The sequence below is a fragment of the Photorhabdus hainanensis genome, from assembly GCF_018448965.1.
GTDB lineage: Bacteria > Pseudomonadota > Gammaproteobacteria > Enterobacterales > Enterobacteriaceae > Photorhabdus > Photorhabdus akhurstii.
Genome location: NZ_RCWD01000011.1, coordinates 1 through 57671 on the forward strand (window position 1 = coordinate 1; position 57671 = coordinate 57671).

Genomic DNA, 57671 nt, shown 5'->3' on the forward strand with positions numbered 1-57671 from the left:
AGCGCCAGACCAATACCGGTCTCCTCCTGCAAGATGCGCAATTCCTCTAATACCGGATAATCAAGATGGTCGGCCTCATCAATCACCAATAACCCCGATGTGCCGCGCAATTTTCTGCGTACTGCCCTCCCTAGCTGACCCGCCCGACGCGGTGCATCTCCCAGCCCCAGTTCCAGGGCCAGCTCGTACAGGCATTCGCTCAGGCTGGCGCGGGAGGGTGACACGGTGATCAGCCACACGTTAGGGCGCTCAGCGACAAACTGTTGCAAGGCTTTGGTTTTACCGACTCCCGGACTGCCATAGATGACACTGATACATTGCGCCAGTTGGGCATATTGCAACGCGCTCCAGATTTGCCGCACAGTTTTCGTCTGGACAAAATCCGGGGCGGCCGGCATTTCATTAGTGCGCTTGCTGCGGTTCTCCAGCCAGACCGATAATTGACTGGCCACTTTGCTGTTATCTCCTTTGTAGCTTTCATTCATAAACTGGGATAACGCGGTACTGGATATGCCACTTTCGCGGGCGACATTGCTGTAAGTCAGGCCGTCACTTTCAACAATGGTTCGGATAGCGGCACGAACGTCAGCCAGCTCTGTTTGTGTTTGAGTCAACGCTATAATATTGGTCATCGTAGTCTCCTAAATTAAATCGTGTTTTTCTGCTGTTGCTCATGCAGTTGTGCCACGGCATTTTCAAACGCGTAGTCATAATCGGTGTCCGGCTCGGGCTGCGCTTCAATCTGTACACGTCGTACGGTATTACCCTCCGGGTGGTAGATTTCGACTACCCGACTTTCAGGCGGTGCTGGCGGGACGGTTTCCGGCATCAGCTCCGCGACTTCCAGGGCCGTCATGCGACGTTGTGCAGCAGTAGCCTCCTTGGTGCGTTTAACAAACCGGGTCCGGTTACGGTCATGCTCACGAGCCGCCTGGGTATCACCAAACCCGGATTTCTCAATGCAGGTGGCTTCACAGATAAAACGGCCGTCCAGCGTGTAGCACAGCACGGAGTCATGCAGTGCTGCCGGGTCAAAACGAATAACAATTTTGTTAGGCTTAATCCCCAGCAACTGCTCGTGGTAGTACCGGTTCCGGCGTGACTGGATTTTACCGCCTGCGTTTAAGGTAAAGGCACCATTGGTGACCGTGACCGCCTCAGCAGGTAACAACAATAAATGGCGCTGCTCTGCTGTTGCCTTGCGTACGGTGCTTTCCTGATAGCTCTGTTCAAACGCATCATCAAACGACCATTTCCCAAGACACACCTCTGTATCGCGCCCAGGCCGACGGTTCCAAAAAGCGATCCCTTCTGCCAGCGCCTTTAAAAAAGTTTCCGCATCGACTACCCGGTCACCATAATTATCGGGCTTTGCCATCGGGTTTGCGCCGGTATAAGCCCCAGCCAAAGCGGGATGTTTATCGACGACTTCACCTAAACCGCCGTGAGAGAACGCCCGTTCAACGGGTTTGGCCTGTCCATGACCACGACCAAATAACACACTCGTCCAATGCAGTTGAATGCCCAGTAGCGGAATGATGCCTTTCGGGTCATCTTCTTTAACTTTGAATCGATAGCGGTTCGGTACACCGCCTGTCATCCATTTGTTGGCAGCGGCACGCGTGTTATCAATAGTGATGTGTTTTGGAATGCCGTATTGCTCAATCACATCAGCCAGGGCCAGGCGGATGCTATCGCTGTTCTCGGACACATCAGTCCGCCAGGCCAGAATTTTGCGGGTACGGATATCCTGCCAAATCCAGGTTTTCGGGCGGATAACTTCACCGTTAAACCATTTAACAAAAACGTTATGCTGGTAACCGTCGCCGTTAATCCACTCCAGCGCATCCAGTTCAAGCACAGTACGTTCTTGCGCGGGATAAAGCCGCATTAATGCGTGCTCACCTTGCCGCAATAGCACCACTTGTTCGGCGGGTACTTCACGTTCAAGTTTTCGCCGCAGGGATGACAGACTCGGTATTATCCAGCCATGTGCCGCAGCCACTTCCTCAAGGCGGGCATAGCAGGTCCGTAGCGCTGGTTGCTCCGGGCGTAGATAATCCGCTAAGAAGAAATCCCAGGCCGCAGATGTACAATCAGCTTCTTTCTTCTTACGCGAGGTCAAACTGTGCCCATGCTTGCCAACCAGCGCCGCCAGCCAGTCAGAGCGGTCAAAAGGTTTCGCCTGGTAGTACCAGCGGCGGATGCTCGCAGGAGGAACCTGTAGCGCATCACTGACAGAATCAAATGCGGTCAGCGTGTCGATACCCGTTTCAATCATCCCCGCCACGGCAATCACGGCCTCACACTTTTGGCGTGCTTTTTCACGCTGCTTATTGCTTGCGGCGTTAAATTGTTGCCAGAGTGATTCCCGGCAGTAGCTTTCACTGTGACGTTGTTTTATTTCAAACTGGCGATCGTTAATTTCAATCGTGCCTTGTTTTTTCAGTATTGCTGCACGGGCGACAGGAGGCAGGCAATTAATATGAAACTCAAATGCCTTAGAACCTTCACGCTTGCGGATCATCTCTGTTGTTGCATTTTTCTTTAAGCGGTTAGAAATGTTAAAAGGGGCTGTTGGTAAATTCGGTAGCCCGACACACTCTTGCGCTGTAACCCAAATATCCATCAGCTTCATACTCCCTGACATTATGAATTTTTATAACGACTCGGCCAGATAACAGCCGGATCAACACCGATTGCCTGAGCAATCAATCTTTCCCCCTTGGGCCAAGGGCGAACTAGCGCATTACGTAAAGTATCTTTTGCCAGCCCCGCTTCAACAGACAACGCGCGTAGATTTGTGCCACGTTTTTCTAATGCTGCGCGAATATCTGCGCGATGCCAGTCTTGCCTGTCTTGTTGCATTATGTGATCCTTAGTAGGTTTATCTGTCCCGATAAGCGTTAATGATTATCGGTGTGGATATAAATATATTCGCATAAAAACACGAAGTCAATACAATTGCGTGTTTTTATGCGAGACGTGGTTTGATAGCGAAAGGCAGCTAGTATCATGAGTAAAGAAGGAAAACATGTGCTTAATGACAAAAACATACATCGTGTTTTTATACGAGATGAAATAACACAGTTTAAGGACAGATTGAGGCAAGCTATGGGAGGTGAATCTGGCAATAGCTTTGCAAAGAGGTGTGGAATATCAGAAGCAGCTCTGAGAACTTACCTGTCAGGTAAGACATATCCCGCTTTAGACAAATTGGCAGTTCTCGCGGAAAAATGCGAAGTGTCTATTGAGTGGCTAGCCATTGGAAAAAATTCCAAGGATGATGATACGCAAGACACCGTATATAAAGATACTCCTAAACATGTCACTGAGGAGCAGGAAAAGGCATGGCTGGCATTTCTTTACAGAATGACAGCAGAAGAACGAGAAGCTGTCATTGACCGTGTTTTCAGGCAGGGTATTAACGTATTACTAACTCCACCTCAGATGGACATTCAGCAAGAGTCGCAATTCCCCTGGCCGGAGGACCTGCCAGCTAAACTGGGGGTGTCTAACAACTCATTGGCGTTTGCTCAACTGTATGCATCTTTAACTGATGAACAGCGACAGAGATTTTTGGAGTCTATCAATGACAAAGAACACGTCCCGGCAAACCACAACAAAATGAGCAGCAAAGCAGGTTAACATGGGCTAAAGTAGCCTATGTTTTAAAGCTTATTTAAAGATGTTTTAAATGACTGATAGCGTGCGTCCTGGTTTTATTAAAATAAGTGGCACAAAAGCGGCAACCACAAAAATTTTCTCATTTTAGTTAGTCTGCCCGTCAGGGCAGGGATAAACTTATCACACCCACTCAACACCGCACCAGCGCTGAATTTACACCCGTGAATTCCCGTTTATTTTCACCAATTCCCTATTTCTTTTTGTTTCTCATTACTTGTGGTTCAATACATTGAAAAACTTTTACTCACGTTGAATATAGCATGGCGAGGAAATATCAGCCGAGATTATCGCCAATAGATGGGATATGCTACTATGTTGTCAATAAAAACGTGTTGTCAATAAAAACGTGTTGTCAATAAAAACATGTTACCGATAAGAACTATGTCATCAATAAAAGCTGGCTAATCAGTAAAGTTAAGAAGTTACAAGGATCAATATAAGTGAAAGAGTCTCAGAAAATCATTAACCGTCAGGCTGCTTGTCCAACGATCAAATATCCAGAAAACTTGCCCGTCAGCCAGAAGAAAGATGATATCTACAAAGCTATTCGTGACCATCAAGTTGTCATTATTGCGGGTGAAACCGGTTCGGGTAAAACAACACAGATCCCGAAAATTTGTCTTGAACTAGGTCGGGGAATAAAAGGTCTGATCGGCCATACTCAACCCCGTCGATTGGCTGCTCGTGCGGTTGCCAATCGTCTGGCGGAAGAATTGGAAACCTCGGTGGGTTCTGCTGTCGGTTATAAAGTCCGGTTTAGTGATCATGTGGGCGATAACACGTTGGTTAAGCTGATGACCGATGGTATTTTGCTGGCGGAACTGCAAAATGACAGGTTGCTTAAACAATATGACACGCTCATTATCGATGAGGCGCATGAGCGTAGTCTGAATATTGATTTTATTCTGGGTTATTTGCGTCAGTTGCTGCCAAAACGTCCTGATTTGAAAGTGATTATTACCTCGGCGACTATCGATCCTGAGCGTTTTTCCCGTCATTTTAATCATGCGCCAATTATTGAAGTTTCTGGTCGAACCTATCCGGTAGAAGTGCGGTATCGTCCGGTGATGGGGGAAGATAATGATGGAGAGCGGGATCAGCTTGAGGCGATTATTGACGCTGTTGATGAACTCAACCGGGAAGGGCTTGGGGATATCCTGATCTTTATGAGTGGTGAGAGGGAAATTCGTGATACAGCCGATGCATTGAATAAACTGAATCTGCGTCATACCGAAGTATTGCCGCTATTTGCGCGTCTTTCTAACAGTGATCAGAACCGGATTTTCCAGTCGCATACGGGGCGGAGAATTGTACTGGCAACTAACGTGGCAGAAACTTCGTTGACTGTACCGGGAATTAAATATGTGATTGATACCGGATATGCACGTATCAGCCGTTACAGTTATCGGACGAAAGTACAGAGATTGCCGATTGAGCCAATATCACAAGCGTCGGCTAATCAGCGGAAAGGGCGTTGCGGACGTGTATCCGACGGGATCTGTATCCGACTGTATTCAGAAGATGATTTCCTTTCTCGGCCGGAGTTTACTGATCCAGAAATCCTGCGTACTAACTTGGCATCGGTCATTCTACAAATGACAGCGATTGGTCTTGGGGATGTCAGCGCATTTCCATTTGTGCAACCGCCGGACAAACGCAATATTCAGGATGGCGTTCGGCTTTTGGAAGAGCTTGGGGCTATTGACCAGAGCACCATTAATCAAGGCGCAATGGCCAAGGGTAATTACCGTCTTACATCAATCGGACGACAGCTTGCTCAACTTCCGGTTGATCCTCGGTTGGCGCGTATGGTATTGGAAGCTCGTCATCATGGTTGTGTGCGTGAAGTGATGGTCATCACTTCTGCGTTGTCTATTCAGGACCCAAGAGAGAGGCCGCTGGAGAAACAGCAGGCTTCAGATGAGAAACATCGTCGATTTGCTGATAAAGACTCAGATTTTATCGCATTTCTGAAATTATGGGATTTTTTGAAAGAACAGCAAAAAGCACTCTCTTCTTCGCAATTTCGCAAGCTTTGCCGTCAAGATTATCTTAACTACCTGAGAGTCAGAGAATGGCAGGATATATACACTCAGTTACGACAAGTTGTGAAAGAAATTGGTCTGTCGGTAAATAGTCAGGATGCAGATTACCGCAGCATTCATACTGCATTACTTTCTGGGCTGTTATCCCATATTGGCCAAAAAGATACAGATAAACAGGAATATACCGGTGCGCGTAATGCTCGTTTTGCTATTTTTCCTGGTTCTGGTTTATTTAAGAAGCCGCCTAAATGGTCAATGGTCGCCGAATTGGTTGAAACTAGTCGCTTGTGGGGACGTATTGCTGCGCGGATAGAACCTGAATGGGTTGAACCATTAGCCGCACATCTGGTGAAGTATCATTATAGCGAACCGCACTGGCAAAAATCTCAGGGTGCGGTAATGGCTAAGGAAAAAGTCACTTTATATGGTTTGCCAATTGTGGCTAGTCGTCAGGTTAATTACAGCAAAATTGATCCAATGCTCTGCCGTGAGTTGTTTATCCGCCATGCGCTGGTGGAAGGCGACTGGCAAACTCGACATGCATTTTTCCGAGCGAATCTGAAATTACGCGAGGAAATTGAGGAGTTGGAACATAAATCCCGTCGTCGAGACATTTTGGTGGATGATGAAACTCTATTTAGTTTCTATGATCAACGGATACCTCAGAATGTAGTTTCTGCCCGCCATTTTGATCGCTGGTGGATGAAAACAGGTAAAGAGCAACCGGACTTGCTCAATTTTGAGAAAAATATGTTGATCAAAGGTGATGCCGATAAAATCAGTGCGTTGGATTACCCCAATTACTGGTATCAGGATGCGCTGAAATTACGGCTTAGTTACCAGTTTGAACCGGGTACGCAAGCCGATGGCGTGACCGTTCATATTCCGCTGCCGGTGCTGAATCAGGTTAAGGATGAAGGATTTGATTGGCAGATCCCAGGTATTCGCTATGATTTAGTGGTTGCGCTGATTAAATCACTGCCAAAGCCGGTTCGTCGTAATTTTGTCCCTGCGCCAAACTATGCTCAGGCATTTATGGAGCGAGTATCTCAACCTCAATCCACTTTGTTAGATAGCCTTGAGAGGGAGTTACGGCGGATAACTGGCGTTACGGTGTCACGTGATGACTGGCAGTTGGGGCAAGTACCCGATCACCTCAAAATGACATTTCGAGTGGCAGGAGAAAAGAATCGGACTATCTCTGAAGGTAAAGATTTATCGGCGCTGAAATTACGCTTGAAAGAGAAAGTTCAGGAGACACTTTCCTCTGTTGCTGATGATGGGATTGAACAGAGTGGGCTGCATATTTGGAGTTTTGGTGAATTACCGGGACGATATGAGCAAAAACGCAGTGGTTACTCTGTTAAAGCATTTCCCGCGCTGGTGGATGAAAAAGAGAGTATCGGTATCAAATTGTTTGAAACTGAATTGGAACAACAGATTGCCATGTGGGAAGGTACTCGTCGTCTGTTATTGCTCAATATTCCTTCGCCAATTAAATACTTACATGAGAAATTGCCGAATAAATCCAAATTGGGGCTCTATTTTAATCCCTATGGCAAGGTACTGGATTTGATTGATGATTGTATCTCCTGTGGTGTGGATAAATTAATGGCAGTGAATGGTGGACCAGCTTGGAATGAGCAGGATTTTATTCAGCTACAGGACAAAGTTCGGGCTGAGTTGAACGATACTGTCGTGGAAATAGCTAAACAGGTAGAACAGATACTCACCACTATTTTTGCTATTAACAAACGCCTTAAGGGGAGAATTGATATTTCACTAGCCCTGGCGTTATCGGATATCAAAGAGCAGCTTTCTGGTCTGGTTTTCAAAGGATTTGTCACCGTTAACGGTTGGAAACGTTTACCGGATGTCTTGCGTTATCTACAAGGCATTGAGCGCCGTCTTGAAAAATTAGCGATTGATCCGCACAGAGATAAAGCGCAAATGTGGCGTGTCGAAAATGTTCAGCAACAGTGGCAGCAATGGCTGGCGAAATTATCACTGCAACAGAAACAATTACCTGAGGTGCAAGAGATTCGTTGGATGATTGAAGAACTGCGGATCAGCTTGTTTGCTCAACAACTGGGTACGCCATATCCGGTCTCTGATAAACGAATCTTGCAAACAATGGAGCAAATTGCTTCTTGATCAAAGAAGACTAAAGGTGGATCAGGTTATTGACAAAGCACTGGATTTTTATCCAGTTCTTTGTTTTAATTAAGTCCTGTCCACCAAACGGAGCTTGCCGTCATGGATTTGTTCTTACAGAAGCAATAGTATCGAGTGTGAAGCAGCAGTAAACATATGAGGAATATCATGACGTTAGAGAAAATATCATTCGCTTACCCGGTACATATCAGACAAGGAATGTTAATTGATGTGATGCACCCTCCTAGTATGTGGATATATGCTGATAGTTTTCCATCTGTAGAGTATCTTAATGTAGCTTTAGGCGTTTTCTTGCGTAAAGATGAGTTGTATTACACTAAAATTGACGTGTTCTTTGATGATAAATCGGTTCTTGATGATCAAGATAAGGGAAACGATACAGCATACATTCACTTGTCTGGTTTTACGTCTACAGACCAATATATTATGGTCTCATCAATGACATTAAAGAGGGTTCACTTTCCCAATGAAGGTATTTATAAGCTTATTGTTGAGCTGTATTCGGGGGAATTAGACTCCGCAGATAGCAAAATTATAGACGTAAATGAGAGTTATTTTGTTGTTACATCTAACATGGAAGGTAAGTGATGGCTAAGATTTACGGATTCTCTGCCAATGATATAGCAATTATTGCAAGTCATAAACATTTGTCCAATACTATGAAGTATGGAAACGGCAATGGTGGTGGAGGTGGTGATATGTTGGAAGCTCGTGTAGCAAAACTTGAATCAGACGTTGAGCATATCAAAGCCACAATGAGCGATGTGAAGGCTGATCTGAAATCAGTCATCAGTGATGTTGGTACAATGAAGACCGACGTTGCTGTTGTCATGCAAAAATTAGATGTAATCAATAATACTTTGTCTAAGAAACCAAGTGAAGAACAGCTTAATGCCAGATTAACAAAGTCAGAGAATAGATTTGATTCCAAATTTACAGAAGTAGAGAGCAAGTTTGATGCCAGATTAACAAAGTCAGAGAATAGATTTGATTCCAAACTTACAGAAGTAGAGAGCAAGTTTGATGCCAGATTAACAAAGTCAGAGAATAGGTTTGATTCCAAACTTACAGAAGTAGAGAGCAAGTTTGATGCCAGATTAACAAAGTCAGAGAATAGATTTGATTCCAAACTTACAGAAGTAGAGGGTAAGTTTGATGCCAGATTAACAAAGTCAGAGAATAGATTTGATTCCAAATTTACAGAAATAGAGGGCAAGTTTGATGCCAGATTAACAAAGTCAGAGAATAGATTTGATTCCAAACTTACAGAAGTAGAGGGTAAGTTTGATGCTAGCTTAACAAAGCTAGAGAATAGATTTGATTCCAAATTTACAGAAGTAGAGGGTAAGTTTGATGCTAGCTTAACAAAGCTAGAGAATAGATTTGATTCCAAATTTACAGAAGTAGAGGGCAAGTTTGACGCTAGATTTACAGAAATCGAGAACAAATTTGATAACGCTATATCTCGGATTGAATCATCTATTGAAAAAAGTTCATTGTCTTTTGATGGCAAATTAAAGGGTATGCAATTAAGCATTATTCTTTGGATACTTGGCTTGCCGTCTCTGGCTTTCGCTCTGTATCGCGTTTATCTTCTACTATAAAATCATACATCAGCCTGCCGAACGGCTTCTTGTGGTTTTTTTCATTTCTACGCCGTTTTTATTGTGAGGTCATCTATTGGTTGAGTTGACAAAGCAAGAAATAAAGAAGATTAGTACCCAGTAAACGCTTTTAGCCTAACAGATACCTGTATAAATAACCGGTAACTGTCAGCTCAGGTCTGATATATATATTATCGCTTATAGGGATAAGCAGTTATACCCTTTCAGCCCAACTGTCAGAATGGATGATATTTCTATCAAGGTGTGCAAAATGCCATTCATGGCCATACTTTTTATGTCAATTATAACGTTTTTCTTCTTAACTATATTAGTTAACTATTTTTTCATATTAGAATGAAATGTAAAAAAAACCATATGGGTATCGTTATTAATGACTATTATTTTCATATTCAGCCTCTTTGCCCCAACAATTCTTTATCAAAATCTTTTCTAGTAGAAAAATATATTTAATATAGTCGCGTATTTAATGCGTGGTTAATGGCTATTTAGTCGACTTATAGAGAAATAGCCATTATTAATCTCCTTCAGAAAACGATTTTGAATTACCGGTGGCAGAAATAAGCTTTTGTAAGCATTTTTCACCACTTTTATTTTTATACAGCGCACGAATACTATCAACGACATACTGATTTAATTCTGCTTCTGTTCCTTGATAAAAAGGTAGAGAACAGACAGAATCAGTGCTAATTGAAACATTGGAGTCATCAAGAATAGATAATACTCCGTTTACATTTTTCGGTAATGCAGTTGCTAATGCTATTGATAGCGTTTCTGATGAATGGGCATCACTTCCCTTTGCAAGTAAAGGAGCTACCTTGAGCCACGTTATATCTCCACTTGCAATATGATCTGTTATATAATCCCATTCTCCGTTGTCTCCTTCTGGAATATTTTTAATTACTGCTCTTGCACCTTGCTGTTTTATTTGTAGGCTCAATTGCTCTGGTGTTAAATTCGGATATGGATTTTTAGCCGTAATATGACGATCAACGGCCAGTGAGTTGAATGATACTAGCATTAATAACATAATCAGTTTTTTCATTTAACCACCAAAATTCTATTTTTAAAATAGAATATCTAAACGCCATAGTTTAGTATTCCTGAAATTTTTTTGATTTACCGATAGTATTAACAAGTATTTTCAAACAATTTTCTCCTTTTTTTGATTTGTAAAGTGCCCTAATGCTTTCGACGACATATTTGTTTATTTCTGCTTCGGTACCTGAATAAAAAGGCAATGAACATACAGATTCAGTGCTAATTGAAATGTTGGCATTATTAAGGACAGACAGAACAACAGCGGAATTCTTTGGTATTGCTGTTGCAACTGCTATTGTGAGATCTTCTGCTGAGCCTGCATCAACCCCAGTTGATAATATCGGAACAATGTTCAACCATTCAGGATCACCACTTGATATATGGGATAAAATGTAATCCCATGTGCTGTCATCGGTATTAGGTAAGGTCGATGTTACGAATTTCCTTGCTCCCATTGAATTTACTTTTTCAATAATTTGCTTTGGTGTCAGATTAGGGTATGGATTATTCTTCTCTAACTCAGTTGCAAAGGAATTAAAAGCTAAAAGGTTTAAAGCTATTATTGGTATTGGAAGTAATTTTTTCATGGTACTACAACTAATATATCATCACTGGATGAAGCAATACTTTTTCTCAATTCTGCCCCGTTTATAACGATACACCCCTCAGAAGCTTGATGATATGAACCATCATTTCTATCTCCGTGGATTCTAAAAGCATCTCTCCCATAAGTGTTTGTTCCTAAAATGGGAACGAGTTTTACAGTATATGGGCCTTTATGATTATTGTATCCGTTAATTCTATAATGACCTTGTGGAATAGGTCCTGTTAAATATGCGTCCTGCATGGATGGGTTATTCAACCCTGCGCCATGACCGCTATAGCCCTTTGCAATAAAAGAGCCATTATGTGTAAGTACACCAGTGCTTTGTGAATATTGCCAAGTCATACTTGTTTCCATTAGTAAATATTAATAAATTTAACTTTAAACTTAATAAACATTTTTAAAAGCATAATTTTGTAAATAAAAGAAATTTTTTGTAAATTTATTTATGAAATTAATAAATTTTGACCTTATTATCTGGTTATTCAGCATGATTATTTTGAAAGTTTATCAATAAGATTAAATGTTCCACTGAATTCAACAGGAGAAATGGAACTAACTCGTAAACGATGCGGCTATATTAACGCATAACATGTTAATTAGTGGGAGTAATTTGCTGAGTTTTCCCAAAAACTTTTCAGATAAAAATAATTAAATAACAGCGCATCAGCCAAGAAATAACTTCTCTATAACTGATGCAGATAAATTATTACTGATAAGTTAATGTCATTGTTGCAGTTACATTTGCTTGGCCGGGGGTAATATTGCGATCGGTCTGAAAATATCTGGCGTGTAAAGGGATGGATAACTTCCCACTTGAATAGCTATTACCAATATTTATTTGTGAATGTATAATGACAGGTTGGTTGTTGTAAAGAATTTGCATACCTACACCGGAAGCAGTTGTGCGATTATCATTTTGGTCAAGCGCCCATACATGATATAAGTTATTTTTTGCTCTTTTTCCATCAAGCATTAGTTGAATCTGAACATCATCATCACAATCTAAAATAACCTCAAAATCTTTCCCTCCTGCGGTACTGTTAATACCAGAAAAATCAATTTTTTTAATATCGCCCATAGGAACAGTAATATTGCTATCTTTCAGTGAGCAACTTTTAGTAATAATTTTGGTGTTTCCCAAACGGTAAGTATGCACGATGTGGCTATTTACTCGTGCTTGAATTAATTGTTCGTTTCTGACAAAACCAGAACCTGTTGTTGGCGCTATTTTTATTAGCTGAATTGTCAGATAATCCCATGTCTGACCACAATACCAACGACCAGAACTGTCACAGCTTACAGGATTATTAGCGATACGGGGTAACCAGTCGATACCATAGCCGGGACCCCAGGTATTTATTCTGATACCAACACCGGGAACACCAGATTCATAAATAGCATCTTTGTTATAATCCGCGCTTTTATAGGATGTATATCCCCATGATGTATTAACGTTCGTATCGCAATAGAAAATATTGTTTTTATTGGCTAATTCATCTGCACGATATTCGTAGATGGTTGTGCCAATAGGTTGATCTCTTGGGACATATAAGGTCCCAAAAGAGAGATGAGTGATTTCTGGCTTAAATCCTTTCTCAAACTGGCAGTTAGCAGCAAAACTATAAGAACTAACGATTAAACCAATTAATAAATTGATGATAATGAACAAATGTTTAAGTTTATTGTAAATATTAAACATAGCATTTTCCTGTAGGTTGTTATTTACAGCGCTCTTCTATTATATAAATACCGGATAAAGGGCTTTTTTCTGGTAATTTGTAATTAACGACACATTCCTGAATATCTTTATAACCCCATTTAACTAATAATCGTCCACTATCGGGTAAACCGGTGAGGTAAACTTGCCCTTCATGACTAACAATCGCGCTATTTATTTCATCAATATCACGGAGTTTTTCTAATGTGACAACCGCGCCAAAAGGAATAAGATTTTCTTGGTAATAGAGATTGATTAGAGCTCTATGGCCTATCCGGGTTTTAAAATCCGCCAGAACTAATGCTCCCCGAGTAGGAATAACGGTTTGGGTATTAACGTCAATATCGACATTATCTGCTAATGAATGAGTATCCAATGCAATTCGATTTTTCCGGTAACTGCTGACATAAGGAATAATCGCATAACCATTCCAATCGGTGGCGATACCAACATTATTTTGGATCTTTATTCCTTGTGCGCCATCAGCTCGGACTAATGCTAATGTATCTCCCAAATGTTGTGAAAGCGTAATGCCGTATGGGTGAGCAACAATGCCTCCTTGAAGGCCATAATTCAGTTGGTGAGAGTGGCGATCATAACTATAACCGGTACTAAGTTGACCATAAGCTCCTTTATATTCCGCATGGATGTGACCGCCAGCGCCAGTAGCGTGATTTGTGTAACTCTGCTGTAAACTATAGATTAAATTATTGTCTTCCAGCGCGGTACCACTTAAACCGACTTGGTGGGAAATATCTTTGTTTTTATTGGTATTGAAATTGTAACTGGTCCAGCTATTCTTTAGCCAACGATCTAATGGAATCTGTATGCTAAATGAAAAAAGTTGTTCATTTTTATTCGTATCTGGAAGTTGGCTATAGGTATAATTTAGACTGTAATTAATGTTATTATAATTGGTACTATAACCTGCGTTGATATTACGTTCATAGCCAGGTTGTTGCCAGTAATTTTGTTGAAGAGCGGACAGATATAAACTACCAAAATCTCCCAAGGATTGATTAATATGCAGTTGTAATTTACTTCTTTTATTGGTGCGGTAACGCCAGTCACTTTTATTAGAGTCATCTATATCATTGGCTTCTTTGAAATCGTAAAAACCACGTGTTGAATAGCGATAACCTGCTAGAGTAAAATTAGTTCCTGTTAATGAAAGATCTTTTGCATATTGAAAGCGGTAGGATTGCCCTCTGGTACTTATATTGGATGGTAAATCGGTATTAGCATGAGTGATGTCAAAAGAGAGAGAACCTAATATACCAAGGTTATAACCTGATCCTAAAGCGACGGATTGATAATCTTTTGAAAAAATCGTACCGCCATAGGTAGTGATGTTATTCGAGAAACCATAGACTAATGCACCTTGGGCAAAGTTGGGTTCTTGCCCACGATTATTTGATGATTGATATTGGCCCAGTGTTATCGAATATTGGAGTCCTCCTTCTCGTAACATAATCGGTATAGTTGAAAAGGATTGAGTAGAGCGGTATTCCTGACCATCGGCTTCTTTGATAATAACTTCCAAATCTCCACTTGTTGTGGTTGGAAAAAGGTCATTAATAACAAATGGACCCGGTGAAACATAAGTTTGATAAATGATATAGCCGTTTTGTTTGATCGTAACCTGAGCGTTACTTTGGGCAATTCCTCGAACACTGGGGGCGAAGCCTTGTAAGCTGTCTGGTAACATATTGTCATCAGAAGCTAATTGTAAGCCGCGGAATTGGACGCCTTCAAAAATATAGGAGGGGGTAAAGCTATCACCTAGGGTTAATTGCCCTTTTAGTGCGTGAATATCCCGTTGTAAATAGGTGTTAATACTTTTCCAATTCTTGTCACGACTGGTATAGGTAGAATAATTGCGTAGACGCCATGCTTGCCAATTAGCGCCCGTTCGAAGATTCAGATAATGGGTCTGCGTAGAGCCAGATGGATTATCTTGCCAGGTATTTGAACCACTATAATTATAGTTAATTAATAATGAAGTTAATCCTTGCTGCCATAATTCAGGAGAAACATAACCTCTTGCCTGATTGTTTAACATTGCTTGTGGAATACTGATATCCAGTCTTTGTTGACTAAAATTGAAGAGAGTGCTTGCTGATGGAATATATTGACTTAAATCAGACAACTCTGTTTCTGGTGGTAAACTGAACAGCTCTGGAAATGTATCAATTTTTACTCCCATATCCTGTAATTGCTTAATTGTCAGCTTGGGCAGTAATTTGTTATTTATCGTGACAAAGGTTACGTTCCTGGTATCTATTTTGTCTCTATTAAGGTAAATATCTACCCAGTAAATACCGGGCGGATAGTCATCTTGTGTGAAAATAGAGAGATCAATATCTTCAGGTGAACCAGAATCAGTACCTATCTCTAGTGCATGAATGTTGAAATAATCTTCAGAATAAGTTTTAGCAGGGTAAAAAAATACGCCAGCAGCTATAAATGGCAATAATAAGAGCCATGAATGTTCAATATCATATGGTTGCTTATTAATCTTATGCTGTGAGCACTTTCCCATAATTAACTTTCTGGTATAAATTAATGTAACGGTTTTATTAAATGGTTGTTTTTTCCTCGGCAGTAACGCCGCCAAAATCATTAATTGCTTTCCAATTTACCTGCTTTATGTTCTTTGCCGGCAGAGGCCAGCTTAGTTGGCTAAAGGGTTTAATCATGCCCGCAGGTTTTATTTCATGTTGATCTACTTTAAGGTAAGAGAATGAAATGAAGTAAGGGGTAGGATTTTCTGCGATCAATGAGTTGTTTTCCGTACGGAATTTGAGTTCTTTGTATGCGGTACTTGACTTTTCTGCCAAATTGACAGGGCGGTAAAACAATTTAAACTTTGACTTAACTGTTATTTGTAATTGATTCTGATCTGATTTTACCGAGGTAGGAATAGACTTTACATTTAACCAAAAAAGCGATTCTCGATCTTGAGGCAGATTACTTGCTGTTTTTACAATACGTAGGATATTTTCATGGCCTGCTGCGAGTTTAAAGATGGGGGGAGTAACGATAAAAGGGGTCTTCATATTATCATTTTCATCTTGGACCCAAGATTGAATCAGGTAAGGGGCATCTTTTTCTGGGTTATTTATCGAAATAGACGCTTCTTTTTTGTCACTCATGTAAATAACACGGGTTCCACCAATGACGACGCCGGCGATAGCGAAATTTACACTGATAATATATAGAAAAATTATTGTGAATAGGCGTTGATACTGCACGGTAATATCTCCGTTTTCTCGTGTTTTTATGCGTTATTTTGTGGGCATCCATGCCCTGTACTTCTTTATTTATTAGAAACAAAACGTGAATGAAGCTCTGTTCTAAATTTAGCCTGTTTTAGTTATAAACAATCGTAAAATTGGCGACTGCATCGCCTGAGCCAGGGCTAATGGTTTGAGCTGTAGCAACATATTTTGCAATGAACTTCAGTTCTGCTGTTTTTTGATCAGTAAAAGATTGAGATTTGGAAGCTTTTGCCAAAGGAATCAGCGTTGAGTTATCTTCTTCATAGATACCAATAGCAACACCATCGGCGACTGCCTGGCCTTTATCATTGGATAAGGCCAAAAGATTGTTGTTTCTACTATCTATCTGCCCGTCAAATTTAACTTGTGCATGAGTATATTCTGGTGGGCAATCACTCATTTTAATGCTAAAGGGTGTTGCTGCTGCGGTACTATCTACACCACTAAATGCATTTGAGCCAATTGTTCCCATGTTTACGTTTTGATTTGCAGAGTCAGTATCGATTTTACAGGCATTTGCGATGATATTACCTGTAAAGTTGATTTTTCCGTCGGCTGCATTTGCTACAGAAATAAATACAGAAGATGCAAGTAAGGATGAAATAATCAGTTTAGCTTTCATTTTAAATAGATCCTAACCCTGCCGAGCATAGCGTCAGGGAAATAGAAATACTGATTTAATGGGAACTGTATAAACATCAATACAGCGTGTAAATATTTATGACTTTTACTACCCAATAACAATAGCGATAACTCAAACTGTGTCTTTTTGGGGATAAAGCAGGGTGATCATAGCGATTAATTAGGAAAAATCCAAAGAATGACTGGATAATGTGTTGTATTTAAGACTTTTATCTGTATTTTTCTCTTAAACAGGATTATTTTTTAATATTAATGTGATTTATTGTATGTAATAAATCATTATGCTAATTAATGAGAATATCTTTTAATTAATAATTGGTTATAAAATTAATTGTGATTTATGTCACAATTAATTTATCGCGCTTAAGAATTTATTTTTTTATTCTATTGTTTTCATGTTATTACCTCTTGTCGTCATTTTCTCTTCGAGCATGTTTATTCTGATAGAGTAAGTAATCTGGAAAAAGTTATTCTATAGTTTTCTCATGTGATCTTTCTATTTTATTGTTTGTGGTAATACCTATTTCAGTTGAGGTTATGAACCCTCGACGCAATTAACACTGTAAGGAAGGAAAATGAAACAGTTCGTCTTTGTATTGGGCTTTTTGTCCATCGTTCTTGCAGTCGCGCGTCCTGCTTCGGCTATGCAAGTAGAGCAAAAAATCGCCACAAATGGTGTGGCATCAATCGAATATTCGGTACGTGGGGAAGGGCCATTGCTCATGATTCTTGCTTCAACCGGGCGAGGAACGGCGGAGTTCGCGTCACTAGCGGATCGGCTGGCGATGCGTGGCTATCGCGTTGCCTTGCCAGAACCACGCGGAATCTCAAGGTCAACCGGTCCGATGGAAAACGTGACCTTCCACGACTTTGCTGATGATTTTGCGGCCGTGGTTGCGGCGGAAGGAGGTAAGGCAATCATAGTGGGGCACGCTTATGGCCATTGGATCGCTAAAACGATTGCCGCGGATTATCCTAAGATGACGCGTGGCATAGTGCTTTTGGCAGGCGCGGCGAAATCTTGGCCCTCGGAGCTTTCGGATGCGATCACGGTGATTAGTAATCCGACATCCACTCGTGAAGAGCGGCTGGCGAAACTTAGACTTGCCTTCTTCGCGGAAGGCAATGACCCGACGTCTTGGCTTGAGGGCTGGCATGCTGATGTCATAAAAAGTCAGTCCTCGGCGCGCAAGCTGACTAATCGCAAGGATTGGTGGGCGGGCGGAACGGCGCCAATCCTCGATTTGCAGGCGAGTTCCGACCCGTTCCGACCTGAATCGTCTCGAATGGAGGCGAAAAACGAGTTCGGTAACCGCGTTACTGTCGCAGTGATTGAAGGAGCCAGCCATGCACTGCCTGCGGAGAAGCCGCTTGAAGCAGCAGATGCAATTGCGGATTGGGCCGACAAACTGAAATAACTTAAGGACAATATCTGGTCCTTATCAGGGCATTCGTACCGAATTTGTTGCGGTGTGAATGCCCCAATCAGGGATGATGCCAATAGGCAAAATAGACATCCTGCCTCAAGTTTTACACCTTATGCCGGTGATGAGCTGGAATACTCCACCAACATCGGTGCTTTGAAAATCATCTTGGCTTTGTTCTTCGACACCTTGTGTCGACAAAATTGATTAAAAAACCATACCAATCAAGTTGTACTAACAATATTAGTTACAACATACTATTAAAAATAACACTAACAAGAATATGAAAGAACAACAAAAAACCAGACAAACTGCTATATGAAAATCCAGAAAGCCATCACAGAAGAGTAATGGCCTGAATCTGACGAGATTACTTGAGCAGTAATCCAGTGGCAGGGATTGCTGTTATCAGCAATACGGCGATAGTGAGCTTTTCAGCCAGATGTAAGCTATTTTTCCGCGGGTTTTGATGACGTACATACAGAAAAACTAAAAGACCTGGTGCATAGAGAACAACAGACAATAACAAATTCATTAAACCAGATGCATAAAGTAACCATATGCCATAAATACAGGCTCCGACGGCAATGAGTAATAATCCTTTATTGCTACGATTAAAAGCGACTTTTAAAAGAAATGCTCCCACCAGGAAATAGGGCACTAAAATCATCTCTGACGCAATTGCCAGTAATGAATTGTAATTGCTTCCACTTAACCAGATCAAAACAAGAGAGAGTTGTACCGCGCCATTAGTGAACCACAATGAAGAGGACGGTGCATTATTGCGGTTTTGCTGGCTAAATACTTTTGGAAAAGAGCCGTGTTGGGAAGCGATAAATGGCACTTCTGCCGCCATGATCGTCCAACTCAGATAAGCGCCACAGACGGAGATAATCAATCCGGCGGCAATAATGATTTCGCCTGCGGAACCAACGAGTCCCACCATCAGGTTTGCCATTGATGGGTTGCGTATTTCTGCTAACTCAGGTCGTGGTACTAATCCAAGGGAGAGTAGGGTGACCAAGATATATATTGCTAATGCTGCAACGACAGCCAGCATGGTTGCAATACCCACGTCTGTCCGTTTTTTCGCCCTGGCTGAAACGACAACAGCACCTTCAATACCAATAAAAACCCAAAGAGTAATCAACATGGTGTCTTTTACTTGTTGCCAGACAGGAACGCCTAGATCAATGCCTTTAAAGTCAAGGTTAAAGATATCCATTTTGAAGGCGATGGCGGCAAGTATGATAAAAGCACCTAAAGGCAGCAATTTTGCCATTGTCGCCAATTTGTTGATTCCGGCTGCGGTTTGAACGCCGCGGAGTACCAACCAATGGACGAACCAGAGTAGGATAGATTCACCCAATAGGGACTGCCAAGTATTGCCATCGCCAAAGATGACGATGCCCCCTTTGTCAGTAAAGAAACTTAGGGCGGCAAAAACGATAACCAGATAAGAAACATTGGCAACGACTGCGCATAACCAATATCCCCAGGCAGAACAGAAACCTATTAGTTCACCGAAGCCCTCTTTGGCATAAGTGAAAATCCCTCCATCAAGATCCGGACGAAGACGAGAGAGTAATAACAGTGAGGTAGCCAGGAACAGGATACCGACGCCTGTTATTCCCCAACCAATCATTAACGCTGCCGGGCTGGCGATTTCAGCCATATTCTGCGGTAAGCTGAAAACACCTGCGCCGACCATAGAGCTGAGTACCAGAGCAGTAAGAGCTGTGAGACTTAGTTTCTTTTCCAAAGATATGTTCCTAATGTGACATAAACTGCATTATTAGCCAGTTCATTACCCGATCATAAAGATGAACTGGGTATCCGGTTTTCGTCGCTTCCAAGCTGTATAGAACGGAAAGATAGACAGATTGAACCTAGAAATAGAGGGGGGATTCTACGAAGGGTATGAGCTGGATGCAATGGTTTTCTATGCAAATAACTATAAAATTTATGCATTGTTTGATGGTGAGTTTGGCGATGATTAAGTGTAGTGAGACGCAATTTATTTTTATAAGCTTATATGAGTTATTTTTATAATGCTGTTTGTCGTATTGAGGTAAATAGGTGATAAATATGAAGTACTATGGTGTTATTACTAATTAAGTAATTTTTATTTTAATTTTTTCGATCGATCTCAAAATTTAATAAAATGATTGTGGAAAATTTCATCTCTAATTTTTATTTTGTCATGCAATATTATTGCCAAGTAATAATCATCTTTTGTTTTCATGTCAATTTGTTAAATTAATATATTGAGTATGTAATTTCATAATGTTATAAATATTTCATTAAATTAAAACATTTAGAGTGTTTTTTAATTTATTGATTTAATTTAAGTATTTATTGAAATTTAATTGATTTTGTTAATTTTATATTCAGGTTAATATATTTTTCATTAACTTTTTTATCAGTAACTAATTAACTTCCCACAATGTGATATAAAACTAATCTTATATAAAAATAAAAAAATCATGTTGACAACGACTGCTTTGATTTATATTGTTTGTGAAAATATTACTCTGCCATTTATTAACTTATTTTCTTGTATATGCTTTTAATTTTCAGGAATGATTATATGTACATACGTCAAAAAATATTCTCAGATGGTTAGAGGACAGCTGTCATTCAAATTCTTATCTTTTAGGTGCCGATGAATGGCTCAGTATTAAATATTCATAAAGGTTAGAACATATGAAACGTGTTCTTGTAGTGTCATATTCTCAAAGTGGTCAATTGACCGAGGTGGTAAAAAGCTTAATCTCTCCCCTGCAAGAGTCTGACGAGATATACATCCGTGAAGTTGTTCTGAAACCGGTTCCGGAATTTGCGTTTCCCTGGAAGTTTTCCAAATTTGTTGATGTTTTTCCAGAAACAGTACAGTTACATCCGCCTGAGCTAGCGCCTTTGAATTTGGAAGAAGAAGAACCTTTTGATTTGGTCATATTAGGCTACCAGGTTTGGTATTTATCGCCGGCTCCTCCGATAACAGCATTTCTTAAGAGTAAAGAAGGAAAGCGTGTACTTAATGGCCGACCAGTGGTGACAGTTATTGCTTGCCGAAATATGTGGTTGATAGCTCAGGAAACTGTCAAAAGATTGTTGCATGAAAGTGGAGCGTATTTGCGCGATAACGTGGTCTTTGTTGATAAAGCAAACTTTTTTGCAACAGTATTCACAACCCCGATATGGCTAATGACAGGAAAAAGACAGCCATTTCCTAGCTTACCGCGGGCGGGTGTATCGGAGGAAGACGTTAAAGATGCCACACGTTTTGGTGACGCATTATTGGCTGCGCTCAAAACGGATAAAGAGAAAGTTGATGCTCCAATGTTGAAAGGTATGGGAGCGGCGGTTGTCGACCAAGCTTTTATTTTCGGTGAACGTGCGGCGCATCGAGGGTTTAGATTTTGGTCCGGGCTGATTTGCCGTGTAGGCAAACGAGGGATATGGGTAAGACGCTCTTTATTAGCGTTGTTTGTAACCTATTTGATATTGATGGTACTAGTTGTCTTTCCTATTTCAGTGGTTGTGCGCCGTTTGCTTGCCCCATTACTAAAAGAACGTCTTAATGAATTACAGAAATACTATGAACAACCTTCAGGTTCTGCCCGCTATGATGATAAGGAGATAAATAAGTAAATGAGTAACAACGTTTATATCACTAAAGTTTCCGCGTTTATGCCGGGAAACCCGATAGATAATAATACAATGGAATCTGTTCTTGGTTTTGTTGGCGGTCGTCCATCAAGATCTCGTCATATAGTCCTTCGCAATAATGGTATCAAATATCGCCATTATGCACTGGATCCGGAGACAGGCGAGGCAACTTATACATCTGCTCAACTAGCGGCTGAGGCAGTAAAAGGTTTGGTTGATGAACACTTCTCTTTAGACGATATGCAAATTCTGGCAGCAAGCAGTGGTACTCCTGATCAAATTATACCGGGTCATGGTCTCATGGTTCATGGCGAGCTAAAAAATAAACCATGTGAAGTTATCTCAACTTCCAGTGCTTGTGCTGCGGGTATCACAGCGATGAAATATGCTTATTTGTCCGTTCTCTCGGGAGCGACAAGTAATGCGGTTTCAACAACGTCGGAAGTACCTTCCACTGTATTGCATGCCCGCAATTTCCAGAGTGAAAACGAAGCTCGGGTTGCAGAACTGGAACGACGCCCTGAAATCGCTTTTGAAAAAGATTTTCTACGTTGGATGCTTTCTGATGGCGCCGGCGCTGCTTTACTTGAAAACAAACCTCGACCTGATGGTGTTTCATTACGAATTGATTGGATAGATATTTACTCTTTTGCTAATGAGCAAGAGACATGTATGTACTCAGGCGGAGAAAAGTTAGCAGATGGCAGTTTGAAAGGTTGGGCTCAAATGAGTCAGGCTGATTGGCTTGCCTATTCTGTTTTCTGCATCAAACAAGATGTCAGATATTTAAATGAGAGGGTCGTTAAATACACACTTACCGAACCATTGAGACGGATAGTTGCTGATCGTAACTTATCGGCAGAATCTATTGATTGGTTCTTGCCTCATTACTCATCTGAATATTTCCGCATGAAATTTGCCAAGGGTCTTGAAGATATTAATTTTGGTATTGAACAAGAGCGTTGGTTTACTAACTTAACAATGAAAGGAAATACCGGATCGGCTTCTATTTATATCATGTTGGATGAGCTTATGAAGTCGGGTAAATTGAAGAAAGATCAGCGTCTGTTATGTTTTATCCCTGAAAGTGCCAGATTCACAGGGGCATTCATGCACCTGACTGTCGTGTAAATATTTAATCTTAGTGTTAATGAAGAATGGGGAAACAACCTGTTTCCCCTCGTAATTGGTACATCTAGGAAAATACAGCGTGGAAAATTTAGAGAATCGTGTCAAAAGTGTTGTTGCAGAACAACTTGGAATACCTGAAACCCAAATTCTTAATACACAAACATTCGAGGAATTAGGTGCCGACTCGTTAGATAATGTTGAATTGATTATGGCTCTGGAAGAGCACTTCGGGATAACTATTGATGATGAAGAAGCGGAAAAAATAGTGACGATACAGAACGCCATTGATTGTATCGATTCGAAGTTGGAATCTGCTGATTAGTTTGAAGGGCTTTATTATCTTTATGAATAAAAAAAGCACATATGATTATCATGTGTGCCTTTTTTTGTTTTTGGTTAAATAGGTTATTTGAACAGATCTGCGCTGATCGTGGAGGTTCCACCACTGGATTGCCATTCACGGGTAATATGATAGTACTTAGCGCCTTTAGCCGCGGCGCGTTTAGCGACTTCATAGGAAACATCAGGCATGCTGTTGTAATAACCTGAAAAGGTGATGGAATCAAAAGGTACCATCTGAGCAGCGCTGATTTTATTTAATTCTTGGATTTTCGTACCATCAGAAAGAGTGACAGTGTAACGTTCGCCTTTAGAATATTGGGTTTCAAAGAAGCGACCAACAGAATTACTGGTTGAAGTTGAAGAGGCTAAACCAGGAATTTCTACTTTCTTAGCCGATTCGCCACCAGCCGCCAATGCAGTGCGTCCAGAATCGGAATCTGCCGGGATAACCGCTTCATCAGCCTGAATTTGGCGTTTTGGCGCATCATCTTTATAAACATAAGCGGTAACCGTCTGATTACCACCATCATTGATTGAAATCTGACGAACAATAAAGAAAGCCGCTGCGCCTTTTTTCTTGGCTTCTTTTGCAATGGCTTCCTTCAAATCGGGTTCATTGTCGTAAAAGCCGCTGATAGTGACTGTATCAAATGGTTCCAGCGTTACAGCTTCTGTTTTGGGTAATTCTTTGATGCCGCGAAACTCACGATATTTAGGTGAATTATCAATTTTCTCTGCATCTTTGTGATACAGATCTGCTACAACGCGCAGGTTGCCGCTATTATTCAGATCATCAAGGCTTTGGATATAAAACCCATCAGCACCCATTTTGTCTGCACGACGGGAAACCGCGTCGGCAGCTTCATAAATAGCATTAAAAGGGCCTGTAACCATAATACGTTTAAACGGTTTCAGCTCCGCTGCTTTCTCCGGGGATAACTCCTGAGCTGCTTGAGCAGTGGTAATACCCGTTAATGAGAATACCACTGCTGCAATCATCGTTGTTTTCAGCTTCATAAAAAATCCTTCCACCTTGCGCATTAAATAATAGTTGTAACTTGCTGAACATGGTTGTGTATCACATAGCCGATAATTATTACATGTAATAATAGCTAATGTCCCACGAATTTATGCTATCAGTATGAATGAATGCAAGTTTGTAGAATAGGGCGCCATAAGTTTTTATCAACATAGGGAGTGGTCCAGTTTAGTTAAAAGTACGATTTGCGCCGGTAATACTATTTATAGTACTACTTAATTGGTACTACTTAGTTATTTTTTTACCCATTAGCGTTCGAACATCGATAATATTTTCAGTTGGTTATTAAAATATTTGTTGATAGATTTTACTGATGGCAGTAATCAAGTTAATTTAGTCGCTAAGTTGACTGTAGCAAGCAATAATCATCATTAATCTTAGGCTTTAGGAAGGGAACATTATGCGTATTGGTGTACCGAAGGAGCGACTTGTCAATGAAGCACGTGTTGCAGCCACACCGAACACTGTGGAACACCTGCTGAAATTGGGATTTAATGTCGTTGTTGAGAGTGGAGCTGGGCGTTTAGCCAGTTTTGAAGATGGTGCTTACCAACAAGTAGGTGCTGAAATTACTGATCGTCATAATATTTGGCGTTCAGATATTATTTTAAAGGTTAATGCTCCTGAGGATGACGAAATTGCATTAATGAAGGAAGGGAGTACGTTGGTTAGTTTTGTCTGGCCAGCGCAAAACCCTGAGTTAATGCAGAAGCTATCAGACCGTAAAGTCACGGTGTTGGCGATGGATTCAGTACCGCGTATTTCCAGAGCGCAATCGTTGGATGCGTTGAGTTCTATGGCGAATATTGCCGGTTATCGCGCAATAGTCGAAGCCGCTCACGAATTTGGCCGTTTCTTTACTGGTCAGATTACTGCGGCGGGAAAAGTCCCGCCAGCCAAGGTGATGATTATTGGCGCCGGTGTTGCTGGTTTGGCTGCTGTCGGGGCCGCAGGCAGTTTAGGCGCGATTGTTCGTGCGTTTGATACTCGTCCTGAAGTTAAAGAACAAATTCAGAGCATGGGGGCGGAGTTTCTTGAGCTGAATTTTGAAGAAGAGGCCGGTAGTGGTGACGGATATGCAAAAGTGATGTCCGAAGCCTTCATTAAAGCGGAGATGGCGCTTTTTGCCGAACAGGCAAAAGAAGTTGATATCATTGTGACGACAGCCTTAATTCCTGGGAAACCCGCTCCACGTCTTATCACCAAAGAGATGGTTGAATCCATGAAGCCGGGCAGTGTGATTGTTGATCTGGCGGCTCAGACAGGCGGCAACTGCGAATTAACGCAAGCAGATAAATTGGTTGTTACTGCAAATGGTGTGAAAATTATTGGTTACACAGATTTGCCCAGCCGTTTGCCAACACAATCTTCTCAGCTTTACGGTACTAACTTGGTTAATTTACTCAAGTTATTGTGTAAAGAGAAAAATGGCGAAATCAATATTGATTTTGACGATGTTGTTATTCGTGGCGTGACAGTCGTCAAAGAGGGCGAAATTACCTGGCCTGCGCCACCCATTCAAGTTTCGGCCCAGCCGCCGGCAAAACCGGCAGCGGTTAAAGCAGAAAAGCCAGCGGCGAAACCTGTTTCACCTTGGTTGAAATATGGTTTATTGGCATTGGTTGTTATCTTATTCGGTTGGTTAGCCAATGCTGCGCCAAAAGAATTCTTATCCCACTTTACTGTTTTCGCGTTAGCTTGTGTGGTGGGTTATTACGTGGTTTGGAATGTCAGCCATGCTTTGCACACACCGTTAATGTCGGTAACTAATGCCATTTCGGGGATTATTGTCGTTGGGGCGTTATTACAAATTGGTGATGGTGGATGGGTAAGTTTCTTCTCATTTATTGCCGTTCTTATTGCCAGCATTAATATCTTCGGTGGCTTCACTGTCACTCAACGTATGCTGAAAATGTTTCGTAAGGACTAAGGGGTAACTAATGTCGAGTGGAGTCGTTACAGCAGCATATATTGTTGCCGCCGTTTTATTTATTTTCAGCCTGGCAGGGTTATCTCGTCATGAGAGTTCTAAACGCGGAAATATTTTTGGTATCACCGGAATGGCAATCGCATTGATTGCGACGATTTTCGGACCTGATACCGGAAGTGTTGTCTGGATTATTCTGGCGATGGTGATCGGTGCGGTTATTGGTATTCGTCTGGCAAATAAAGTTGAAATGACTGAAATGCCGGAATTGGTTGCTATTTTGCACAGTTTTGTTGGTTTGGCCGCCGTGCTGGTCGGTTTTAATAGCTTTATCGCTCACGATAGTTTTGCAGAACCCGTGATGGAAAATATCCATCTAACAGAGGTCTTCTTAGGGGTTTTCATTGGTGCGGTTACCTTCACCGGTTCCGTTGTGGCATTTGGTAAATTATGTGGAAAAATTTCCTCTAAGCCGTTGATGTTGCCAAATCGTCATAAATTAAACCTTGCGGCGCTTGTGATCTCCTTTGTACTGTTGATTACCTTTGTGAAAACGGAAAGTACGGGCCTGCAAGTGTTCACGTTATTGCTCATGACAGCAATCGCATTGGCGTTTGGTTGGCATTTGGTCGCTTCCATCGGTGGCGCGGATATGCCAGTGGTGGTTTCAATGCTGAACTCCTATTCGGGTTGGGCCGCAGCAGCAGCGGGTTTCATGTTGAGCAATGATTTGTTGATTGTAACGGGTGCGCTGGTTGGTTCTTCGGGGGCGATTCTCTCATACATCATGTGTAAAGCGATGAACCGCTCTTTTATCAGTGTGATTGCCGGCGGGTTTGGTACTGATGGTTCTTCAACCGGTGACGAGCAGGAGATGGGCGAGTACCGCGAAACCACAGCGGAAGAAGTGGCTGAGCTATTGAAAAATTCAACTTCTGTTATCATCACGCCGGGATACGGTATGGCGGTTGCTCAAGCGCAATATCCGGTACATGACATCACAGCTAAACTGCGGGAGAAGGGAGTCAATGTTCGCTTTGGTATTCATCCCGTTGCGGGGCGTCTGCCAGGGCATATGAATGTGCTGTTGGCAGAAGCGAAAGTGCCTTACGATGTTGTTCTGGAAATGGATGAAATCAATGATGATTTCTCTGATACCGATACTGTGTTGGTCATTGGAGCCAACGACACCGTTAACCCTGCGGCACAGGAAGATCCCAACAGCCCGATTGCGGGTATGCCCGTTCTGGAGGTTTGGAAAGCACAAAATGTTGTTGTGTTCAAACGTTCTATGAACACAGGTTACGCCGGTGTGCAAAATCCGTTGTTCTTTAAAGACAATAGCCAGATGTTGTTCGGTGATGCGAAGGCGAGCGTAGAGGCAATCCTGCGTGCACTGTGATTTTCTATTGTTTTAACTTACAGCTGTGATGGATTTACTGTCTCTTAGTCAGATTTCTTGATTAAGAGACAGAAATTACATTCGTTGTTTTACTTTATTTGCGATTCACTAGTTATTAATGCTTAAGTTAGTGCTTATAGTTGATTTCTCGCTGGTGACGGATAGCCAAAATGTAACGCGTATTACTTCCGGGAAGTTCTCTGTATAACAATATATAGCCTGTACCACCAAAAGGGATAATTAACTCAAAGAGTGGATAAATTTCTGTTGGCCGTCCAGATAAGACGTTAGATTCCAGTGCTTGGATGTGTTTGCTAATGATACTAAGTGCCGACTTCGCAGCAACTGTATCGCGTTGATATAAGAAATCAATAAGACGATTTATATCTCTTGTTGCTGCGGGAGTGACTATTACAGATGGCATTCAGGTGGCTCCTTATCCTCGCCACGTACAATCGCATCCAGCCAATTACAAAGTTCACTGCCAGTTAAATGTAAACCGGTGGCTTCATATTCTAACCAAGCGTTTTCGGCATCACGTAAAAATTGTTGTCTGGCCTCCAAAGTATCAATTTCACTTTCGATTGAACGTACCATAAGCGAATGGGCAGAAATACCTTGCGTGTCAGCCAACGCTTTAATGCGTGTTTTTAACCCTTCATCTAAGCGAAGGGTTATTGTCTGTTTCGTTTGTTTATGCATAACCTTTCTCACAATGATATCACTAGTAACACAAATGCTATCATTAGATAGCGAGCATAACAACATTTCAGGATGTAATACATCGCACGGTTATGTGAAGAGTTCTGCGTTTGTTATTTAATTTCCAGCGTATCGTACCCCCGCCAGCGATAATTCATCACTGATAAAGTCCAGAACAGAATAAAAATCCCGACAACCCAAAAACCAACATTGCCCATATTGTCATTTAATGCCCCGATAGTGTTCCAGAAAACGCCATGCAAATCCCACTGTTCAGCGATAAGCCCAAGCGCTTCCAGCCCACCGATGAACAGTGCTACAGCAACGGAAGCCGCGGTAATGGTCATGTTGTAATAGAGTTTGCGTGTCGGTTGGGAAAACGCCCAACCATAGGCACCCACCATTACAAAATTATCCAGTGAGTCGATGAGTGCCATACCGCTGGTAAATAGCGCCGGGAATACCATCAACGACCACAGAGGAAGCCCACTGAGAGAACCGGCGGCAGATATGCTTAATAGCCCAACTTCGGTAGCGGTGTCGAAACCTAATCCAAACAGAAAACCGACTAAATACATATGCCAGCTTTTGTTTACCAGTCGGAAGACTGAATGAAACAGGCGCGTCATGATCCCCCCTGGCGTTGTTTCTAGTACAGTCAAATCACTTTTAGCCAGATTTCTGCCACGTTTGATCTCCTGAAACTTCTGGTAAACGCTTTTTAATATCAACAAATTAATTAGCGCTATTGCTAGCAGAAAGCAGGCCGAAACTAAGGTACCGGCAATGCCGCCATAGTCATGAATCCAGCCCATTTGATCTTTAAACGCCATAGAAGTTAGGACGATGGCGAAGCAAGCCAGAATAACAATGGTGGAATGCCCAAGAGAAAAGAAAGCGCCGACGGCAATGGGTGATTTACCCTGTTGCATCAATTTACGGGTGACGTTATCAATGGCGGCGATATGATCAGCGTCGACCGCATGGCGCAGTCCATAACCGTAAGCCAGCAGGGCCGCCCCCATCATAACCGCATGATGACGGAAAGCGATAAATGCCCAAACCCAAGCCAGTATGTTGGCGGCAATCAAAACAACCAGAAGAGATACAGCACGTTTTTTATCCGTTAAATTATTCATATATGGAATACCTGTAAATCTGTAAATGTAAAACCCGTCTTACGGGTGATTGCTAGAAGTCCAAAAAAACAGTAAGTATTTTCTGACTTCATGACCTATAATTTTTTTACCAAGTGGGCATACTAATCAGCTTGTAATATTACCTTGGATAAATTTAAATAAGAGGTAAGAGGACTAACCTGTGTTGAAAAGAATGATCTTAATTGACATATTATGGTCTTTGTGTCAAAGATTTTTTGCTAAAAGATTATCTAAATCAATATTCGGATAGGGACAGCAGCTTTTGAATAAAGTCTGTTGGAAAAATTGTATTAAGTTATATATTGACATATAAGTTATATATTGACATAGCAGTGTGGCCGTATGGAATAACCAATGATTAGGGGGCTTTATGCAATTAACACCAAGGGAAATCGAAAAACTCATGGTATATACACTGGCTGATGTCGCATTAAAGCGTAAGTCTCGCGGTTTAAAACTCAATTATCCTGAAGCCGTTGCGATTATTACCGCGGCTGCATTGGAAGGCGCCAGAGAGGGGAAAACATTGGAAGAAGTGATGGATGATTCCAGGCATGTTCTGACTAAAGAGGATGTGATGGATGGCGTCGCTGATCTTATTCCGCATGTACAGGTTGAAGCGATATTTACTGATGGTAGTCGTTTGGTCACTGTACATGATCCCATTCAATGATTGCTGAAACAAATTGTAAATAGCAGGAAAAATTATCTAGACAAAATATTAACTTATGTCTTGACTCACGTCTTAACGTGGAGATTTTCCGATGGAAAAAAATAATAAAGAAGATGTTACTCCGTTGGGGGGGTATATTCTGGCTAAAGACCCGATCTCCTTTAATGAAGATCGTCCGGTTATTCAATTAAAAGTTCGTAATTCAGGTGATCGTCCTATTCAGGTGGGATCTCATTTCCATTTTTTTGAAGTAAATAAAGCTTTGCAATTTAATCGTGCGGCTGCGTTTGGTAAGCGACTTAATATCACAGCAACAACCGCTATCCGTTTTGAACCCGGTGATGAAATCGAGGTGTCATTAATCCCGATTGGCGGGAAACAAAACGTTTATGGATTTAATAATTTAGTCGATGGTTGGGCGGGTAAAAGTCAGGTTGCCATTGATGAGCCTGTGGAGAAAACTTGGTTACATGCCGGGTAGTAGAATCAAATAAATTCAAGGTAGAGTTGACGAACGTCGGAAAATCTTTCGAACAAAGGAATAAACTATGCCAACCATTTCCCGACAGGAATATGTAGGTCTTTTTGGTCCAACGACCGGCGATAAGATCCGCTTGGGTGATACCAATCTATTTATTGAAATTGAGAAAGATCTGCGTGGCTATGGTGATGAATCGGTCTATGGCGGAGGTAAATCGCTGCGTGATGGTATGGGTGCGGATAACCGTATGACCAGCGAAAACGTATTAGATTTGGTCATCACCAGCGTTACTATTTTAGATGCCCGACAAGGCGTCATTAAAGCGGATGTCGGCATAAAAGGGGGACGTATTGTCGGGATAGGTAAAAGTGGTAATCCTAACATGATGAATGGCGTTACCCCCGGTATGGTGGTTGGTGTTAGTACTGATGCTATATCTGGAGAGCATCTCATCCTCACGGCTGCGGGCATTGATACCCATATTCACTTTATTTCTCCTCAACAAGCTGAACATGCTTTATCCAATGGCGTGACGACTTTCTTTGGCGGTGGTGTTGGCCCCACTGACGGCACTAATGGCACCACTGTCACCGCCGGTCCGTGGCATATCCATCGCATGTTGCGTGCTTTTGAAAGTTTACCGGTTAACGTAGGTATTTTGGGAAAAGGCCATGCGGCGGCGGCTATGCCGCTGGTTGAACAGATCAAAGCGGGCGTTGTCGGCTTGAAAGTGCACGAAGACTGGGGCGCGACGAACTCTGCGTTGCGTAATGCCTTACGTGTAGCGGATGAAATGGATATCCAAGTCGCAGTGCATACTGATAGCCTGAATGAAGGCGGTTATGTTGAAGATACCATCGACGCTTTTGAAGGTCGCACCATTCACACTTTCCATACCGAAGGCGCTGGTGGCGGGCATGCGCCGGATATCATTAAAGTTGCCAGCCAGATGAATGTGTTGCCCAGCTCGACTAATCCCACACTGCCTTACGGTATCAACAGCCAAGCGGAACTGTTTGATATGATTATGGTTTGCCATAACCTTAATCCCAAAGTGCCGGCCGATGTTGCATTTTCGGAAAGCCGCGTGCGTCCAGAGACCATTGCTGCGGAGAATGTGTTGCACGATATGGGCGTATTGTCGATGTTTTCCAGTGATTCTCAGGCAATGGGGCGAGTGGGAGAAAACTGGCTGCGCGTGATGCAAACTGCTCATGCCATGAAAGCGGCGCGAGGCAAGTTGCCGGAGGACGCAGCACATAACGACAATTTCCGTGTATTACGTTACGTCGCCAAAATTACGATTAACCCGGCCATTGCTCAGGGCATAAGCCATGTGCTCGGTTCGGTTGAAGTGGGAAAAATGGCTGATCTGGTGCTGTGGGAGCCACGCTTCTTTGGCGTAAAACCTAAGTTGGTCATTAAAGGCGGTATGATTAATTGGGCGGTGATGGGGGACCCAAATGCTTCATTGCCGACGCCGCAGCCGACATTTTATCGTCCGATGTTTGGCGCATTGGGCAAAACCCTTCAGGAAACCTGCGTTACTTTTGTATCTCAGGCGGCGATGGAACTGGGGGTAAAAGAGAGCCTTGGTTTGGAACGTCAGGTTATGGCGGTGCGCAACTGCCGGGCTATCTCTAAGAAAGACATGGTGCGTAATGCTGAAACGCCCGCGATTGAAGTGGATGCAGAAACCTTTGCTGTCAAGGTGAATGGTGAATATGCCACCGTAAAACCGGTCAGGACAGTCGCGCTTAATCAGCGCTATTTCTTTAGTTAATCTATTTTTTGTTGCCGGTCAGAGAATATGTTTCTGGCCGGATTAACCGATCCATGCGTTCAGAGGATTATCTTATGATTGTTATTGAACAGATTCTTGGTAATGCCAAAAAGGATGTTTTCTGGCGAGATCGCTTGCAAGGGATCTCGCCGGATATCTTGGTGCTTTCGCAATGGGAAGCGCAAAAAAGCCGTTGTCGTAAATCTACCCTTAACGGATTGGATTTAGGTATTTCCCTTGACCGTCATCAGGTATTGTCTGATGGCGATGTTTTATTGTGGGACGAAGCTAAAGGATTGGCGGTTATTGTTCAAATGAGCTTGCGTGATGTGATGGTTATTCACCTGAAATCATTACTGTCATTAGATTTAGAGACGGTAATGAAAACCAGCTTCGAACTTGGTCATGCTTTAGGTAACCAGCATTGGAAATCAGTGATTAAAAACAACCAGATTTATATTCCGCTGACAGTCTCAACTAAAGTCATGGATTCAGTCATGAAAACCCACGGCTTTCATGCATTGCCTTACTCCTTTGTTAAAGGTGAAGAGATATTGCCTTCCCTTAACAATTCCGAAGCCCGCTTATTATTCGGTGGTGCTGAGGATTCTGCGACACATGTTCATGTCGAGAACACATTTCTGAACCAGCATGTGATCAAACTAAAATGAACGCTCTCCGCTTAATCAGAATCATGCAGTTTGCTGATTCAGTACTGCCTGTTGGCGCGTTTTCTTTTTCAAACGGTTTGGAATCGGCCATTCAGAGCAAAATCGTGTATGACGTGGCAACGTTAAGCGAGTTTACGCGTACAGCATTGTTACAGGCGGTGAGTAGTGATGGCCGCGCAGTTGTGGCTGCATGTCAGGCGTTGAATAGTGGGCAACATGATGCCGCTATCACCCATGATTGGGCGGTATTTAATCGCAAATTAAATGAAGAAAGTCGCACAATGGTTACGCGGATGGGGAAAAAATTAGCGGAGATGGCAGTTGAAGTCACTGGTGAATCGTTAATTGCATGGTGGTTAGCACAAATAAAGAGTGATATTGCCGCCGGTACCTATCCGATCACTTTGGCGGTTGTCATGAGTGCATTGGGGGCGGCGCCCCGTGAAGTGATCGTCATGCATCAATATGGCGTTGCAATGACGATACTCAGTGCGGCTATACGCCTGATGCGTGTTACCCATATAGAAATTCAACGTATCTTGTTCTCATTGAATCAAGATATCGAACTGTTTTGTGATGAGGCGGAAAAGGGAGGGATTGAACAGATGACATCTTATACGCCTATGACCGATGTTCTGGCAGCGCTGCACGTTAGCGCGTTTACCCGGCTGTTCAGTAATTAACTTGATCCTGATATCGCTTTTAACCACCTCTTAATCGTGTGAGGAAATCCCTGTGAAAAAAATTACCCGAATTGGCATTGGCGGTCCGGTGGGTTCAGGCAAGACGGCCGTTATTGAAGTGATCACACCTATCTTGATCCAGCGCGGAATAAAACCTCTGATTATCACCAATGATATTGTTACCACGGAGGATGCTAAACAGGTTAAACGTACTTTGAAGGGCATTTTAGATGAAGAAAAGATACTTGGTGTGGAAACCGGTGCTTGCCCTCATACCGCGGTGCGCGAAGATCCCAGTATGAATATTGCTGCGGTAGAGGAGATGGAAGCGCGTTTTCCTGACAGCGACGTTGTGTTAATTGAAAGTGGTGGTGATAACCTGACACTCACTTTTAGTCCGGCTTTGGCAGATTTTTATATTTATGTGATTGATGTCGCTGAAGGGGAGAAAATCCCGCGCAAGAACGGACCGGGTTTGGTACAGGCTGATATTCTGGTGATCAACAAAATTGATTTAGCGCCTTATGTTGGCGCCAGCTTGGCGGTGATGGAGCATGACACTCAAGTTGTACGTGGTCAGCGCCCTTATATCCTTACCAATTGCAAAACCGGAGAGGGTGTTGAAACGTTGGTAAATATGATCATGCGTGATTTCCTGTTTACCCATTCATTACAGGCGACGCAATGACTTCCACCAGCTCACCGCAAAATATCGGAGAAGCATGTCAACGGGCGAATAATCTTGGTGTCAACGCGCCGGAACTTGCACGATTTCAGGATGAACCACCTCAGATGGCAAGCGGTGATGTTGGTAAAAGTGGCTATCTGCGGTTGGGATTTGCTCGGCGTGGCGATCGTAGTATTTTGGCGCAAATGAAACGCCGGGTGCCTTATTTAGTGCAGCGGGCGCTGTATTGGGATGAGGCATTACCGCAGATGCCGTGTGTATTTATGATCTCCACGTCGGGATGTATCTTGCAAGGGGATAGATTGGCGCTGGACATTCATGTCGCTCCAGAGGCGTTTGGTCATGTCACCACCCAATCGGCGACTAAGATTCATTCGATGGAGAATAACTACGCGGCGCAAGTGCAAACTATCCAGGTAGAGCAGGGAGGCTATCTGGAAATGATGCCCGATCCGGTTATACCTCACAGTGGCTCTCGGTTTATTACCGACACTCAGATAACCATTCATCCGACCGCCACATTGATTTATTCTGAAATTATTATGTCCGGTCGCAAATACCACCCGGCTGATCAGGGGTTTAAATTTGATGTTTATTCATCACGTATTACGGCAACTGATTTTGATGGCAAGGTATTGTTTACAGAGCGTTATGTACTGGAGCCTAAAAAACAACCGTTGAACAGCGTAGGGGTGATGGGGCCGTTCCATGTGTTCGGAAACGTGATCTTGCTGACACCTCAGGTTCACCATGATCGTATTCTGGCGCGCCTGACTCCTCAGTACGATGCTGAAACGGGTATAGCGAGTGGCGCCAGTCGTTTACCTAATCAGTGTGGTCTAATCTTTAAGGTATTGGGAAAAGAAACTTATCAAGTTAAAGCGGGTATTCGTCTTTTTTGGCGTATAGCTCGTGAGGAGATCCTTGGTGTTACGCTACCTGAGCCGTTTATCTGGCGATAAAACCTGGGATGAAAATCTGTTTCGGGTTTTATCGCCAAATGGATAAGTATCATGCTATTACTATCACTCTTTAGCGGCTTTAACTGGGCATTCAAAACCATCAGGTTTTATCGCCAAAAGGTCACATTTAAGCTGGTCGATCACATGCTCTGCGGTATTTCCCAGAAAAGCGGCGGATAGCCCAGTTCTGCCAAGGATACCAAAAACAATAATACCCGCGTTCATCTCATCACACATTTTGGGAATAACACTCTCCGGTAATCCTTCATGGATATGAGTATATTTTTCATCAATGCAGAATTTTTGGCGCAATTCTTTCATGGCAATAAGATGCTGGCCACGTAGAGCATGGTTATAAACACTTGGGTCGAAATCGGGTAATTCAATGGCGATATTCAGTGGTGCGACAGGATAAGCGCTGACCAAATGAATTTCTGGGTTTTTCATGACTTGATTCGACAGCTCCTGAGTTTCCTTAACCAGTTTCAGGTTCAGCTCATGATGATATGACTCTTCATTAGACAAATTGACCGCGACTACAACGGAGCCTTGGTCTGGCCATATTTGATCTTTTACCATCCATACTGGACATGGGCATTTGCGGAGTAACTGCCAGTCAAGTGGGGTAACAATCAAGGAGCCTAGCTTGTCATGTTTATGCGTCATTTTCAGAAGTAAATCGTGATTACCTGTAATGACTTCTTGGATAATCGCTTCATAAGGTCGATTATGCCATACCACTTTTATTTCAATATCAATACCGGCTTCCAGATAGTAGTACGCTTGTTGTTTAAGCCAGGCAGTGCGTTGGCTGGTAACCCCTTTACGCATAGCACTAGCTTCTTCTGGGGAGAGTAAGGTGGTCATTTCATAAGAAAGGTCATAAATGGGCAAGAAAGCTTTAATCCGGCCGCCGTTGCGTTGCACTATATAAACTGCGCGTCTTAATGCCGGTTGATCGTCCTGACTTGGGTCAATTACAACTAAAAGGTTTTGATAGTTTGCCATAATGGTATCCTCACAGAGGCTAGACAAAACACGCTTCAATACTCACGTTTCAATACTAAAGATAAACCAATATAAGCAAACCGAACAGGTCAGAGGAGAACCAGATCAACAAAATAAGATGATCTGGTTTTAAGATCAGGTAATTGAAACAGATTTTTTTCCGACTAATTCAGACAACTTATCCATGTCTTCAATCGTGATGTATTTACCTTTTACACCGAGAGTATTGTTTTTCTGGAAACGCCCAAGCAGACGACTAATAGTTTCAACAGTTAAACCGAGGTAATTACCAATATCACTGCGGGTCATGGTTAAACGGAATTCTCTTGGTGAGAAACCACGCTGAGCGAAACGACGAGAGAGATTATAAATGAATGCAGCTAGCCGTTCTTCGGCATTTTTCTTAGACAACAGCAATATCATCTCTTGGTCGCCCTTAATTTCCCCACTCATTAGGCGCATCATCTGCTGGCGAAGATTAGGCATTTTTCCAGACAGGTCATCCAATGTTTCAAACGGAATTTCACAGACCATTGATGTTTCCAGAGCCTGAGCAAAACTTGGATGCTTAGTGTTAAGAATAGCGTCAAAACCGACTAAATCCCCTGCGAGGTGGAAACCTGTAATTTGCTCATCACCTTCTTCGGTGATAGTGTAGCTTTTAATTGTGCCAGAACGGATAGCATAAAGAGATTTCAACTCATCGCCTGCTTTAAATAATGTTTGCCCTTTCTGGATAGGTTTCTTACGCTCAATGATATTATCAAGCTGGTCAAGCTCGTGCTCATTCAGGGTAAAAGGAATGCATAGCTGGTTAATGCTGCAATCCTGGCAGTGGATCGCACAACCACCAGACTGGATTCGACGAATAACACGTTTTTCCTGGATCATATGGCATGCTCATTTGAAATATTCATATCCTTCAACTTTAGCATTTCTTGATGATTCTGGTAAGAGCTATAATGGTTTTCTGCAATTTATTTAGGAAAATGTATTACTTGTTTATCCTATCCATAAGAAATTATTGCATAGTATGAAGTTGATGTTCACTTATTGCCATTGCAAGACTAAGGGATGGTGATTTTTTCATTAATATTTATGATATTGTCGATAATATTACTGATAAATGACAGAACATTAAAAGTTCCTTTTCCTGCTCAACCAGCACAGCTACAGCAACCTGATTATTATATTTTCAAGATATCAATTGCAGTGTGAATTGATGTTGCTGACTAAGTAGATTTACCAGTCCTTCGATGGAAAAACCAATATCGACAATAGATAGTAATTCGTCTTTAGTTAGCCAGTGGCAAATTGTCATGTCATAGGATCCCTTTATTAATTGCAATAATTAGTTAAGGGTATAATTGATTCGTTCACCAGAGTGGACCACTCGGTTATTACCCCTCCTATCATGCGAAGTATTGTTAAAACGTAACTTAGTGCGATAAGAATTAACCTTATAGCATCAATTGGAATAATGAGGGCAGAGAATACGTATTTTCATCCTAGCTCCTTGAAGCCGAATATTATGTTTGCGACTTCGTTGCCGGAAAATTTATTCATCTACTTGAATCGAGTCGGTGTTCATATATCTATTTAGATACATCATGCGGTACCTGTTAGTAACTATTTCATAATGAAATTATTTCAATAAAAAATTAGACAATATTGGTACTTACTCTTACTCCCATAAAGATATTAATCTTATTTTTCAAATGGTTGAATATTTATAACTTATGTTATTAATAATTTATTGAAATACTTGTTAGGATAATTTATTGTTTCATCAATGAAATGTTTATTTTCGTTAGCATTGATTGTTAAGAGGTTATAAGCACCTCAGTACTTATATTCTGTTGCTACTAGTAAAGAGTTGTTTGTTATAGAGAGCAGAGATGCGTTTTATTTCAGAAACAGGAGAGGCAAGGTGAGTGAACAAAATCAAACTGTAACTTTACCTGATAAAAGAGATATAGGGTTACTGACCGAAGAAGGACTTTGGGATAACTGGCTGGATATAGATGCGGTGAAAAAACTGGTTAACCACCCGTTACTTATCGCAATGAATGAAGAACGAATCACTTTGTCCGGAATGCGTTATTTCTTGATTCAACATCATCATTATTCACGTAACTTTACTCGCTTTTTGTGTGCTCTGATCAGCCATATTGATAACTTCAATGATATTCATCATCTGATGGAAAATTTACGTGAAGAGATGGGGGTAAATGGAGAGGGAAAAGTCACTCACGCTGAGTTGTTTCAGCGTTCACTGATGGAAACAGGCGCACAGGTTAGCTCTGTCCCTGCACTTGAAGAAACCTCTCATCTTGCTTCGTGTGTCCTGAATTATTGCCGCTCAGGGGAAATTGCTGATGGTTTAGCTGCACTTTGCTTGGGGGCCGAAGCAATTGTTCCAATGATCTACAAGCCCGTATTACATGCTCTTACGCATTTGGGGGTTGCTGAACGGGGATTAGAATTTTTCAAATTACATATTGAAGAGGACGAAGATCATGCCATTACCATGGTGCATATTCTTCACAATATTACAGAAAATAACGAACAGTTATCGAAGCGAATAAGGGCGGTTGGTAAAAATACGATATTGCTGCGTTGTAGAATGTTTGATGCTGTGTATGAAAATATAAAAAACGAGATACTTTTCACTGTAGACGCGTGCAGGACTTTTGAAAAGTACGAATCAAATGTGCGTAGCTACTGCCGTAATTATCCGGCCATATTCACTACGGCAAGCAATGCCCTAGTGGCTGACAAGCAGGGTAAATCATGGATTGATTTTTTATCAGGAGCTGGATCATTAAATTACGGCCACAACAACCCTCGCTTAAAATCTCATCTTATTGAATATATTGAAAAAGATGGCATAACGCATTCTCTGGATTTATATACCAGTGCAAAACGGGCATTTATTGAAAGCTTTAATCAGCAGATACTGAAACCACGGGGCTTGCAGTATCGTTTTCAGTTTACCGGGCCGACAGGAACCAATGCAGTTGAAGCTGCAATGAAAATCGCACGCAAAGTTACAGGGCGCAGCGATATTGTTGCGTTTACCAATGCGTTTCACGGAATGTCTCTGGGGGCCCTTGCAGCCACAGCCAGAGAGAAAAAACGAAATGCTGCTGGTGTTTCCCTAAACAATATAGTACGCCTTCCTTTCGAAAATTTCCTTAGTCAGAATGACACGTCATTGGACGTTTTGGAGAAAATGCTAGTTTCTCCGGGCTCCGGTATTGACTTGCCAGCAGCAATTATTCTTGAAACTATTCAAGCAGAGGGGGGCGTCAATGTAGCGAGCGTAGAATGGTTACGGGGTGTAGCAGAAATCGCAGCTGCAAACAATATACTGCTTATTGTTGATGATATTCAGGCTGGTTGTGGTCGTACAGGAACTTTCTTCAGCTTCGAAGATGCTGGGATAAAACCGGATATCATCTGTCTTGCAAAGTCTGTTTCAGGATATGGACTCCCCATGTCTCTTGTTCTAATGAAACCGGAACTGGATATATGGCAACCTGGAGAACATAACGGAACTTTCCGTGGTAATAACCTTGCATTTATTGGTGCCACATATGCTCTTGATTACTGGTATGATCCACATTTCTTGCGGAGTCTTAAAGACAAATCGGAAATTGTGCATAAATATCTGCTGGGTCTGCATCAACGATACCCCCAATTGATCAGAACAATCCGGGGAAAAGGAATGTTGTGGGGCTTAGAACTCTTTTCTTCGCAGGCAGCAGAAAATGTCAGAAACCAAGCCACTGAGTTAGGACTCATTATAGAAACATGTGGTCCGCTGGGACAGGTCATCAAATTACTTCCCCCGTTGACTATCGAAATCAATGTCCTTGAGCATGGATTATTATTACTTGAAAAATCTCTAAAACAAGTTTCCGTTCAGTTAGGTATGGAGAATAAAATAAACACTTCATCATTAACACCTCATGACACTCTGTTTTATCAAGACGAAATCTTGATTGAAAAAAAACTACTTAGCCTTGACGAAAATGAAAAATCCTCTTTATTAGAAGCGCAGAAAAGCCTAAGCCAAAAACTCATTGATGGAGGACTAAATTTTGAGGGAAAAAACTATCCGGTTTCAATTCGTCCTCTTCTTTTGTCTGATAACCTAGTTCGGCAACTTGCCAGCATCGGTGAACGTTTTACAGAAATATTTGAAAAATTTGCTCATGCATGGGTGGAAAATGTCTTGATACGTGAATATTTTCCGACTTATAAGAAAAGCGAACATTATTTATTTAATTTGCCAAATCATACTCCTTTGACCAGAATTTTCCGCCTGGATGGTCTTTTCAGTGAAGATGGAACTTATCAGATCTTGGAAACTAATACCGATTGCCCCGGGGGAGTGATCCAAAATGGGATTGCAGGTGCATTGTGGTCAGAGGTGTCAAACCCTTTACTGAACGGTATTGAAGCCAGTGCCGATTTTCAGCCCTTTGTCCAAAATCCGGATTTATTTCTTGAGACATTACTGGAAACTCATCGCGAACGTACCGGAGAGCCAGCCAGAAGAGCAGCCATTGTCACTTATAAAGGCCGGTTCAAAAATGAGGTAACCTGGATGGTAAATGGTTTCAATCGTCTGGGGGTTCCTACCGAGGAAATTGATGCGTCTCTGTTACGTCGACATAACAACAAGGTAATAGATCCGCAGGGTCGTGTTATTGATGTGGCCTATAACAAACTCGATTTGCGCGACTTGATCGATGAACCCGAAGTTAAAGAATACCTTACTGCAACATCTCATGGAGAAGTCACTTTCATCAATCCTCTCATCTGCCAATGGCCGCTCGCAGATAAAGCTATAATGGCTGTCCTAAGTGATCCGCAAATGCTCTTTTTCCTGCCCGAAGAGGAAAAGGCTTTTTGTCTTAAACATATTCCCTGGACACGCATCCTCCGCGCATGCCAAACGACATCCCCTCAGGGAAGGCAAATCGATCTAGTTGACTGGGCAATTCAAGAACGAGGGACTCTTGTGCTCAAACCTTCTAATGCAACAAGAGGAGAAGGTCTGTTGGTTGGTCCGTTTACCACCGCTCAGGAATGGGAAGCGGCCTTACGTCTTGCAGCGCAAAGCGACGAAACATGGGTCATTCAACGATACATTCGCGGGCGTGTGATTTCCGCAGTTCATCCTGATATCGGCGTTACAGATTTAATGTGGTCAGGTGTGGATACCTATGTATATGGTGGCCGGTTTGCAGGTTTTCAGGCACGTGCCAGTTTTGATCCGGTCATGAATGTAGGGCTCCGGGGAATTCTTTTGCCGGTAGTAAAAATTAAAGAGGCATAACTATGGCGAATTCCATTTCACTTAACAATCCACGGCTTCAGCCAACGGTTGTTGCTGTTCCGATTAGCAATAATGTCATTGCAATACATTCCGGTACCCGTCAGGGTGAAGCAAGCAAAATAATTCCAGATCCCGATGGCTGGAAAATAGTTGCGCTTAACCACATGCAAGGAAAATTGAACAGCAATGGTCTCCTTAAAGTACTGAAGCAAAACGGTCATGACGTTGAAGAGTCGGCGTTAACAAAATTGATCGAGGAACTTCAGTCTCACAACCTCGTTCATGATGAGAAATATTTCGATTATCAGGTTCTCGGTGCCGATCAAAGAGAGCGTTACTCCCGAAATCTCAATGGATTTGCTGCGTTAAGTGACAATGGCATTTCACCCGCTGAGTATCAGCAGAAACTTTTCAAAGGGCATGTGCTACTGTTGGGATGTGGTGGGCTTGGAAGCTGCACGGCAACAGCGCTGGCAATGACTGGCTGCGGTACCATCACTGTCGTTGATTTCGATGATATTGAACTTAGTAACCTCAACAGGCAGCTTTATACCGTTGATGACATAGGGATGCGGAAAGTCGAAGGGTTAAAATCTCGTCTTAATAAGATCAATCCGGACGTCACGGTAAATACAGTATTCAAGCGTATAACCGGTTCAGATGTTGTTAAGGAATTAATTTCTCAATTCAAACCCGATATCGTCGTAGCTGCAATTGACCGACCGGTTATCGCTGCTGACCGCTGGATCAGTGACGCCTGTTTTGCCATGGGAATTCCGGGTGTTTTCAACAGTGTTTCTGCCGGAATGGGTATGTTCTGGACAAAATTCCCTGACCAGAGCGGTTGTTTCCGCTGCGACGAAAAGTGGTCACGGACTCAGGATCCTGACCATTACTCCATGCGCGCTTGGCGAGAAGAACATGATTTAATCCCTGAGACTTCGGCTTTCAGTTATTCGGCAATGATTGTCGGAGGGATGATGTCTGCGGATATCATCAGGAAACTTGTTGGATGGCCAATGATTTCAGCAGGGAAACTGGTAACTATCTCATTCACAACTCTACAAACGAATGTGGCGGATAAACCGCAACATCCAGATTGTGAACTTTGTGCATATTGAGGACACCAACATGAACGAATCATATCAGATTATTGATGACGATCCGGCAGTATGGTGCTCAGCGCAGTTGGAAAGCAAGAAAGACGTGCTATTGCCTGTTTCAGATGAACAAATCGAAGCATTCAGGCATCACTTATCCGCTATAGAAGATAGACCCAGCGAAGCGTTCAGTGCGTCAGATTTTAGCTTTGAGGAAATAACTATCTTACAGGAGAGCATTCATCAGCGTTTGACTGAAGGACGCGGGGTTGTGGTAGTGTCAGGTATTCCGCGAGAAATGTTTACTGATTCAACCCTGAGTCATCTATTCTGGGGAATTGGAACAGGTCTTGGACGTCCAGTCGTACAAAACTCACAGGGTCACAGGATAGGTCATGTAAGGAATGAGAAAAATAATCCGAATAATCGAGGCTATATGTCTAATCGGGAGCTTGGATTTCATTCGGATGCCTTTGAAATTGTTGGGCTTATGTGCTTGAGGGAGGCTGCTTCAGGGGGATTGACTCAAATCGTAAGTGGCCTGGCTATCTACAATCAAATGTTAAGGGAAAAACCAGAACTACTTGACGCCCTTTTTGAAGGATATCATTACGCTACAGCTGAACGCTCTTCGAGTAAACTTCCCTACACGTCATACAAAATTCCGATTTTCTCAAAAATGTCAGGCAGGGTGAGCTCTATGTGTCTCGGTGCTTATATGCGAGCAGCAGCAAAACTTCAGGGACTAGCTCTCCCTGACGCACTTGATGCTGGACTCCACGCATTTTATGAAATATGTAGCCGCCCAGAGTTCAGACTCGAATTTATGCTTGAGCCTGGCGAAATCCTTTTTCTCAACAACTATACCACACTGCATTCCCGCACGGAGTTTCAGGATGATGCACTCAACCAGCGCCATTTATTAAGGCTCTGGATCGAATTATCCGATGGCAGACCTGTGGTGCCCGCACTAACAGCTCGCGGTCGTGATTATGAGCAGTTATTTCTGGAAACGCGTTTGGCGAGTACGGCAACTTAATATAACCAACCGGGACGATATATCGGCCCGGCCAATCAGGATCAATGCATGAATCGAGATATTCTGGACTCCGGGCACTCCATCAAAAGTTCCGATCAGGGTGATGTTGAAAGCCGAGGAAAAATTAGTCAGTTACTTGATATATGGAATGTGGAACAAACCAATATTTCTGACAACCAGCCGCTGGATTTCTATGTCCATGACCAGCAAGGTGAAGTCGTTGGTGGTTTGGTGGGTCGTACCTCTCTGGGTGTGCTTTTCATTAGTTATTTCTTTCTTCCGGAAGAACTGCGTCGGCAGGGACTGGGAAGTACATTGCTGAAACGGGCCGAAAAAAAAGCAACTCTACGTGGATGTCATACGGCGGTGCTGTTTACCATGGAGATTCAGGCGCCTGACTTTTATCTGAAGCATGGTTACAGCATTTTTGGTGAGGTGCCCTCTTTACCGGATGGAAATGCCCGTATTTTTATGCAGAAAAGGCTTTGAGCAACGACCAGCGTTAGTCAGAAGGATAGAAATTTATGTCGAGTATTACTATTGCTTCATTTGGGGATGTGCTCATTAATCGTGAAGATCCCGCTTCTGCTTTCAGTCACATGACGTCTTTAGTTGAGAATGCCGATATCGTTATCGGTAACTATGAAGGTGTATTGACTGACAAACCTGATCCAATTCCCGGACGGCGAGGGATGACGATATCATCAGTAAAAAACGCCAAAGGAGTGGCATTGTTCGATGTGCTTTCCCTTGCGAATAATCATGCCATGGATTCTGGATTGCAGGGTCTGACTGACACCTTGAAAGCATTACATTCTGTAGGAGTGCAAACCACCGGGGCCGGTCTGACATTTCAGCAAGCTTGGAAACCTGCTTTAATTGAATGTAGAGGGGTCAGGGTGGCTGTTTTCGGCGTAACGGGCATTTACTATGCCGGAACTGAAGCCGGTAGTTTTCAGGGAGGAGTTGCAGCGTTACGTTCAAGAGATTATTACAGTCCTCCTTTTTTCGGCGCAGTGGTTCCCGGAGCGTTACCCGATATTATGACTGTCATCAATGAAGATGATTGGTCGCATTTTTCATGCTTAGTTAGCAATATCCGTAGCCAAGCTGATTTTATTATTGCAGCGATGCACTGGGGCGATCATACTCGTAAAGACATTATTACAAGATACGAAAAGGAAATATCAAAACGATTATCACAATGTGGTGTGAACCTAGTGATAGGTCATCATCATCATTCCTTGCGAGGTGTTGAATGGCACAAAAACATGCTGACATGTTTTGGACTGGGAAACCTCATTTTCGATCAACCTCTCTCATGCTCAATAAATGAATGGTCGAAAACCGGTTTTCAGTTGCCTGATCATGCACGATATACCGCAGCCATTCTGACAAGATGTTCACTGAACGAAATTTTATCTGCTCATCTGCTCCCACTTTATATTGAAGCGGATACCCCTGTCCCTGTTTCCCATGGAAGCGATGAATGGCATGCTTTTTTACGCATTATGAGACGTTGTGCTCGGCAGGACATGGCTGTCAATCATCTTATTGATAACGGTACTCGATGGGGCGATTTCACCGTACTGGATATTATCAAACCCATTTCTGACGTTATGTGAGGTAAAGCATGGCAATACTATGCCTCGGAAGAAGCATCAAGATTAACTTTGCAGAATGGTTGGAGGAATGCCGTGATGACCTGTGGCTTATCAGTTCTGCACCACAATTTCCTCTTCAGCACCGTTACCGGTACGTCCGGCAGATCGACAGTCTTGATGACGGTGAAGGTGTTTTATCTATCGCCACAGAATTAGGACGTCACACCTCATTCAGCCAGATTCTGCCTCATTCGGAATTTGATCTTATCCGAGCTGCACAACTTCGGGAATATTATGGCCTCCCAGGTCAGAACGTTGAAAGTGCCTTGGCGTATCGAGATAAGGTTTTAATGAAAGATTACCTTCAACGTGCAGGCATTGAAGTGGCTCCGTTTAGACGACTTGGCAGTTGGCTAGATATTCTAACTTTCAGTGAAGAGCATAATTTCCCGGTTGTGATAAAACCGGTGGATGGATGCAGCTCGAAATACGTTAAGGTATGTCGGAGTCTCAGAGAAGTATCCGATTTTTTCCGCGACAAAACCGTTGATGGCTGGATGGTAGAAAAGTTTATCTCTGGAAATATGTATCATGTTAACGGTGTAATTAATGAAACAGGAGATTCATTTTTTGCCCCCTGCGCTTATATCAATAATGCTCTTGATTACCAGCATGCAGGTATATTTGGCAGCCGTACTATTGATCCTGCTACCCCCTTGGCAGAGCGACTGAACAGTATTACCTATCGAACTATATCAGCGTTGCCTGCTGCGCCTACTCTTGGATTTCATGCCGAAATATTCCACACCGCCGATGACCGATTAATTTTATGCGAGATTGCGGCCCGTACTGCGGGTTCACTTACGGGGGAGTTAATAGAACACACTTGGGGGATAAATATACATAAAGCTTGGATACAGAGTTGTGCAGGTATTAATGATGTACTGAAAGTCCGGACTGAACCAAGAGAATTCGCAGCATCAATTCGCGTTCCTGTTCGTCCGGCATATCTGATTTCTTTGCCAGATTCAGTTCCTTATGACTGGATATCCACACTCTGCTTATCAGGGAGAGTCGGGCAAACTTATCAACAGGCAACAACTTATACCGATGACGTTGTTAGCGCCATAATTACCGGCAATAGTGATGTACAACTTACTGAACGAATTGAACATTTTGCCGACTGGATTGATGATTTAGTCAGGTGGCAAAACTGATGAAATTCCTTTTAACCCTGTGTTTTGAGAGAAGACTATAATGAAAATCCTTATAGCAGGTTCAGGTGCCGGCGCACAGGCGCTGGCATGGAAATTATTACAGAACCCAGCAGTAGAAAAAGTATGGTTAGCCCCAGGTAATCCGGCTACGTCATGCGCACCCGGAATGGAAAATATTCCAGTGTCTTCAGGAGATGTTGAGGGGCTGGCTAGGGCTGCTCTGGAACTAAAAGCAGACTTTACGCTTATCACACCGACCCAAACTTTGGCAGCTGGGGTAGCCGACTACTTTAAATCTCGTGGGTTACCAATCATTGCCCCGACTCGTGAAGCCTCCCGACTTGAATGGTCGAAAGGCTTTTCCAAAAAATTCATGAAAAAATATCAAATACCTACACCTTACAGCGCAATTTGTGAATCACAGGAACAGGCCCAAAAATTTGCCGACACATTACCTTTACCTGTGGTTATCAAAGCAGACGGTATGGTTCATGGGGGAACGGGTGTAGTGATAGCCCAGGATCGCCAGCATGTTAAAAACACGCTGGAAGAGTTTTTCACAAGAAATGTCGGACCAATGCTGGTTGAAGAATTCATTGAAGGTGAAGAAGTCTCTTACACTATCCTCTTTGACGGAAAAAACTATCTACCACTGGCTGAAAGCCGAGATTATAAAAAGCTGCTTGATGGGGATAAAGGCCCTAACACTGGTGGTATGGGAGCTTATTCCCCAGTACTGTCCTCCGCACAGCATGAGGCTATCATTACCCAAATTGTAGAACCTTGTCTGGCGGCTCTTAATTCTGAAGGAATCGAATATATAGGATTCCTCTATTTTGGTGTCATGATTGACAAAAAAGGAATGCCGAGCCTTCTTGAAATCAACTGTCGGCTGGGCAATCCAGAGGTCTTCACAATCCTTGAACGACTTGAGAGTCCCCTTCATGAATTATTCATATTGACCCTACAAAAACAGCTGGGCAAAGCAAATGTACGCTGGAGTAAGCTTGTTTCTGTTGCCTTACAAATATCGTCTGAAGGTTATCCTTTTACCGAGCGAAAAGGCGATGAGCTCACCTTGCCGTTACTTTCAGAAGATACTCATATCTTTCATTCCTCCGTTGTATCTGATGATGGAAAACTAATAAGTAATGGAGGAAGAGTTATTGCATTAAGTTCAATAGCCCTGACGTTCAGTGAGGCTCGAGAAAAGTTGTATGAAACGGCCAAACAAGTCCATTTTGAAGGGATGCATTACCGTACAGATATTGCGCTGAATATCAATACTCCTAGTGAATGTAATTAATCAGGGAATGCTTATGGACAACATGAAGCGTAACAAGCGTAATGTTCTGCTCGCAGCTAATATAAGTTACATACTCGTCATTTTGGATTCGTCCATAGTGAATGTAGCTTTACCGACTATTAAAGAGAGCCTTTCACTTGGTGTAACAACGTTACAATGGGTTGTAAATGCCTATCTGGTTTTATTTGCAAGTTTGTTACTATCAGGGGGAGTCCTTTGTGATCGTTATGGTTCAAAAAGTGTTTACATTACAGGGCTTGGATTATTCACTCTCGCCTCCGCTTTGTGTGGAATTAGCAGTGAAGCCGCTATTTTATTAACTGGTCGCGTACTTCAGGGTATTTCCGCCGCCATACTCGTACCAGGTTCGCTTGCTTTGATCACTCATACCTACATAGATAAAACAGAGCGAACCCGTGCCATTGCCAGCTGGGCAAGCTGGGGAGGTATCGCTCTGGTGGCGGGGCCTGTCATAGGGGGGGGACTGACCGAATATCTGTCGTGGAGAGCGATTTTCTTGGTAAATGTGCCGCTCTGCTTAGTAGGTATCTTTCTGACACTTAGGGTGCAGTCTCCAGAGCATGAACATAAAAGTTTAACTATGGATATAAAAGGCCAGCTACTTCTTTTCCTGACAATATTTCTATTTATTGCTGGTGTCATCCGTCTGAATGACTCTACTCAAATCAATTTGAACTCAGTTATCTTGTTGTGCTTGTCTTTTATCATCATGACTGCATTTATAGTGGTAGAAAAAAGAAGTAAATCTCCTATGCTTCCATTGGAACTGTTCAGGCGGCCAAATTTTAGCGCTATTTCATGGATTTTCTTTTCTGGCGCTTTTTCCTTTTTTGGTGCCATGTTTATTCTGACCTTTTGGTTTCAGAATATTCAGCACTTGAGTGCAACACAAACGGGTATGGCCCTGTTACCGCTCTCAATCAGTGTCATATTGGGAAATAAGATCTCTGGATGGTTTGCACGCCGTTACCAGACGAGTCACATGATGATTGTTGGGGCCATGATAAGATTGGTTGGTTTCAGTGGGTTACTGGTTACACAGTTCAACAATGACTATATTTATCTTTTTGTTCCACTTGTGTTGATTGGTTTTGGTGGAGGGCTGGGATCACCAATGTCAACATCTTTATTTATGCAAAGTACTCCGAAACAGTACACTGGTGTTGCTTCAGGAGTTTCCCGTGCAACTGGTCAGATAGGTTCCGCTTTTGCCGTGGCAGTTTTTGGGCAAATGGTAAATAGTGAAAAACTCTTTATTTTAAACATGAAGTATGCGGTTATTACTATTATCATAGCCACTCTATCCATCTTGATTATCAATTTTCTTTTTGTAAAAAATGATATTGATGAATATCATAATTCCATAACACTAAAGGCAGATAAATGATGGATGAAATTATCAGTCTTTCAATTAATGAATTAGGGGAAAGAATACGGAACGGCGTGATATCACCTGTTGAGATTTTAGATGAGTACATGAAGCGTATTTTATGTTACGACCATAAGTTGAACGCCTTTTCAGAAGTCTATGAAGCTGATGCGCGGACTGCAGCAAAACGTGCTGAACAGGAAATACGATCAGGAAATTGGCGTGGCCCTCTCCATGGCATTCCTTTTGCTATTAAGGATTTTTTTGATCTGAAAGGTAAGGTCACTGGAGGAGGCACGAACTGTTTTAGTCAAAAAGCATATGTTACGGCACCAGTGGTAGCCACCCTCTTGAAACAGGGAATGGTTCTGACAGGAAAACACAGAGCAGTAGAGCTCGGTATGGGAGCAGCGGGCATAATGGAGAATAGCCCGACGCCACTCAACCCTTGGGGACAATCACAGAAAGTTGCCCCAGGTGGCTCAAGTAACGGCTCCGCTGTAGCAGTGGCAGCCGGTCTGACACCGATTGCTCTTGTAACTGACACGGGGGGATCTGCGCGTATACCCGCCGCTTGGTGTGGAGTAAGTGGGTTTCGGCCATCGATGGGCAATTTGTCATCATCAGGTATGCTTCCATTAAGCAAGACGATGGATACTGTGGGAATTATTGCCAGACATGCATCTGATATATTCATTATCTATAATCAGCTGAACCTAAATTTAGCGTATCACTCATGCATTAATAATCTGAATATTGGCATATTACCGTCAGAAGAAGAATATATTTTAGATAAGGAAACAAATTCGCATTATGCGTCATTACTGAAAGTTTTTTCTCAAATGGGTATGGTAATTCAAAAGAAACCTTTCCCATATCCTTTATCGCAGTGCATGAAAGCTAATTCTATCATTACTGCGTTTGAGGCTTGGCAGAATTATGGATATTTGTGTAATTCACAGAACTCCCTCAGCGATGCAATTAAAGTAAGATTAGAACGTGGCAAAGAGATAAAGGAGACAGAGTATTCGGAAGCATTGATATTCTGTCGTCACGTACGGAAGATATTTTCGAATTGGTTTCAAAATTTGGATGCGTTAGTAATTCCTACAACCCCAGAACCCTCTTGGCCTATAGCTGAAAAAGATGAACATCAACCTCCCAATGACTTCACCCGTTTTGTAAACTTTGCTGACTTATGCGCGGTCTCCATTCCAACAGGATTAAACAGTCAGGGGTTACCATTTTCATTACAGATCGTATGTAACCGAAAAAAAGAAAAAAATGCCCTTGCTCTTGCGGAATTGATTGAGTGCCGTATCGGTTTCAGCGACACAGCACTCAAAATACTACTCAAGACATGATGAATGCTGTCGCTGAAAACGACGAACATAATAGTTAAAAGCAGCAATATGGCGAATTGGACGAGCTATCCAGTCATGTGCTTCTTGTGCAAGGTGCATATCCACATTCTGGATTTCGCCAGCGGGCATGGCAAGCAACTGTAATTTAGCCGCTCGCTCAATGAGTATTGCGAGGTTACAGGCTTCTTCAACGTTAGCACCTGTCGAAATTTGTCCATGATGCGCCAGGAGTATTGTTTTCTTATCACCAAGTGCTTTGGTTATTATCTCACCTTCCTCGTTTCCAACAGGTATCCCCGGCCATTTTCCAAGGAAAGCACAGTCATTAAAAAGAGGACAAACATCCATGTGTGAAACTTTAAGAGGAACTTCAAGCATTGAAAGTGCTGATATATATGTAGGGTGGGTATGAATGATGCAGTTTACATCGGGGCGGTTCCGATATATCCAAGAGTGAAAGCGATTAGCTGGATTTGGCATACCTTCTCCCTCAATTACGTTTAAATCATCATCTACGAGCAATAGGTTACTGACAGTAATTTCATCGAAACCCAGTCCTAGTGCTTGTGTATACCAGGTTCCTGGTGCAGAACCCCTTGTTGTTATTTGTCCGGCCAATCCAGAATCGTGTCCCATCTCAAAAAGTATACGGCATGTCAATGCAAGCTTTTGTTTTAGTGTCCAGTTATTTTCTTTTAAATGAATATCCATATTTGCCAGAGAATTCTTAACTATACTGTCTTTGGGTAAAGAAAGAGTTTGTTTCATAACAAGATTCCTCCTAGATTAAATGAGTAGTTTAGCGCAGCATTTAAATTCGACAGGTGAAGCATCTGCTGGGATATACAAGTCTAGCAAAACGTATTGCATTCATCTTTGCTATGCTAATTGATAGTGGCGTTGCAATCAGCCATACAAAACCATACCTTCGGGAGGAGTGTATTACCACGAACCTTATAAAATTACTATTTTTAATTTGGTAAAAATAATATTAATGTAATAAATACATTCTATTAGGCTTGAAATGATAATAAGTGAGTTACGCCCCTGCGACTAAGTTGCTAGTAATTTTGTTGCCAGTAACTTTGGTGGGGCTTTTTATGACTCCTATTAAGAAATTAAGGCTAATTTTTCAGGCGAAACTGACCTTGGCAGATCCCACGCCAAGTAAGTTAATTTTCAACTGATCACCAGGATTAACTGGCGCCATTGTGGTGAGGGAGCCAGAGAGAATGATTTCTCCATGAAGCAGCGCCATATTCAGTGTTCCTAGCATATTCGCTAGCCAGGCAACCGCGTTAGCGGGATGTTCTAGCGCAGCGGCGCCGATGCCGGTGTCAACCAGTTTGCCGTTCTTCTCCAACGTTATTGTAACGGCGGCTAAATCAATTTCTGATGGCAGACGGGCGCCGCTGCCAATGACAAATAACCCTGATGAAGCATTATCAGCAACAGTATCTGTGATTTTTATTTTCCAGTCACGGATACGGGAATCGACAATTTCGATGCAGGGCACGATGTAATCTGTTGCCCTGAGTACATCTCCCGCCGTAATACCTGGTCCACTCAGATTGTGTTTCAGAATAAAGCCAATTTCACCTTCAGCTTTCGGTGAGATTAATTGGTCAATGGGTACAATGGCGTTGTTTTTGTAATGCATATCTGAGGTGAGAATGCCAAAATCGGGTTGATCGACGCCCAATATATCCATAACTACCTGGCTGGTAATACCGATTTTTTTACCGACAATTTGTGCTCCAGTTGCTTCCAACCGGCGAACAATAACTTTTTGCTGGATGAGATAGGCATCGTGTAATGTCAGTTCTGGATATTCATCAGAGATAGGATCGATAGCTTGACGACTTTGCCATGATTGAAATAATTTTTCACTAAGATGGTTTATGATGTTATTCATTTGTTGTTGCTCCTAATCAAACCAAAGAAGTGATATTCCAACTGGAATATCACTTCTTTGAAAGAGACATTATTTGTTGCCGTTGAGTAAAAAATCGATATGAAGCCGGTTGAATGTATCCGGATCTTCATATTGAGGCCAGTGACCGCATTTTTCCATCACGACAAAACGGCTATTTTTAATAAGCCCGGCAAGGCGCTGACCTACTGAAACCGCAGCAGTCGGATCGTGTGTGGTCCATAGCACTAGGGTTTCAGCCTGGATCTTTGCCAGTTCATCTTCGGTCAAGAGGTTACGTAAGCGGGTATCCATATCTTGCAGGCACATAATGTTTTCCATTGCGGACAACATACCCGGTTGACGATAAATGGCAAAACGGGCTTCAACCAGGTCTTCTGTCACCATCGCAGGGTCTTCCATCAGGAATTCAAGACGCTTGCGGGTAGCTTCCCGATCTGGGTTTTTCACTGCATTCAAGCTCAGTGTACGCAGGCGTTCCATCACATTTGGATCAGCAATCATGCCGCCGGCGGTGTTCAACACCAGACGGTGAATATATTGCGGATATTTTGCTGCAAACCGGGCTGCGACCCATCCACCTAATGACTCGCCAGAAAGGTGAATTTTTTTCAGATTTAGCGTCTCAATAAGATCCCGCAGGTGTTCCACATAATCGATAATCTCATAGGAACGGACAGGTTTATCCGTGAAGCCATGCCCTAGCATATCGATCGCCAGTACACGAAAATGGGCGGCATGGGGCAATATGTTGCGCATATAAGCTTCTAAATGACCTGCAATGCCATGTAAGAAAATGAGAATAGGTCCATTACCTGCTTCAAGAACTCGTGTCTTTATTCCTTTTACATCTAGATGGCGTAGATGGATTTCACCGCTGGCAATGGCTGACCAAAGCGAACGTAATTCAGGTTGTATAGGTTTATGTTGAGGATTTGCTGATGTTGACATCATGATATCTCCCTTATTTATTTTAAGTTAACACGTTATTAATATAACGATCACGGGTAATATTCACTAATACTTAATATGTCTAGTCTGAAAGGTAAAAACAATGATGCTTATTTTTATTCTCACAGGTATTTATTTTCAACAACATCTATTAAGTGCGATAATAATTCTGAGGTGTTGTCTTTTCGCCATGCCATTATTAACTCTATTGTAGGGGAAGATCCTGATAATGGCCGACAAATAACGGCATCTGTCATGATGCTGGTAATATAGAACGGCACTATTGCACATCCTAAATTTAGACTAACCATGTTTAAGATTAATAACATATTATTAGCTGTCTGAATAATATTAGGAACGACATTATGTTCAGTAAAATAATTTTCTATAATTTGTTGTAATACGCCTGATTGTGTTGGATCGGGCGTAATAAAATTTTCTCCGTGTAGGTCGTTGACTGAAATTTTCTCACAATATCTTAGCCTATGATTAGCAGGCATCAGAACCACCAGCGGTTCATTAAGAATGACTTTAAAATCAATATAATCGCTCTTTATTGGCGGGCGCATGAAAGCGACATCAATGTCACCTTGTAATAATTTATCTTCTTGTCCTGGATTAAATAAACTAATAAGTTCTACTTTTGCTCCAGGATGAGCCAGGCGAAATATTGGGATGACTTCAGGTAATACTTTAACTTCTGCTGATGGGACAAATCCAATAGTTAGCACAATTTGTTCTTGTGCCGCTCTACGGGCCATTTTTTTTGCTTTCTCTGCATTATCAAGAATAAGCCGGGCTTGTTGGAAAAAAACTTCTCCCGCTTTGGTTAGAGAGACTCTACGTTTATTTCTCTCTAATAGTGTGGAACCAATATAATCTTCTAAATCTTTTATTTGTTGACTTAATGAAGGTTGTGCGGTATGTAACTTTTTTGCGGCTTTAGTAAAGTTTAATTCTTCTGCCACCGCAATAAAATAGCGTAAGTGTCTTAATTCCATTGCCGTTTCCTCACATATCGAAAAAAAGTCTCAATTTAAACAAACAATGTATTTCACAAAATATTAATCTATTAATAGCATTCATTTTGCATGTTGGCAAAAAGTCAACCTTTCTTTTACTTGAGGATTAAATAATATGACATTGAGCAAAAATTCAGATATTTACCGCCTGATTGATGCCCGAGCCGGTCGTGTAACTCCTCAGATTTATATCGATCCCGAGCTCTATCAGTTAGAACTCGAAAGAATATTTGGCCGTTGTTGGCTGTTTCTCGCTCATCAGAGCCAAATTCCCAATCCTGGGGATTTTTTTAATACTTATATGGGAGAAGACAGCGTTGTTGTTGTCCGCCAGAAAGATGGTTCCGTTAAAGCTTTCCTTAACCAGTGTCGCCATCGTTCTATGCGGGTTTGTTACGCGGATAGCGGTAATACCCGTGCGTTTACTTGCCCTTATCACGGTTGGTCATATGGTGTGGATGGGCGATTAGTTGACGTTCCGTTGGAAGCGTGTGCCTATCCACATGGGCTTTGCAAAGAGCAATGGGGACTTCAGGAAGTGCCATGTGTGGAAAATTATAAGGGATTAATTTTTGGCAACTGGGATACGACGGCGCCCTCCCTGATTGATTATCTCGGTGATATGGCTTGGTATCTTGATGGTGTGCTTGATCGCCGTGAAGGAGGAACTGAGATTATTGGCGGTGTGCAAAAGTGGGTGATCAATTGTAATTGGAAATTACCCGCTGAACAGTTTGCCGGTGATCAATACCATGCTCTATTCAGTCATGCCTCCGCTGTACAGGTTTTAAGTGTAAAAGAGGGCGATAGTCATAAAGCGTTAGGTGCTGATCAGACTTCCCGGCCAGTTTGGGAAACGGCAAAAGATGCCGTGCAATTTGCCCAGAATGGTCACGGTTGTGGATTTTTCTTGACCGAAAAACCCGATGCCAACGTTTGGGTTGATGGCGCCGTCGCCCGTTACTACCGTGAAACTTATGCTGAGGCAGAGCAGCGACTGGGAAAAGTCAGAGCGCTGCGTCTTGCCGGTCACAACAATATTTTCCCGACACTTTCCTGGCTTAACGGCACCGCAACCATGCGGGTGTGGCATCCGCGTGGACCTGATCAGGTAGAAGTTTGGGCGTTCTGCATCGCAGATAAAGCCGCTTCTCCAGAAGTAAAAGCCGCTTTTGAGAACAGTACTGCCCGTGCATTTGGTCCGGCAGGTTTTCTCGAACAGGATGATTCAGAAAATTGGGTAGAAATCCAGAAGGTACTTAGAGGTTACAAAGCCCGTAACAGCGCATTGTGTATGGAAATGAGATTAGGACAAGAAAGAGTGCGAGATGATGGGATTCCGGGTGTGACCAATTATGTTTTTTCCGAAACCGTTGCCCGTGGCATGTATCAGCGTTGGGCTGACTTACTCACCAGTGAAACCTGGGATGAAGTAGAGGAAAAAAGCCGGGTTTATCAGCAGGAGTTGGTCAAATGAAAGAGTTAATTGTCAATCAGGAAAAAAAGGTATCGCCGGAACTGCATTATGAAATAAGCCAGTTCTTGTATTACGAAATTGCATTACTGGATGAGTGGAAATTTCGTGACTGGCTTGAGCTGTTATCAGAAGATCTCAGCTATACCATGCGCACCATTGTTAATGCTCAAACCCGCGATCGCCGTAAGAGTATCCAGCCGCCAACCACTTGGTTGTTCAATGATAATAAATTTCAACTTGAACGCCGGATAGCCCGGCTGGAAACCGGTATGGCGTGGGCGGAAGAACCCCCATCTCGTACACGCCATTTACTGACAAATTTAGTGATTACTGAGACGGATTCGCCTGACCAATTTCATGTTCAGTCCAATTATTTGCTGTACCGTTCACAAAAAGAGCGAGATGAAGCTTTTTATGTTGGTAAACGGCTGGATTGCGTTCGCCGTAATCCGAAAACGGATAGCTGGCTGATTTGCAAACGTGAAATTACCTTGGATCAGGCAGTCTTAACTTTCCATAACTTGAGTGTCTTATTCTGATGAGCCAATTATTCGTATGTACTGTTGAAGAATTGCCCGACGGAGAAGCGCGTAAGGTTGAATACACACCGGATATTGCGCTGTTTCACTATGATGGCGAATTCTTTGCTGTTGATGACCGGTGCAGTCATGGCAATGCCTCGATATCCGAAGGGTATTTGGAAGACAATGCGACAGTTGAGTGTCCACTGCATACGGCCAGTTTTTGTCTCAGAACCGGGAGGGCGCTTTGCCTTCCTGCAACAGATCCATTGAAGACCTACCCTGTTGTTGTTAAAGACGGAAACATTTATATCACTGTATCGGAGGAGCAATAATGAGTTGGATCAAAGATCAAGTCATTTTATTAACAGGCGGTGGCTCCGGTTTAGGTTTAGCTTTAGTAGAACGTTTTATTGCTGAAGGCGCTAAAGTGGGCGTTTTGGAGCTATCGGCAGAAAAAGCGACAGCTTTGGCGCACTGTTTTAGTAACGATATTTGTGTTGTTCACGGTGATGTCGCCTCTTTTGAGGACAATGAACGAGCAGTGGCTGAAACTGTTCGACGCTTTGGCAAATTAGACTGCTTTGTTGGTAATGCCGGGATATGGGATCATAAAATCAGCTTGCTTGACGCCTCGCCAGAGCAGATTGATAAAGGATTTGATGAGCTGATGGGTGTGAACCTGAAAGGATATATTTTAGGAGCTAAAGCCGCGTTACCGGCGTTAACCGCATCAGAAGGCAGCATGATTTTTACATTGTCAAACTCGTCATGGTTTTCTGGCGGTGGAGGGGTGTTGTATACCGCCAGCAAGCACGGCGCGGTCGGCATG

At 42.5% G+C, this 57671-nt stretch carries 51 protein-coding genes and 1 pseudogene (1 of these 52 running past the window's edge); 30 read left to right on the forward strand and 22 right to left on the reverse strand.

The annotated features are described in order from the left end of the window. From EAE92_RS08730 to EAE92_RS08740, 3 genes are all read right to left on the reverse strand, one after another. Nucleotides 1-632, reverse strand: a 632-nt coding sequence (locus EAE92_RS08730; protein ID WP_214067796.1) for an AAA family ATPase, incomplete at its 3' end; no start/stop codon positions are given. A 14-nt stretch (nucleotides 633-646) separates the two neighbouring features. Continuing rightward, the gene (locus EAE92_RS08735; RefSeq protein ID WP_214067797.1) at nucleotides 647-2629 is read right to left on the reverse strand and encodes a transposase domain-containing protein; all 1983 of its coding nucleotides are present in this window, start codon (nucleotides 2627-2629) and stop codon (nucleotides 647-649) included. Between the two features lie 20 nt (nucleotides 2630-2649). Continuing rightward, entirely contained in the window at nucleotides 2650-2868 is a 219-nt protein-coding gene (locus tag EAE92_RS08740) for a helix-turn-helix domain-containing protein (protein ID WP_214067798.1), read from the reverse strand. 147 nt (nucleotides 2869-3015) lie between these two features. On the opposite strand from EAE92_RS08740, the gene EAE92_RS08745 reads away from it, so the two are divergent. From EAE92_RS08745 to EAE92_RS08760, 4 genes and pseudogenes are all read left to right on the forward strand, one after another. Beyond that, a complete protein-coding gene (locus EAE92_RS08745) occupies nucleotides 3016-3648 on the forward strand; it encodes a helix-turn-helix domain-containing protein (protein ID WP_214067799.1) in 633 nt (210 codons plus the stop codon). 491 nt (nucleotides 3649-4139) lie between these two features. Continuing rightward, nucleotides 4140-7886 (forward strand): annotated as a pseudogene (gene hrpA / locus EAE92_RS08750) (ATP-dependent RNA helicase HrpA); the annotation flags it as partial. A 168-nt stretch (nucleotides 7887-8054) separates the two neighbouring features. After that, nucleotides 8055-8495 carry a hypothetical protein gene (locus EAE92_RS08755; protein WP_214067801.1) on the forward strand — a complete coding sequence of 147 codons (441 nt, stop codon included), beginning with the start codon at nucleotides 8055-8057 and terminating at the stop codon, nucleotides 8493-8495. Then, nucleotides 8495-9511: a hypothetical protein gene (locus EAE92_RS08760; protein ID WP_214067802.1), complete on the forward strand. Its 1017-nt coding sequence runs from the start codon at nucleotides 8495-8497 to the stop codon at nucleotides 9509-9511. Before EAE92_RS08755 ends, EAE92_RS08760 begins: the two co-directional genes overlap by 1 nt. Nucleotides 9512-10046: 535 nt before the next feature. Here EAE92_RS08760 and EAE92_RS08765 read toward each other — a convergent pair. From EAE92_RS08765 to EAE92_RS08795, 7 genes are all read right to left on the reverse strand, one after another. Next, nucleotides 10047-10574 (reverse strand): hypothetical protein, encoded by a 528-nt coding sequence (locus EAE92_RS08765; protein ID WP_214067803.1) that lies wholly within the window; start codon nucleotides 10572-10574, stop codon nucleotides 10047-10049. A 49-nt stretch (nucleotides 10575-10623) separates the two neighbouring features. Beyond that, on the reverse strand, nucleotides 10624-11157 hold the full coding sequence (locus EAE92_RS08770; protein ID WP_214067804.1) for a hypothetical protein: 534 nt from the start codon (nucleotides 11155-11157) through the stop codon (nucleotides 10624-10626). Then, nucleotides 11154-11519, reverse strand: coding sequence for a tlde1 domain-containing protein (locus EAE92_RS08775; RefSeq protein ID WP_214067805.1), 366 nt, complete (start codon nucleotides 11517-11519; stop codon nucleotides 11154-11156). Before EAE92_RS08775 ends, EAE92_RS08770 begins: the two co-directional genes overlap by 4 nt. Before the next feature lie 364 nt (nucleotides 11520-11883). Then, a complete protein-coding gene (locus tag EAE92_RS08780; protein WP_214067806.1) occupies nucleotides 11884-12876 on the reverse strand; it encodes a fimbrial protein in 993 nt (330 codons plus the stop codon). Between the two features lie 19 nt (nucleotides 12877-12895). Next, entirely contained in the window at nucleotides 12896-15436 is a 2541-nt protein-coding gene (locus EAE92_RS08785; RefSeq protein ID WP_214067807.1) for a fimbria/pilus outer membrane usher protein, read from the reverse strand. Between the two features lie 37 nt (nucleotides 15437-15473). Beyond that, entirely contained in the window at nucleotides 15474-16148 is a 675-nt protein-coding gene (locus EAE92_RS08790) for a fimbrial biogenesis chaperone (RefSeq protein ID WP_036806327.1), read from the reverse strand. 118 nt (nucleotides 16149-16266) lie between these two features. After that, complete coding sequence (locus EAE92_RS08795; RefSeq protein WP_105398288.1) at nucleotides 16267-16797, reverse strand: fimbrial protein; 531 nt, start codon at nucleotides 16795-16797, stop codon at nucleotides 16267-16269. 595 nt (nucleotides 16798-17392) lie between these two features. On the opposite strand from EAE92_RS08795, the gene EAE92_RS08800 reads away from it, so the two are divergent. Beyond that, nucleotides 17393-18235, forward strand: coding sequence for an alpha/beta fold hydrolase (locus tag EAE92_RS08800; RefSeq protein WP_214067808.1), 843 nt, complete (start codon nucleotides 17393-17395; stop codon nucleotides 18233-18235). Between the two features lie 376 nt (nucleotides 18236-18611). On the opposite strand, the gene EAE92_RS08805 is transcribed toward EAE92_RS08800, so the two are convergent. Beyond that, nucleotides 18612-20003, reverse strand: a complete 1392-nt coding sequence (locus EAE92_RS08805) for an amino acid permease (RefSeq protein WP_214067809.1) — start codon at nucleotides 20001-20003, stop codon at nucleotides 18612-18614. Between the two features lie 944 nt (nucleotides 20004-20947). On the opposite strand from EAE92_RS08805, the gene stlC reads away from it, so the two are divergent. From stlC to stlE, 3 genes are all read left to right on the forward strand, one after another. Next, nucleotides 20948-21895, forward strand: coding sequence for a stilbene biosynthesis aromatase StlC (gene stlC, locus EAE92_RS08810; RefSeq protein WP_214067810.1), 948 nt, complete (start codon nucleotides 20948-20950; stop codon nucleotides 21893-21895). Beyond that, nucleotides 21896-23044 (forward strand): beta-ketosynthase StlD, encoded by a 1149-nt coding sequence (gene stlD / locus EAE92_RS08815; RefSeq protein ID WP_065391794.1) that lies wholly within the window; start codon nucleotides 21896-21898, stop codon nucleotides 23042-23044. A gap of 79 nt (nucleotides 23045-23123) precedes the next feature. After that, nucleotides 23124-23366 (forward strand): stilbene biosynthesis acyl carrier protein StlE, encoded by a 243-nt coding sequence (gene stlE, locus EAE92_RS08820; protein WP_065391795.1) that lies wholly within the window; start codon nucleotides 23124-23126, stop codon nucleotides 23364-23366. A gap of 83 nt (nucleotides 23367-23449) precedes the next feature. Here stlE and ydgH read toward each other — a convergent pair whose 3' ends face one another. Beyond that, entirely contained in the window at nucleotides 23450-24403 is a 954-nt protein-coding gene (ydgH, locus tag EAE92_RS08825; protein ID WP_214067811.1) for a DUF1471 family protein YdgH, read from the reverse strand. Between the two features lie 422 nt (nucleotides 24404-24825). Between ydgH and pntA the strand changes: the two genes are divergently transcribed. Both pntA and pntB read left to right on the forward strand, forming a co-directional pair. After that, nucleotides 24826-26355: a Re/Si-specific NAD(P)(+) transhydrogenase subunit alpha gene (gene pntA / locus EAE92_RS08830; RefSeq protein ID WP_214067812.1), complete on the forward strand. Its 1530-nt coding sequence runs from the start codon at nucleotides 24826-24828 to the stop codon at nucleotides 26353-26355. Nucleotides 26356-26365: 10 nt separating this feature from the next. After that, nucleotides 26366-27754: a Re/Si-specific NAD(P)(+) transhydrogenase subunit beta gene (gene pntB / locus EAE92_RS08835; RefSeq protein WP_040150553.1), complete on the forward strand. Its 1389-nt coding sequence runs from the start codon at nucleotides 26366-26368 to the stop codon at nucleotides 27752-27754. Between the two features lie 127 nt (nucleotides 27755-27881). Here the strand turns inward: pntB and EAE92_RS08840 are convergent, their stop codons facing one another. The 3 genes from EAE92_RS08840 to EAE92_RS08850 all read right to left on the reverse strand — a co-directional run bounded on the left by EAE92_RS08840 (nucleotide 27882) and on the right by EAE92_RS08850 (nucleotide 29595). Then, on the reverse strand, nucleotides 27882-28178 hold the full coding sequence (locus EAE92_RS08840) for a type II toxin-antitoxin system RelE/ParE family toxin (RefSeq protein WP_011146423.1): 297 nt from the start codon (nucleotides 28176-28178) through the stop codon (nucleotides 27882-27884). Next, nucleotides 28166-28456 (reverse strand): CopG family ribbon-helix-helix protein, encoded by a 291-nt coding sequence (locus EAE92_RS08845; protein WP_036806311.1) that lies wholly within the window; start codon nucleotides 28454-28456, stop codon nucleotides 28166-28168. The genes EAE92_RS08840 and EAE92_RS08845 overlap by 13 nt, the downstream gene beginning before the upstream one ends. A 113-nt stretch (nucleotides 28457-28569) precedes the next feature. Beyond that, complete coding sequence (locus tag EAE92_RS08850) at nucleotides 28570-29595, reverse strand: HoxN/HupN/NixA family nickel/cobalt transporter (RefSeq protein WP_214067813.1); 1026 nt, start codon at nucleotides 29593-29595, stop codon at nucleotides 28570-28572. A 391-nt stretch (nucleotides 29596-29986) separates the two neighbouring features. On the opposite strand from EAE92_RS08850, the gene EAE92_RS08855 reads away from it, so the two are divergent. From EAE92_RS08855 to EAE92_RS08885, 7 genes are all read left to right on the forward strand, one after another. Continuing rightward, on the forward strand, nucleotides 29987-30289 hold the full coding sequence (locus tag EAE92_RS08855; RefSeq protein ID WP_011146425.1) for an urease subunit gamma: 303 nt from the start codon (nucleotides 29987-29989) through the stop codon (nucleotides 30287-30289). 91 nt (nucleotides 30290-30380) lie between these two features. Next, the gene (locus EAE92_RS08860; RefSeq protein ID WP_214067814.1) at nucleotides 30381-30770 is read left to right on the forward strand and encodes an urease subunit beta; all 390 of its coding nucleotides are present in this window, start codon (nucleotides 30381-30383) and stop codon (nucleotides 30768-30770) included. A gap of 67 nt (nucleotides 30771-30837) precedes the next feature. Then, nucleotides 30838-32553, forward strand: a complete 1716-nt coding sequence (locus tag EAE92_RS08865) for an urease subunit alpha (RefSeq protein WP_214067815.1) — start codon at nucleotides 30838-30840, stop codon at nucleotides 32551-32553. Between the two features lie 74 nt (nucleotides 32554-32627). Further along, a complete protein-coding gene (locus EAE92_RS08870) occupies nucleotides 32628-33224 on the forward strand; it encodes an urease accessory protein UreE (protein ID WP_046394593.1) in 597 nt (198 codons plus the stop codon). Further along, a complete protein-coding gene (locus EAE92_RS08875) occupies nucleotides 33221-33907 on the forward strand; it encodes an urease accessory protein UreF (RefSeq protein ID WP_214067816.1) in 687 nt (228 codons plus the stop codon). The genes EAE92_RS08870 and EAE92_RS08875 overlap by 4 nt, the downstream gene beginning before the upstream one ends. A 52-nt stretch (nucleotides 33908-33959) precedes the next feature. Then, on the forward strand, nucleotides 33960-34595 hold the full coding sequence (gene ureG, locus EAE92_RS08880) for an urease accessory protein UreG (RefSeq protein ID WP_011146430.1): 636 nt from the start codon (nucleotides 33960-33962) through the stop codon (nucleotides 34593-34595). Then, entirely contained in the window at nucleotides 34592-35557 is a 966-nt protein-coding gene (locus tag EAE92_RS08885) for an urease accessory protein UreD (protein ID WP_214067817.1), read from the forward strand. The genes ureG and EAE92_RS08885 overlap by 4 nt, the downstream gene beginning before the upstream one ends. Before the next feature lie 63 nt (nucleotides 35558-35620). Here the strand turns inward: EAE92_RS08885 and uspE are convergent, their stop codons facing one another. The 3 genes from uspE to EAE92_RS24990 all read right to left on the reverse strand — a co-directional run bounded on the left by uspE (nucleotide 35621) and on the right by EAE92_RS24990 (nucleotide 37886). Next, nucleotides 35621-36565: a universal stress protein UspE gene (uspE, locus tag EAE92_RS08890; protein WP_105395415.1), complete on the reverse strand. Its 945-nt coding sequence runs from the start codon at nucleotides 36563-36565 to the stop codon at nucleotides 35621-35623. Between the two features lie 135 nt (nucleotides 36566-36700). Next, nucleotides 36701-37456 (reverse strand): fumarate/nitrate reduction transcriptional regulator Fnr, encoded by a 756-nt coding sequence (gene fnr / locus EAE92_RS08895; protein WP_036775662.1) that lies wholly within the window; start codon nucleotides 37454-37456, stop codon nucleotides 36701-36703. Between the two features lie 304 nt (nucleotides 37457-37760). Beyond that, nucleotides 37761-37886, reverse strand: coding sequence for a hypothetical protein (locus tag EAE92_RS24990; RefSeq protein WP_281422764.1), 126 nt, complete (start codon nucleotides 37884-37886; stop codon nucleotides 37761-37763). Between the two features lie 609 nt (nucleotides 37887-38495). Here EAE92_RS24990 and ectB point away from each other — a divergent pair. The 9 genes from ectB to EAE92_RS08940 are packed head-to-tail and all read left to right on the forward strand — an operon-like array spanning nucleotide 38496 to nucleotide 50935. Beyond that, nucleotides 38496-41915 (forward strand): diaminobutyrate--2-oxoglutarate transaminase, encoded by a 3420-nt coding sequence (gene ectB, locus EAE92_RS08900; RefSeq protein ID WP_214067818.1) that lies wholly within the window; start codon nucleotides 38496-38498, stop codon nucleotides 41913-41915. A gap of 2 nt (nucleotides 41916-41917) precedes the next feature. Then, on the forward strand, nucleotides 41918-43036 hold the full coding sequence (locus tag EAE92_RS08905) for a ThiF family adenylyltransferase (protein WP_214067819.1): 1119 nt from the start codon (nucleotides 41918-41920) through the stop codon (nucleotides 43034-43036). Between the two features lie 10 nt (nucleotides 43037-43046). Beyond that, a complete protein-coding gene (locus EAE92_RS08910; RefSeq protein WP_214067820.1) occupies nucleotides 43047-44054 on the forward strand; it encodes a TauD/TfdA family dioxygenase in 1008 nt (335 codons plus the stop codon). Between the two features lie 48 nt (nucleotides 44055-44102). Next, nucleotides 44103-44543: a GNAT family N-acetyltransferase gene (locus tag EAE92_RS08915; protein WP_214067821.1), complete on the forward strand. Its 441-nt coding sequence runs from the start codon at nucleotides 44103-44105 to the stop codon at nucleotides 44541-44543. 35 nt (nucleotides 44544-44578) lie between these two features. Further along, nucleotides 44579-45679 carry a CapA family protein gene (locus EAE92_RS08920; protein WP_214067822.1) on the forward strand — a complete coding sequence of 367 codons (1101 nt, stop codon included), beginning with the start codon at nucleotides 44579-44581 and terminating at the stop codon, nucleotides 45677-45679. 8 nt (nucleotides 45680-45687) lie between these two features. Next, entirely contained in the window at nucleotides 45688-46875 is a 1188-nt protein-coding gene (locus EAE92_RS08925) for an ATP-grasp domain-containing protein (RefSeq protein WP_214067823.1), read from the forward strand. A gap of 40 nt (nucleotides 46876-46915) precedes the next feature. Beyond that, complete coding sequence (purD, locus tag EAE92_RS08930) at nucleotides 46916-48181, forward strand: phosphoribosylamine--glycine ligase (protein WP_214067824.1); 1266 nt, start codon at nucleotides 46916-46918, stop codon at nucleotides 48179-48181. 13 nt (nucleotides 48182-48194) lie between these two features. Then, nucleotides 48195-49589, forward strand: a complete 1395-nt coding sequence (locus EAE92_RS08935) for an MFS transporter (protein ID WP_214067825.1) — start codon at nucleotides 48195-48197, stop codon at nucleotides 49587-49589. Next, the gene (locus EAE92_RS08940; protein ID WP_214067826.1) at nucleotides 49586-50935 is read left to right on the forward strand and encodes an amidase; all 1350 of its coding nucleotides are present in this window, start codon (nucleotides 49586-49588) and stop codon (nucleotides 50933-50935) included. The genes EAE92_RS08935 and EAE92_RS08940 overlap by 4 nt, the downstream gene beginning before the upstream one ends. Here the strand turns inward: EAE92_RS08940 and EAE92_RS08945 are convergent. The 4 genes from EAE92_RS08945 to hcaR all read right to left on the reverse strand — a co-directional run bounded on the left by EAE92_RS08945 (nucleotide 50921) and on the right by hcaR (nucleotide 54820). Continuing rightward, complete coding sequence (locus tag EAE92_RS08945; RefSeq protein WP_246545099.1) at nucleotides 50921-51703, reverse strand: aldolase; 783 nt, start codon at nucleotides 51701-51703, stop codon at nucleotides 50921-50923. The two genes, EAE92_RS08940 and EAE92_RS08945, sit on opposite strands and share 15 nt — an antisense overlap. Before the next feature lie 364 nt (nucleotides 51704-52067). After that, entirely contained in the window at nucleotides 52068-52850 is a 783-nt protein-coding gene (locus EAE92_RS08950; protein WP_214067827.1) for a fumarylacetoacetate hydrolase family protein, read from the reverse strand. A gap of 69 nt (nucleotides 52851-52919) precedes the next feature. After that, a complete protein-coding gene (locus tag EAE92_RS08955) occupies nucleotides 52920-53822 on the reverse strand; it encodes an alpha/beta fold hydrolase (protein ID WP_246545100.1) in 903 nt (300 codons plus the stop codon). A 119-nt stretch (nucleotides 53823-53941) separates the two neighbouring features. Continuing rightward, nucleotides 53942-54820, reverse strand: a complete 879-nt coding sequence (hcaR, locus tag EAE92_RS08960; RefSeq protein ID WP_214067828.1) for a DNA-binding transcriptional regulator HcaR — start codon at nucleotides 54818-54820, stop codon at nucleotides 53942-53944. Nucleotides 54821-54956: 136 nt separating this feature from the next. Here hcaR and hcaE point away from each other — a divergent pair, with 136 nt between their 5' ends. The 4 genes in view from hcaE to hcaB are tightly spaced (each overlapping or abutting the next) and all read left to right on the forward strand, a layout consistent with a single transcriptional unit that may run on beyond the window. Then, nucleotides 54957-56318: a 3-phenylpropionate/cinnamic acid dioxygenase subunit alpha gene (gene hcaE, locus EAE92_RS08965; protein WP_214067829.1), complete on the forward strand. Its 1362-nt coding sequence runs from the start codon at nucleotides 54957-54959 to the stop codon at nucleotides 56316-56318. Continuing rightward, on the forward strand, nucleotides 56315-56857 hold the full coding sequence (gene hcaF, locus EAE92_RS08970; protein WP_214067830.1) for a 3-phenylpropionate/cinnamic acid dioxygenase subunit beta: 543 nt from the start codon (nucleotides 56315-56317) through the stop codon (nucleotides 56855-56857). Before hcaE ends, hcaF begins: the two co-directional genes overlap by 4 nt. Further along, nucleotides 56857-57174: a 3-phenylpropionate/cinnamic acid dioxygenase ferredoxin subunit gene (gene hcaC, locus EAE92_RS08975; protein ID WP_036775671.1), complete on the forward strand. Its 318-nt coding sequence runs from the start codon at nucleotides 56857-56859 to the stop codon at nucleotides 57172-57174. The genes hcaF and hcaC overlap by 1 nt, the downstream gene beginning before the upstream one ends. Then, nucleotides 57174-57671, forward strand: the 5' portion of a protein-coding gene (hcaB, locus tag EAE92_RS08980) for a 3-phenylpropionate-dihydrodiol/cinnamic acid-dihydrodiol dehydrogenase (RefSeq protein WP_214067831.1). 345 nt of this gene lie beyond the right edge of the window; only the first 498 of its 843 coding nucleotides appear in the window; its start codon is at nucleotides 57174-57176; its stop codon lies off the right edge, out of view. Before hcaC ends, hcaB begins: the two co-directional genes overlap by 1 nt.

Excerpts from the sequence above, each read along its gene's own strand:
- uspE (WP_105395415.1), bottom strand. The coding sequence starts at position 36,565 with ATGGCAAACTATCAAAACCTTTTAGTTGTAATTGACCCAAGTCAGGAC.
- EAE92_RS08885 (WP_214067817.1), top strand. The coding sequence starts at position 34,592 with ATGACTTCCACCAGCTCACCGCAAAATATCGGAGAAGCATGTCAACGG.
- hcaF (WP_214067830.1), top strand. The coding sequence starts at position 56,315 with ATGAAAGAGTTAATTGTCAATCAGGAAAAAAAGGTATCGCCGGAACTG.
- EAE92_RS08940 (WP_214067826.1), top strand. The coding sequence starts at position 49,586 with ATGATGGATGAAATTATCAGTCTTTCAATTAATGAATTAGGGGAAAGA.
- EAE92_RS08850 (WP_214067813.1), bottom strand. The coding sequence starts at position 29,595 with ATGAATAATTTAACGGATAAAAAACGTGCTGTATCTCTTCTGGTTGTT.
- EAE92_RS08845 (WP_036806311.1), bottom strand. The coding sequence starts at position 28,456 with ATGCATAAACAAACGAAACAGACAATAACCCTTCGCTTAGATGAAGGG.
- EAE92_RS08745 (WP_214067799.1), top strand. The coding sequence starts at position 3,016 with ATGAGTAAAGAAGGAAAACATGTGCTTAATGACAAAAACATACATCGT.
- EAE92_RS08945 (WP_246545099.1), bottom strand. The coding sequence starts at position 51,703 with ATGAAACAAACTCTTTCTTTACCCAAAGACAGTATAGTTAAGAATTCT.
- EAE92_RS08870 (WP_046394593.1), top strand. The coding sequence starts at position 32,628 with ATGATTGTTATTGAACAGATTCTTGGTAATGCCAAAAAGGATGTTTTC.
- EAE92_RS08905 (WP_214067819.1), top strand. The coding sequence starts at position 41,918 with ATGGCGAATTCCATTTCACTTAACAATCCACGGCTTCAGCCAACGGTT.
- stlD (WP_065391794.1), top strand. The coding sequence starts at position 21,896 with ATGAGTAACAACGTTTATATCACTAAAGTTTCCGCGTTTATGCCGGGA.
- EAE92_RS08765 (WP_214067803.1), bottom strand. The coding sequence starts at position 10,574 with ATGAAAAAACTGATTATGTTATTAATGCTAGTATCATTCAACTCACTG.
- EAE92_RS08865 (WP_214067815.1), top strand. The coding sequence starts at position 30,838 with ATGCCAACCATTTCCCGACAGGAATATGTAGGTCTTTTTGGTCCAACG.
- EAE92_RS08740 (WP_214067798.1), bottom strand. The coding sequence starts at position 2,868 with ATGCAACAAGACAGGCAAGACTGGCATCGCGCAGATATTCGCGCAGCA.
- EAE92_RS08795 (WP_105398288.1), bottom strand. The coding sequence starts at position 16,797 with ATGAAAGCTAAACTGATTATTTCATCCTTACTTGCATCTTCTGTATTT.
- EAE92_RS08920 (WP_214067822.1), top strand. The coding sequence starts at position 44,579 with ATGTCGAGTATTACTATTGCTTCATTTGGGGATGTGCTCATTAATCGT.
- EAE92_RS08925 (WP_214067823.1), top strand. The coding sequence starts at position 45,688 with ATGGCAATACTATGCCTCGGAAGAAGCATCAAGATTAACTTTGCAGAA.
- EAE92_RS08840 (WP_011146423.1), bottom strand. The coding sequence starts at position 28,178 with ATGCCATCTGTAATAGTCACTCCCGCAGCAACAAGAGATATAAATCGT.
- EAE92_RS08955 (WP_246545100.1), bottom strand. The coding sequence starts at position 53,822 with ATGATGTCAACATCAGCAAATCCTCAACATAAACCTATACAACCTGAA.
- EAE92_RS08910 (WP_214067820.1), top strand. The coding sequence starts at position 43,047 with ATGAACGAATCATATCAGATTATTGATGACGATCCGGCAGTATGGTGC.
- EAE92_RS08935 (WP_214067825.1), top strand. The coding sequence starts at position 48,195 with ATGGACAACATGAAGCGTAACAAGCGTAATGTTCTGCTCGCAGCTAAT.
- EAE92_RS08875 (WP_214067816.1), top strand. The coding sequence starts at position 33,221 with ATGAACGCTCTCCGCTTAATCAGAATCATGCAGTTTGCTGATTCAGTA.
- hcaR (WP_214067828.1), bottom strand. The coding sequence starts at position 54,820 with ATGGAATTAAGACACTTACGCTATTTTATTGCGGTGGCAGAAGAATTA.
- stlC (WP_214067810.1), top strand. The coding sequence starts at position 20,948 with ATGAAACGTGTTCTTGTAGTGTCATATTCTCAAAGTGGTCAATTGACC.
- EAE92_RS08755 (WP_214067801.1), top strand. The coding sequence starts at position 8,055 with ATGACGTTAGAGAAAATATCATTCGCTTACCCGGTACATATCAGACAA.
- pntA (WP_214067812.1), top strand. The coding sequence starts at position 24,826 with ATGCGTATTGGTGTACCGAAGGAGCGACTTGTCAATGAAGCACGTGTT.
- EAE92_RS08915 (WP_214067821.1), top strand. The coding sequence starts at position 44,103 with ATGAATCGAGATATTCTGGACTCCGGGCACTCCATCAAAAGTTCCGAT.
- EAE92_RS08800 (WP_214067808.1), top strand. The coding sequence starts at position 17,393 with ATGAAACAGTTCGTCTTTGTATTGGGCTTTTTGTCCATCGTTCTTGCA.
- hcaE (WP_214067829.1), top strand. The coding sequence starts at position 54,957 with ATGACATTGAGCAAAAATTCAGATATTTACCGCCTGATTGATGCCCGA.
- EAE92_RS08735 (WP_214067797.1), bottom strand. The coding sequence starts at position 2,629 with ATGGATATTTGGGTTACAGCGCAAGAGTGTGTCGGGCTACCGAATTTA.
- pntB (WP_040150553.1), top strand. The coding sequence starts at position 26,366 with ATGTCGAGTGGAGTCGTTACAGCAGCATATATTGTTGCCGCCGTTTTA.
- ydgH (WP_214067811.1), bottom strand. The coding sequence starts at position 24,403 with ATGAAGCTGAAAACAACGATGATTGCAGCAGTGGTATTCTCATTAACG.
- EAE92_RS08950 (WP_214067827.1), bottom strand. The coding sequence starts at position 52,850 with ATGAATAACATCATAAACCATCTTAGTGAAAAATTATTTCAATCATGG.
- EAE92_RS08780 (WP_214067806.1), bottom strand. The coding sequence starts at position 12,876 with ATGTTTAATATTTACAATAAACTTAAACATTTGTTCATTATCATCAAT.
- hcaC (WP_036775671.1), top strand. The coding sequence starts at position 56,857 with ATGAGCCAATTATTCGTATGTACTGTTGAAGAATTGCCCGACGGAGAA.
- EAE92_RS08860 (WP_214067814.1), top strand. The coding sequence starts at position 30,381 with ATGGAAAAAAATAATAAAGAAGATGTTACTCCGTTGGGGGGGTATATT.
- EAE92_RS08770 (WP_214067804.1), bottom strand. The coding sequence starts at position 11,157 with ATGAAAAAATTACTTCCAATACCAATAATAGCTTTAAACCTTTTAGCT.
- EAE92_RS08855 (WP_011146425.1), top strand. The coding sequence starts at position 29,987 with ATGCAATTAACACCAAGGGAAATCGAAAAACTCATGGTATATACACTG.
- purD (WP_214067824.1), top strand. The coding sequence starts at position 46,916 with ATGAAAATCCTTATAGCAGGTTCAGGTGCCGGCGCACAGGCGCTGGCA.
- EAE92_RS08775 (WP_214067805.1), bottom strand. The coding sequence starts at position 11,519 with ATGACTTGGCAATATTCACAAAGCACTGGTGTACTTACACATAATGGC.
- EAE92_RS08760 (WP_214067802.1), top strand. The coding sequence starts at position 8,495 with ATGGCTAAGATTTACGGATTCTCTGCCAATGATATAGCAATTATTGCA.
- EAE92_RS24990 (WP_281422764.1), bottom strand. The coding sequence starts at position 37,886 with ATGACAATTTGCCACTGGCTAACTAAAGACGAATTACTATCTATTGTC.
- fnr (WP_036775662.1), bottom strand. The coding sequence starts at position 37,456 with ATGATCCAGGAAAAACGTGTTATTCGTCGAATCCAGTCTGGTGGTTGT.
- EAE92_RS08785 (WP_214067807.1), bottom strand. The coding sequence starts at position 15,436 with ATGGGAAAGTGCTCACAGCATAAGATTAATAAGCAACCATATGATATT.